Annotated in this window: 50 protein-coding genes, 1 tRNA gene and 1 pseudogene (2 of these 52 cut by a window edge); 27 read left to right on the forward strand and 25 right to left on the reverse strand. The window is 72.3% G+C overall.

Annotation, left to right across the window (positions count from 1 at the left end; genetic code table 11):
* A protein-coding gene (locus CLT68_RS10945; RefSeq protein ID WP_199177020.1) for a hypothetical protein crosses the window boundary here: on the reverse strand, positions 1–679 show its beginning. The gene continues 1,181 nt to the left of window position 1, outside the view; 679 of the gene's 1,860 nt are visible here — the first part of the coding sequence; its start codon is at positions 677–679; the stop codon falls past the left edge of the window.
* A gap of 101 nt (positions 680–780) precedes the next feature.
* On the opposite strand from CLT68_RS10945, the gene CLT68_RS10950 reads away from it, so the two are divergent.
* From CLT68_RS10950 to CLT68_RS10965, 4 genes are all read left to right on the forward strand, one after another.
* Positions 781–861: transfer RNA gene (locus tag CLT68_RS10950), tRNA-Leu, on the forward strand.
* A 108-nt stretch (positions 862–969) separates the two neighbouring features.
* Positions 970–1,785, forward strand: a complete 816-nt coding sequence (locus tag CLT68_RS10955) for a Bax inhibitor-1/YccA family protein (protein ID WP_099850598.1) — start codon at positions 970–972, stop codon at positions 1,783–1,785.
* 310 nt (positions 1,786–2,095) lie between these two features.
* A complete protein-coding gene (locus CLT68_RS10960) occupies positions 2,096–2,854 on the forward strand; it encodes a Bax inhibitor-1/YccA family protein (RefSeq protein WP_099850600.1) in 759 nt (252 codons plus the stop codon).
* A gap of 46 nt (positions 2,855–2,900) precedes the next feature.
* Entirely contained in the window at positions 2,901–3,221 is a 321-nt protein-coding gene (locus tag CLT68_RS10965) for a hypothetical protein (RefSeq protein WP_099850602.1), read from the forward strand.
* A 2-nt stretch (positions 3,222–3,223) separates the two neighbouring features.
* Here CLT68_RS10965 and CLT68_RS10970 read toward each other — a convergent pair whose 3' ends face one another.
* From CLT68_RS10970 to CLT68_RS10980, 3 genes and pseudogenes are all read right to left on the reverse strand, one after another.
* Positions 3,224–4,486, reverse strand: a complete 1,263-nt coding sequence (locus tag CLT68_RS10970; protein WP_088946252.1) for an acetyl-CoA C-acetyltransferase — start codon at positions 4,484–4,486, stop codon at positions 3,224–3,226.
* A 77-nt stretch (positions 4,487–4,563) separates the two neighbouring features.
* On the reverse strand, positions 4,564–5,352 hold the full coding sequence (locus CLT68_RS10975; protein ID WP_486482424.1) for an SGNH/GDSL hydrolase family protein: 789 nt from the start codon (positions 5,350–5,352) through the stop codon (positions 4,564–4,566).
* A pseudogene (locus tag CLT68_RS10980) lies at positions 5,344–6,422 on the reverse strand (SGNH/GDSL hydrolase family protein); the annotation flags it as partial. The pseudogene CLT68_RS10980 and the gene CLT68_RS10975, both read right to left, overlap by 9 nt.
* Positions 6,423–6,572: 150 nt before the next feature.
* On the opposite strand from CLT68_RS10980, the gene CLT68_RS10985 reads away from it, so the two are divergent.
* Positions 6,573–6,929: a YkvA family protein gene (locus tag CLT68_RS10985; RefSeq protein WP_088946255.1), complete on the forward strand. Its 357-nt coding sequence runs from the start codon at positions 6,573–6,575 to the stop codon at positions 6,927–6,929.
* A gap of 71 nt (positions 6,930–7,000) precedes the next feature.
* Complete coding sequence (locus CLT68_RS10990; protein ID WP_088946256.1) at positions 7,001–8,371, forward strand: cystathionine beta-synthase; 1,371 nt, start codon at positions 7,001–7,003, stop codon at positions 8,369–8,371.
* 144 nt (positions 8,372–8,515) lie between these two features.
* Here CLT68_RS10990 and CLT68_RS10995 read toward each other — a convergent pair whose 3' ends face one another.
* From CLT68_RS10995 to CLT68_RS11010, 4 genes are all read right to left on the reverse strand, one after another.
* The gene (locus CLT68_RS10995) at positions 8,516–9,025 is read right to left on the reverse strand and encodes a GNAT family N-acetyltransferase (RefSeq protein ID WP_099850607.1); all 510 of its coding nucleotides are present in this window, start codon (positions 9,023–9,025) and stop codon (positions 8,516–8,518) included.
* A complete protein-coding gene (locus tag CLT68_RS11000; RefSeq protein WP_099850609.1) occupies positions 9,022–9,951 on the reverse strand; it encodes a ribonuclease Z in 930 nt (309 codons plus the stop codon). Before CLT68_RS11000 ends, CLT68_RS10995 begins: the two co-directional genes overlap by 4 nt.
* Positions 9,952–10,337: 386 nt before the next feature.
* A complete protein-coding gene (gene msrA / locus CLT68_RS11005; protein WP_099850611.1) occupies positions 10,338–11,000 on the reverse strand; it encodes a peptide-methionine (S)-S-oxide reductase MsrA in 663 nt (220 codons plus the stop codon).
* A 75-nt stretch (positions 11,001–11,075) separates the two neighbouring features.
* Positions 11,076–11,498 carry an HIT family protein gene (locus CLT68_RS11010; RefSeq protein ID WP_099850613.1) on the reverse strand — a complete coding sequence of 141 codons (423 nt, stop codon included), beginning with the start codon at positions 11,496–11,498 and terminating at the stop codon, positions 11,076–11,078.
* Between the two features lie 118 nt (positions 11,499–11,616).
* Here CLT68_RS11010 and CLT68_RS11015 point away from each other — a divergent pair, with 118 nt between their 5' ends.
* From CLT68_RS11015 to ilvA, 5 genes are all read left to right on the forward strand, one after another.
* Positions 11,617–12,666 carry a lactonase family protein gene (locus CLT68_RS11015; protein ID WP_143743162.1) on the forward strand — a complete coding sequence of 350 codons (1,050 nt, stop codon included), beginning with the start codon at positions 11,617–11,619 and terminating at the stop codon, positions 12,664–12,666.
* A 101-nt stretch (positions 12,667–12,767) separates the two neighbouring features.
* A complete protein-coding gene (locus CLT68_RS11020) occupies positions 12,768–13,910 on the forward strand; it encodes a cystathionine gamma-synthase (RefSeq protein WP_099850618.1) in 1,143 nt (380 codons plus the stop codon).
* Between the two features lie 12 nt (positions 13,911–13,922).
* The gene (locus CLT68_RS11025; protein ID WP_088946263.1) at positions 13,923–15,332 is read left to right on the forward strand and encodes an amidase; all 1,410 of its coding nucleotides are present in this window, start codon (positions 13,923–13,925) and stop codon (positions 15,330–15,332) included.
* Positions 15,333–15,376: 44 nt separating this feature from the next.
* Entirely contained in the window at positions 15,377–16,276 is a 900-nt protein-coding gene (locus CLT68_RS11030) for a DUF4328 domain-containing protein (protein WP_099850620.1), read from the forward strand.
* Entirely contained in the window at positions 16,273–17,493 is a 1,221-nt protein-coding gene (gene ilvA / locus CLT68_RS11035) for a threonine ammonia-lyase (RefSeq protein WP_099850622.1), read from the forward strand. The genes CLT68_RS11030 and ilvA overlap by 4 nt, the downstream gene beginning before the upstream one ends.
* 60 nt (positions 17,494–17,553) lie before the next feature.
* Here ilvA and greA read toward each other — a convergent pair whose 3' ends face one another.
* Both greA and CLT68_RS11045 read right to left on the reverse strand, forming a co-directional pair.
* Complete coding sequence (gene greA / locus CLT68_RS11040; RefSeq protein WP_099850624.1) at positions 17,554–18,051, reverse strand: transcription elongation factor GreA; 498 nt, start codon at positions 18,049–18,051, stop codon at positions 17,554–17,556.
* A gap of 156 nt (positions 18,052–18,207) precedes the next feature.
* Positions 18,208–18,648 carry a DUF4307 domain-containing protein gene (locus CLT68_RS11045; RefSeq protein WP_088946267.1) on the reverse strand — a complete coding sequence of 147 codons (441 nt, stop codon included), beginning with the start codon at positions 18,646–18,648 and terminating at the stop codon, positions 18,208–18,210.
* Positions 18,649–18,851: 203 nt separating this feature from the next.
* Here CLT68_RS11045 and mca point away from each other — a divergent pair, with 203 nt between their 5' ends.
* From mca to purE, 6 genes are all read left to right on the forward strand, one after another.
* Positions 18,852–19,733 carry a mycothiol conjugate amidase Mca gene (gene mca, locus CLT68_RS11050; RefSeq protein WP_099850626.1) on the forward strand — a complete coding sequence of 294 codons (882 nt, stop codon included), beginning with the start codon at positions 18,852–18,854 and terminating at the stop codon, positions 19,731–19,733.
* 48 nt (positions 19,734–19,781) lie between these two features.
* Positions 19,782–20,075 (forward strand): hypothetical protein, encoded by a 294-nt coding sequence (locus tag CLT68_RS11055; protein WP_099850628.1) that lies wholly within the window; start codon positions 19,782–19,784, stop codon positions 20,073–20,075.
* A 179-nt stretch (positions 20,076–20,254) separates the two neighbouring features.
* Entirely contained in the window at positions 20,255–22,786 is a 2,532-nt protein-coding gene (locus tag CLT68_RS11060) for a bifunctional diguanylate cyclase/phosphodiesterase (RefSeq protein ID WP_099850630.1), read from the forward strand.
* A 179-nt stretch (positions 22,787–22,965) separates the two neighbouring features.
* Positions 22,966–25,002: a thioredoxin domain-containing protein gene (locus CLT68_RS11065; RefSeq protein WP_099857020.1), complete on the forward strand. Its 2,037-nt coding sequence runs from the start codon at positions 22,966–22,968 to the stop codon at positions 25,000–25,002.
* A gap of 121 nt (positions 25,003–25,123) precedes the next feature.
* Entirely contained in the window at positions 25,124–26,299 is a 1,176-nt protein-coding gene (locus CLT68_RS11070) for a 5-(carboxyamino)imidazole ribonucleotide synthase (protein WP_099850632.1), read from the forward strand.
* Positions 26,300–26,325: 26 nt separating this feature from the next.
* On the forward strand, positions 26,326–26,817 hold the full coding sequence (purE, locus tag CLT68_RS11075; RefSeq protein ID WP_099857022.1) for a 5-(carboxyamino)imidazole ribonucleotide mutase: 492 nt from the start codon (positions 26,326–26,328) through the stop codon (positions 26,815–26,817).
* Positions 26,818–26,976: 159 nt separating this feature from the next.
* On the opposite strand, the gene CLT68_RS11080 is transcribed toward purE, so the two are convergent.
* On the reverse strand, positions 26,977–31,872 hold the full coding sequence (locus CLT68_RS11080) for an SCO7613 C-terminal domain-containing membrane protein (protein ID WP_099850634.1): 4,896 nt from the start codon (positions 31,870–31,872) through the stop codon (positions 26,977–26,979).
* A gap of 148 nt (positions 31,873–32,020) precedes the next feature.
* Positions 32,021–33,448, reverse strand: coding sequence for a UDP-glucose dehydrogenase family protein (locus CLT68_RS11085; protein ID WP_099850637.1), 1,428 nt, complete (start codon positions 33,446–33,448; stop codon positions 32,021–32,023).
* A gap of 249 nt (positions 33,449–33,697) precedes the next feature.
* Here CLT68_RS11085 and CLT68_RS11090 point away from each other — a divergent pair, with 249 nt between their 5' ends.
* A complete protein-coding gene (locus tag CLT68_RS11090; RefSeq protein WP_088946274.1) occupies positions 33,698–34,867 on the forward strand; it encodes an acyl-CoA dehydrogenase family protein in 1,170 nt (389 codons plus the stop codon).
* Positions 34,868–34,955: 88 nt separating this feature from the next.
* Here CLT68_RS11090 and CLT68_RS11095 read toward each other — a convergent pair whose 3' ends face one another.
* Entirely contained in the window at positions 34,956–35,549 is a 594-nt protein-coding gene (locus CLT68_RS11095) for a DoxX family membrane protein (RefSeq protein ID WP_099850640.1), read from the reverse strand.
* 161 nt (positions 35,550–35,710) lie between these two features.
* Positions 35,711–36,679, reverse strand: coding sequence for an Acg family FMN-binding oxidoreductase (locus tag CLT68_RS11100; protein WP_486482135.1), 969 nt, complete (start codon positions 36,677–36,679; stop codon positions 35,711–35,713).
* A gap of 201 nt (positions 36,680–36,880) precedes the next feature.
* Here CLT68_RS11100 and CLT68_RS11105 point away from each other — a divergent pair, with 201 nt between their 5' ends.
* Positions 36,881–37,519: a response regulator gene (locus CLT68_RS11105; RefSeq protein ID WP_088946276.1), complete on the forward strand. Its 639-nt coding sequence runs from the start codon at positions 36,881–36,883 to the stop codon at positions 37,517–37,519.
* Between the two features lie 3 nt (positions 37,520–37,522).
* On the opposite strand, the gene CLT68_RS11110 is transcribed toward CLT68_RS11105, so the two are convergent.
* The 6 genes from CLT68_RS11110 to CLT68_RS11135 form a co-directional block, all read right to left on the reverse strand.
* The gene (locus CLT68_RS11110) at positions 37,523–39,151 is read right to left on the reverse strand and encodes a GAF domain-containing sensor histidine kinase (RefSeq protein ID WP_247667708.1); all 1,629 of its coding nucleotides are present in this window, start codon (positions 39,149–39,151) and stop codon (positions 37,523–37,525) included.
* 222 nt (positions 39,152–39,373) lie between these two features.
* Positions 39,374–39,988, reverse strand: a complete 615-nt coding sequence (locus tag CLT68_RS11115; protein WP_099850646.1) for a hypothetical protein — start codon at positions 39,986–39,988, stop codon at positions 39,374–39,376.
* Positions 39,985–41,370, reverse strand: a complete 1,386-nt coding sequence (locus CLT68_RS11120; RefSeq protein ID WP_099850648.1) for a hypothetical protein — start codon at positions 41,368–41,370, stop codon at positions 39,985–39,987. Before CLT68_RS11120 ends, CLT68_RS11115 begins: the two co-directional genes overlap by 4 nt.
* Positions 41,367–42,167 (reverse strand): ABC transporter ATP-binding protein, encoded by an 801-nt coding sequence (locus CLT68_RS11125; protein WP_099857026.1) that lies wholly within the window; start codon positions 42,165–42,167, stop codon positions 41,367–41,369. The genes CLT68_RS11120 and CLT68_RS11125 overlap by 4 nt, the downstream gene beginning before the upstream one ends.
* A gap of 35 nt (positions 42,168–42,202) precedes the next feature.
* Positions 42,203–43,000: a zf-HC2 domain-containing protein gene (locus tag CLT68_RS11130; protein ID WP_199177021.1), complete on the reverse strand. Its 798-nt coding sequence runs from the start codon at positions 42,998–43,000 to the stop codon at positions 42,203–42,205.
* Positions 42,997–43,551 carry an RNA polymerase sigma factor gene (locus CLT68_RS11135; protein WP_199177022.1) on the reverse strand — a complete coding sequence of 185 codons (555 nt, stop codon included), beginning with the start codon at positions 43,549–43,551 and terminating at the stop codon, positions 42,997–42,999. Before CLT68_RS11135 ends, CLT68_RS11130 begins: the two co-directional genes overlap by 4 nt.
* 322 nt (positions 43,552–43,873) lie before the next feature.
* Between CLT68_RS11135 and CLT68_RS11140 the strand changes: the two genes are divergently transcribed.
* Positions 43,874–45,172 (forward strand): multidrug effflux MFS transporter, encoded by a 1,299-nt coding sequence (locus CLT68_RS11140; protein ID WP_370453072.1) that lies wholly within the window; start codon positions 43,874–43,876, stop codon positions 45,170–45,172.
* A gap of 42 nt (positions 45,173–45,214) precedes the next feature.
* Here CLT68_RS11140 and CLT68_RS11145 read toward each other — a convergent pair whose 3' ends face one another.
* Positions 45,215–45,886: a hypothetical protein gene (locus CLT68_RS11145; protein WP_088946281.1), complete on the reverse strand. Its 672-nt coding sequence runs from the start codon at positions 45,884–45,886 to the stop codon at positions 45,215–45,217.
* A 23-nt stretch (positions 45,887–45,909) separates the two neighbouring features.
* Between CLT68_RS11145 and CLT68_RS11150 the strand changes: the two genes are divergently transcribed.
* On the forward strand, positions 45,910–46,428 hold the full coding sequence (locus CLT68_RS11150; RefSeq protein WP_088946282.1) for an acyl-CoA thioesterase: 519 nt from the start codon (positions 45,910–45,912) through the stop codon (positions 46,426–46,428).
* A gap of 142 nt (positions 46,429–46,570) precedes the next feature.
* The gene (locus tag CLT68_RS11155; RefSeq protein ID WP_099850650.1) at positions 46,571–48,580 is read left to right on the forward strand and encodes an acetoacetate--CoA ligase; all 2,010 of its coding nucleotides are present in this window, start codon (positions 46,571–46,573) and stop codon (positions 48,578–48,580) included.
* Between the two features lie 25 nt (positions 48,581–48,605).
* Here CLT68_RS11155 and CLT68_RS11160 read toward each other — a convergent pair whose 3' ends face one another.
* Positions 48,606–49,295, reverse strand: coding sequence for a TIGR03089 family protein (locus CLT68_RS11160; RefSeq protein WP_099850652.1), 690 nt, complete (start codon positions 49,293–49,295; stop codon positions 48,606–48,608).
* Positions 49,296–49,447: 152 nt separating this feature from the next.
* Here CLT68_RS11160 and CLT68_RS11165 point away from each other — a divergent pair, with 152 nt between their 5' ends.
* The gene (locus CLT68_RS11165) at positions 49,448–50,593 is read left to right on the forward strand and encodes a glycosyltransferase family 4 protein (RefSeq protein ID WP_099850654.1); all 1,146 of its coding nucleotides are present in this window, start codon (positions 49,448–49,450) and stop codon (positions 50,591–50,593) included.
* A gap of 63 nt (positions 50,594–50,656) precedes the next feature.
* Positions 50,657–51,748: a sugar phosphate nucleotidyltransferase gene (locus CLT68_RS11170; RefSeq protein ID WP_099850656.1), complete on the forward strand. Its 1,092-nt coding sequence runs from the start codon at positions 50,657–50,659 to the stop codon at positions 51,746–51,748.
* On the opposite strand, the gene CLT68_RS11175 is transcribed toward CLT68_RS11170, so the two are convergent.
* A complete protein-coding gene (locus tag CLT68_RS11175; protein WP_099857034.1) occupies positions 51,717–52,319 on the reverse strand; it encodes an NUDIX domain-containing protein in 603 nt (200 codons plus the stop codon). The two genes, CLT68_RS11170 and CLT68_RS11175, sit on opposite strands and share 32 nt — an antisense overlap.
* Before the next feature lie 54 nt (positions 52,320–52,373).
* Between CLT68_RS11175 and CLT68_RS11180 the strand changes: the two genes are divergently transcribed.
* Together CLT68_RS11180 and CLT68_RS11185 are read left to right on the forward strand one after the other, a co-directional pair.
* A complete protein-coding gene (locus CLT68_RS11180) occupies positions 52,374–53,420 on the forward strand; it encodes a hypothetical protein (protein WP_099850658.1) in 1,047 nt (348 codons plus the stop codon).
* Between the two features lie 282 nt (positions 53,421–53,702).
* Complete coding sequence (locus CLT68_RS11185; protein WP_099850660.1) at positions 53,703–54,701, forward strand: winged helix-turn-helix domain-containing protein; 999 nt, start codon at positions 53,703–53,705, stop codon at positions 54,699–54,701.
* A 12-nt stretch (positions 54,702–54,713) separates the two neighbouring features.
* Here CLT68_RS11185 and CLT68_RS11190 read toward each other — a convergent pair whose 3' ends face one another.
* On the reverse strand, positions 54,714–55,799 hold the full coding sequence (locus CLT68_RS11190) for a coenzyme F420-0:L-glutamate ligase (protein WP_099850662.1): 1,086 nt from the start codon (positions 55,797–55,799) through the stop codon (positions 54,714–54,716).
* Positions 55,796–56,743, reverse strand: a complete 948-nt coding sequence (gene cofD / locus CLT68_RS11195) for a 2-phospho-L-lactate transferase (protein ID WP_088951473.1) — start codon at positions 56,741–56,743, stop codon at positions 55,796–55,798. The genes CLT68_RS11190 and cofD overlap by 4 nt, the downstream gene beginning before the upstream one ends.
* 98 nt (positions 56,744–56,841) lie before the next feature.
* On the opposite strand from cofD, the gene CLT68_RS11200 reads away from it, so the two are divergent.
* A protein-coding gene (locus CLT68_RS11200) for a hypothetical protein (protein WP_099850664.1) crosses the window boundary here: on the forward strand, positions 56,842–57,671 show its 5' portion. Its footprint extends 139 nt past the window's final position; the window shows 830 of its 969 coding nt (coding positions 1–830); its start codon is at positions 56,842–56,844; its stop codon lies beyond the right edge, outside the window.

Consider the following 57,671-nt stretch of genomic DNA (forward strand, 5'->3'; position numbering starts at 1 on the left):
CCGGCCCGGGCGACCGGTCGCGACCGGTCCGGTCGAGAGTCGTGGGCCCCGGGTCGGATGCCCGCAGCAGTCGGGCCACCAGCCAGACGATCACCGGCACCAGCCACTGGGCGGTCATGTGCAGGTGGCTGTTGGTCTGCGAGATCATGCCCGGGCCGAACCCGCAGAGCCCTCCGCCGAACGCGGCGGCGAACCGGCGGGCGCGCAGCGTCCGGTGGAACAGCAGGTACCAGGCGAAGGCCGTACCAGCGAGGTTGGCGGCGGCGAGCAGCGCGAAGGTGACCGGCGCGCCCAGCAGCAGGGTGACCGGCGCGAAGACGATGCCCAGCGCGATCACCGTGGTGTTGGCCATCAGGTTGACGCCGTCGGGGGCGTTGAGACGGTCGGTGAGCAGGCCGAAGTCGCCGAGCAGCGCGCGGGCGTCGACGGCCAGGAACCACTCGTAGAGGGCCTGGTCCTCCGGATTGAGGGCCAGCGTGCGGCCAGCCGGGTCGGGCCACAACCCGTGGGTGACCCAGCCGGCCAGCACCGCGCAGACCAGAGCGGCCAGCAGATCCAGCCGGTGCCGACGGACGGCGGCCAGGAGCCGAACGGCCCGGGGCCGGCGGTTGACCTGATCGGCGAGGCGGAAGGCCTGCTCAGGGGCGGCGTCGGGGGCCGTGGGGGCTGCGCTGCTCACGGCATCGACCCTAATGTGACCGGCCCCACGGGGTACGTCGGGTCGCCGCAGACCCGCTACGGTGACATTGCATCGTGCGTGTCGGCGCGCCGGTGCCACCCGCCCGGGTGGTGGAAAGGCAGACACGGCCGCCTTAAAAGCGGCTGCCGAAAGGCATGCGGGTTCGACCCCCGCCCCGGGCACCGGTCGGCTCCCACGCATTCTCATTCGTGATCACCAGGACTTGGCTGCGCCGTTTACTCTTGGAGGGCACGTTCACGTGCAAACGACCCCCTGAGGGAGGCCAGACAGTGAAGACCTCGAACCCGGTGCTCGCCCGGCTCGGCCAAGCGGCCGAGCGGGAGCGCTCCGCCGGGTACGCCCCGGCCGGGCCGTACGGACAGCCCGGCATTCCCCAGCAGTACCCGTCCCAGGCCGGTTACCCGGCTGCGCCGCCCACCGTGGCGCCCATGACCGTCGACGACGTGGTCGTCAAGACGGTCGCTCTGCTCGGCATCCTCGGCATCACTGCCGCGGCCGCCTGGGTGCTCGTGCCCGACTCGCTGGTCAGCACCGCCTGGATCGGCGCGGCGGTGGTCGGCCTGGTCCTTGGCCTGATCATCTCGTTCTCCCGGATGGCCAACCCGGCACTCGTCATCGCGTACGCGCTCGTCGAGGGCGTTTTCGTCGGCATGGTGAGCAAGGCGTTCGAGACGCGCTACGACGGCATCGTGCTCCAGGCCGCCGTGGCAAGCTTCGGCATCTTCTTCCTGATGGCGATGCTCTACAAGGCGAAGGTCATCCGGGCCACCCCGGCCTTCGTCAAGGGCATGATCGCGGTGATGGTCGGCCTCTTCGCCGTCATGCTGATCAACTTCGTGCTGGCCATGTTCGGCGTCAACACGGGCCTGCGTGACGGCAGCCCGCTGGCGATCGGTTTCAGCCTGGTCTGCATCGTGGTCGCCTCGTTGAGCTTCGTGCTCAGCTTCAAGGAGATCGAGGACGGCGTCCGGATGGGCCTGCCGCAGCGCTACTCCTGGGTGGCCGCGTTCGGCATCCTGGTCAGCCTGGTCTGGCTCTACATCGAGATCCTGCGCATGCTGAGCTACTTCCAGGGCGACGACTGACCTCGTCCGCTCTGCCGACCGGCGCCCGCTCCCGCTCTTGCGGGGGCGGGCGCCGTCGTTCGCACCGGGCCCGCCGTTTCGCCGCCAGCGCCGGGCCGCCCGGGGCAGAGTGACTGCAAGGGCGTGTGTCAAAGCCTCGGTCGAGCCGAGGCGGAGTCCAGGCGGCGGTCCGGCAAGGCGGGAACTGGCCCGGATACCGGTGTTGTATCCGGGCCAATTCCCAACGCGGCCGGTCGTCGTCTGGGCCCGTCGCAGGCCGTCCAGGGGCTTTGCCACACGCCCTGGGGGTACGCGGGCGAAGGAGGCGGCGGTGCGCAGCAACAACCCGGTGCTCAACCGGCTGGACGAGACCGGCCGGGTGGAGGCCCGGGTGCTCGGCTCCCGCGACGTCGAGCCGATGACTGTCGACGACGTGGTGGTCCGTACCGTCGGACTGCTGGTCCTCACCGGCGCGACCGCGGCGGTGTCCTGGGTGGTGATCCCCGACGTGGCCTGGCTGGGTGCCGCACTGGCCGGCAGCGCCCTCGCCTCGATCGCGCTGGTCCTGGTCATCTCGCTGCGGGGGATCACCAACCCGGTGCCGATCGTCGGCTACGCCCTGCTCCAGGGCCTGCTGCTGGGGGTGGCGAGCCGCGCGTTCGAGCAGGTCTATCCGGGCATCGTGGTGCAGGCGGTGGCCGGCACCTTCGGCGTCTTCCTCGGCATGGCGGCGCTCTACCGGGCCCGGGTGATCCGGGCGACGCCCCGGCTGGCTCGCCTGGTGATCGGCACGTTGCTCGGCATCGCCGTGCTCAGTGTCGTCAACCTGGTGTCGTACCTGATCTCCGGGCGACCGGGGCTGGAGGTCTACAGCGTCAGCGGGGAGGTCGGCTGGCTGCCGTACGCCTTCTCGGTGGTGGCCATCATCGCCGGGGCGTTCAGCTTCATCCTCGACTTCGACCTCGTCGAGCGTTCGGTGCTCGACGGTCGACCCCGCCGGTACGCGTGGCTGAGCGCGTTCGGCCTGCTCACCGGGTTGGTGTTCCTCTACTGGCAGCTGCTGCGGCTGCTCAGTTACCTGCGCCGTTGACCGGGCCGACCAGGCGCGGTCGGTGCCGGCCGTAGACTCGGCGGCGATGAGCGCAGCGGAGTTGGACAAGGCCATGCAGTTGCTGGTCCGTCAGATCGTGCACTGGCAGCAGCCGCGCTGGTCGGCCATCGCGACCGCCGGCAACGTGTCCCGCGCCGACCTGGTGCACCGCCTGGTGCAGGAGATCGCCAACCTGGCCGCCGACGCCGAGGGAGAGCCGCGTCGGGTCGTGCCCCGGCTCGACAACGACCTTGCCCTGCCCGATCAGCTACGGGTGGTGACAGCGGACCTGCTGGCCGCCGACCCGGGGGCCGAGGCGTTGGCCCGGGCCGCCGCCGAGGTGGCGGCGACCCGCAGCGCGCTCTGAGGTCAGTTCAACCGTTCGAGCACCATGGCCATGCCCTGGCCGCCGCCGACGCACATGGTCTCCAGACCGATGGTCTTGTCGTGCCATTCGAGGGCGTTGAGCAGGGTGCCGGTGATCCGGGCGCCGGTCATGCCGAACGGGTGACCGACCGCGATCGCGCCGCCCATCACGTTCAGCTTCTCCTCCGGGATGCCCAACTGGCGGTAGGAGGGGATGACCTGCGCGGCGAACGCCTCGTTGATCTCCACGAGGTCGACGTCGTCGATGGTCATGCCGGCCCGCTTCAGGGCCTGCCGGGACGCCTCGACGGGGCCGAGGCCCATGATCTCCGGCGACAGGGCGGTCACACCGGTGGAGACGATCCGGGCCAGCGGGGTGAGCCCGAGCTCCTCGGCCCGCTGGGCGCTCATCACCACCACGGCGGCCGCGCCGTCGTTGAGCGGGCAGCAGTTGCCCGCGGTGATCCGGCCGTCCGGGCGGAACACCGGCTTGAGACCGGAGACCGCGTCGAGCGTGACGCCGGCACGGGGACCGTCGTCGGTGCTCACCACGGTGCCGTTCGGCGTGGTGACCGGGGTGATCTCCCGGGCCCAGAAGCCGTCGGCGATGGCCTTCTCGGCGAGGTTCTGGCTGCGTACGCCGAACTCGTCCATGTCGGCGCGGCTCACGTCGTGCACCTGGGCCAGGTTCTCCGCGGTCTGCCCCATGGTCAGGTAGATGTCGGGCAGCTCACCGGCCTCACGCGGGTCGGTCCACACCTCGGCGCCGCCCTGTGCGCGGCGCTTCGAGCGCTCGGCCGCCGCGCCGAAGCGCGGGTTTTCCCAGCCGCCGCCGACGAGGGCCTGCGCCTCGGGAGGCAGCCCGTCGGAGCTGCCCCGGGCGTAGCTGGAGACCATCTCCACGCCGGCGGAGACGAACACGTCGCCCTCGCCGGCCCGGATCGCGTGCATCGCCATCCGGGTGGTCTGCAACGACGAGGCGCAGTAGCGGGTCAGCGTGGCGCCGGGCACAGTGTCCAGACCGAGCAGTGTGGACACCACCCGGGCCATGTTGAAGCCCTGCTCGCCACCGGGCAGGCCACACCCGAGGTAGAGGTCGTCGATCGTGGTCGGGTCGAGCTGGGGGATCTTGTCCAGAGCGGCCTGGACGATGGTCGCGGCGAGGTCGTCGGAACGGACGTCGCGCAGGGACCCCTTGTGCGCCCGGCCGATGGGGGAGCGGGCGGTGGCGACGATGACGGCGTCGCGGGACGACTCAATCGGCATGGACCAACGTTAACCCGCCGGTAACATGCGCGGAAGAAGCCGGCGCGGCGGGAAATGTCACCCTGACCGGGAACGATCTAGCGCCGGGTGGCGACCGTCGCGGCGGCGGCGACGGCGGGCAGCAGCGCGTGCGCCCACACCCGGTAACCGTCGGCGGAGGGGTGGAAGCCGTCGTGGCAGAGCGTCCCCGCATCGGCCCGGAACACCGGCCCGGTCTCGGTGCCCAGGTCGACCACCGAGCCGCCAGCGTCCAGCACGGCCGTGGTCTGCGCACGGGCCATCCGCCGCCCGGACCAGCCGACCACCTGGCGCAGCGGAGGCGCGATGGCACGCACCGCGCCGAGATCGGGGCACGTGCCCACCACCACCTCGACCCGCGCCTCCCGCAGGCGGTGCACCGCGGCAGCGAGATAGGCCGCCGCGTCGACCGGCCGGCGCAGCCCGGTGGCGTCGTTCGCGCCGATCAGGATCAGTGCCACGTCGGGCCGCTCACCAAGCAGGGCCCGGGCCACCTGGGTGGCCAGGTCGGTCGAACGGGACCCGGAGACGCCGACGCTGGACAGGTGCACCCGCCGGCCCGTCGCGCCCTCGGCGAGCAGGTTGGCCAACTGCCCGCCGATGGTGTCCTCAAGCCGGTCGACGCCCACGCCCAGCGCCGACGAGTCACCGAGCAGCACCAGCCGCAACGGCGGAGCGCCAGCCCGACCGATCGTGGCCCGCAGGGCCAGCCCCAGCTCCGGTTGGGCGTACCGCCGGTGCCGGGCCACGAACGCCTCGCCGGCCAGGACGGCGGCACCGCCCACGGTGCCGGTGAGCAGCGAGAACGCCGCCGCCCGACCCAGTCGGCCGGCGAGGCCGGAGATCACGCCCCGCTCGCTGCGCTCGTTCATGCCAGTCCCTCCACTGTCGAGGTGTCCGAGGCGGACCCGTGCGGCACCGCACCGACACCGAAGAACGCCCGCCGGCGCAACTGCGCCCACCGGCCCGCCGGCCCTCGGTCGCGGCCCCGGACCTGGGTGCCGCTGACCTCCGTGCCGGCGTGCCGGGCCGCCTGCTGCGCGGCCTCCGGCAGCGACCGTACGCCCTCGCCCCGGGTCGGTGTGGCCCGTCGTTCCTGCCCAGCGCCGAGCGCGGAGAGCATCGTCGGCAGGAGCGCGGCAGCGGCCATCGCGTACCCCTCGGCGGAGGGATGGAACCGGTCCCAGGCGAACATCCGGGTCGGCTCGGCTGTGAACCGAGGGCCGAGCAGATCACCGAGGGAGACCGTCCAACCGCCGGCCTCGACCACCGCGACGGTCTGGGCCGCGGCGAGTTGGCGGCTCCACCGGTGCGCCAGCCACCGCAGCGGCGGTTGGATCGGGCGGATGGCGCCCAGGTCGGGGCAGGTGCCGACGACCACCTCGCAGCCGGCGTCGCGCAGCGTGTGCACCGCCTCGACGAGGTAGCGCACCGCCAGCCCACGCGGGGTGCGGTTGGTGATGTCGTTGCCGCCGATGAGGATCACCGCGATGTCGGGTCGGCACTCCAACGCCGCCTCCACCTGGTGCCGCAGCGCCGAGGAGATGGCACCGACCACCGCGAAGCGGTGCAGTCGCACCGGTCGGTGCAGCCGACGGGACAGGCCGGTGGCGAGCAGTGCGCCAGGTGTCTCCCTGCGACGGTGCACCCCGTAGCCGGCCGCCGAGGAGTCACCGAGCACGACCATGGTGAGCGCGGGACCAGGAAACTTTGCGCCGTACGTCCCGTCGCAGCGTGGCGGCGGTGCCTCGGCCATCGGGATGGTGCGTCGGGCCTGCCGGGCCTGGCCGAGCAGCACCCCGCCGGTCGCCACCGCGGCCGCCGCGGTGGCACCCGTCCCGATGGCCGCCAGGCGGGCGAACCGCCGGGCCTGCCGCCAGTGCTCTCCGCCGGGTACGACGGAATCAGCCACCCCCATACCACGACATTATCGCGCCGGTCCGACACGCCGCTGTCGTCGCGACGCCACTCAGGTGCCTGGAAACCGACGCGACGGGGTATCTGTCCAGGAGAGGCCGGCCGACTTGCGCCGACCCGCCACGCTGATCCGGCGGAGAGGAGCGCGACGATGGGGAAGACACTGAAGCGCAGCGCGGCGTTCACGGCCCTCGCGCGGGCACTGGCGGCTGGGGCCCGTGGTGGGCCGTCGTTGGGCACGCGGTTGGCCGCGCTGCCCCGGATGATCCGGGCCACCACCAAGGGGGAGTACGACGGCGGCCTGCGACTGGCCCTGATGACCGCCGCCACGGCCTACATCGTCTCGCCGATCGACCTGCTGCCGGAGATCCCGCTGGCGATCTTCGGGCTCGCCGACGACGCGGTCATGATCACCTGGCTGGCTGGCAGCGTGCTCGCCGAGACCGATCGCTTCCTGGAGTGGGAAGCCCGCCGCAGCTCGGTCATCCCCGGGGGGCTGGTGCCCTGACGGCACGTACGCTGGACGCGAGGAAACGTCTGCCCGGCCGCGGTCGCCGGCGCCGCAACGAAGGGCACACCGTGCAGTACTACGACAACGTCGTCGACATGATCGGCAACACCCCGCTGGTACGTCTGCGTAACGTCACCGAAGGCATCCAGGCCACCGTGCTGGCCAAGGTGGAGTACGTCAACCCGGGCGGCTCGGTGAAGGACCGGATCGCGCTGCGGATGGTGGAGGACGCCGAGGCCGCCGGCCTGCTCAAGCCCGGCGGCACCATCGTCGAGCCGACCAGCGGCAACACCGGCGTCGGGCTGGCCCTGGTGGCCCAGCTCAAGGGCTACAAGTGCGTCTTCGTCTGCCCCGACAAGGTCAGCCAGGACAAGCAGGACGTGCTCCGGGCATACGGCGCCGAGGTGGTGGTCTGCCCGACCGCTGTCGCTCCGGAGGACCCGCGCTCGTACTACAACGTCTCCGACCGGCTGACCCGGGAGATCCCCGGCGCCTGGAAGCCCAACCAGTACAGCAACCCGGCCAACCCGCGCTCGCACTACGAGACCACCGGCCCGGAGCTGTGGAAGCAGACCGAGGGCGGGCTCACCCACTTCGTGACCGGCGTGGGCACCGGCGGCACGATCTCCGGCATCGGTCGCTACCTCAAGGAGGCCTCCGAGGGTCGGGTGCGCATCATCGGAGCCGACCCGGAAGGTTCGGTCTACTCCGGGGGCACCGGCCGTCCGTACCTGGTGGAGGGCGTCGGCGAGGACTTCTGGCCGGAGACGTACGACCAGGGTGTCGCCGACGAGATCGTCGAGGTGTCCGACAAGGCGTCCTTCGAGATGACCCGGCGGTTGGCCCGCGAGGAAGGGCTGCTGGTCGGTGGCTCCTGCGGGATGGCAGTGGTCGCCGCGCTGGAGGTCGCCCGCAAGGCCGGCCCGGACGACGTGGTGGTGGTGCTGCTGCCGGACGGCGGCCGGGGCTACCTCTCGAAGATCTTCAATGACTCGTGGATGGCCCGGTACGGCTTCCTCGACAACTCCGGCGCCGAGCCGACGGTGGCCGACGCGCTGGCCAGCAAGCCGGGCGGGCTGCCCGAGTTGGTGCACGTGCACCCGACCGAGACGGTCCGTGACGCGATCGACTACATGCGGGAGTACGGCGTCTCGCAGCTGCCGGTGCTCAAGGCCGAGCCGCCGGTGGTGACCGGTGAGGTCGCCGGCTCGATCGCCGAGCGGGACCTGCTCGACGCGCTCTTCACCGGCCAGGCCCACCTGCACGACACCATCGAGCGGCACATGGGCGACCCGCTGCCGATGATCGGTGGCGGTCAGCCGGTCAGCGAGGCCGTCGGCCTGCTGGAGAAGTCCGACGCCGCGCTCGTCCTGGTCGACGGCAAGCCCAAGGGCGTCCTGACCCGCCAGGATCTCCTGGCCCACCTCGGCGCCCACTGAGTGCCGTCCCGGTGCCCCGCCTGCGGGCGGGGCACCGGGCCACCCTGTCGCGCCCTTTGCTCTGCATACGCATACGCACCACCCACGGTCACGCCACCGCTGGTGCTTATTGGTAAGCAGAGCAAAGGCGCCGGCGAGGACTGCTCAGAGAGGACGGGCGTAGCGCAGTTGGAGTGTGGGGGCAAGGCCGATCTGCTCCTCACGCTCCGCTCCGGTCGGGGTCCAGCCGCCGCGCTGGTAGAAGGCGCGGGCGTGGGCGTTGTCCCGGAGCACCCAGAGCACCGCCCGCTGCCATCCTCGCGCCCGCATGGCGTCCAGCGCGTCCACCATCAGCGCGCGGCCGACGCCCCGGCCCTGCTCGACCGGGTCGAGATGGATCGCGTTGAGCAGCCCGGTGGCCGGGTCGTCCTCGTCGTCCGGGCCCAGGTAGCTGAACCCGGCCAGCGTCCCGGCCCGTTCGGCCACGAACATCCGGTGGGTGTCCCGCTCCCATTGCCACCGCTCGACCCAGTAGCGCCCCATCGCCTCCGGCGTCGGGTCGGCCAGCGCCTCGGCCGGCAGGAACGAGGAGTACGTGGCGACCCGGGAGCGTTGGTGCAGGGCGCCCACCGCCATCAGGTCGTCACCGGTTGCTGGGCGGAGCGTGACGGTCATCCGGCCGAGGCTACCCGGCGGGGTGGGAGCTGCACCACGGTCAGGTCCTCGGCGATGATCAGGTCACCGTCGAAGTGCGCGCGTGCCTCGTCGTGGAACCTGCGCGGGTCGGAGTAGCGCTGGGAGAAGTGGGTGAGCACGAGCCGGCGTACCCCCGACTCGGTCGCCACCCGGGCGGCCTGCGCCGCGGTCAGGTGGCCGACCTCGGCGGCGAGCGCGGCCTCCGACTCCAGGAACGTCGACTCGATGACCAGCAGGTCGGCGTGCTCGGCGAGGGCGTACACCCCGTCGCAGAGGCCGGTGTCCATCACGAACGCGAACCGCTGCCCCGGCCGGGGCTCGCTCACCTCGTCGCGGGTGACGCGACGTCCGTCGAGGTCCAGGTGCCCGACGCGGATCAGCTCGCCGACAGCCGGCCCGGCGATGCCGTACGCGGTCAGCTTCTCCGGCAGCATCCGGTGGCCGTCCGGCTCGACCAGCCGGTAGCCGTACGTCTCGATGGGGTGCCGCAGTCGGCGTGCCTCCAACGTGCCGCAGCTCAGCGCGATCCGTTGCCCGTCCGTCTCGATCGGGGTGACCTGGAGTTCGGCGGTCTCGTAGAAGGAGGTCGCGTGCCGGAGCCGGGCGAAGTATTCGGCACCGCTGGCCGGGAAGTGCACGGCGACCGGGTGTGGCACCCGGTCCAGGGAGAGCCGCTGGATGGTGCCGGGCAGGCCGAGGCAGTGGTCGCCGTGGAAGTGGGTGATGCAGATCCGGGTGAGGTCGGTGGCGGTGACAGTGGTGTGCAGGAGCTGACGCTGGCTGCCCTCGCCCGGGTCGAAGAGGATCACCTCGTCGTCCCAGCGCAACACGTACCCGTTGTGGTTGCGCTGACGGGTCGGCGCCTGGCTGGCCGTCCCGAGCACCACCAGCTCGCGCATGGACATCGCCGGTCCTCCGGATATATCGCCGATCCTCCGGATATGGAGCGACCCCCGGGGCGCTCCGCGCTGCTGCGCGGGCCGGCTGGACTTGGCCGGCACCCCGGGGGTCGGGTGGCTGTCGTGGATTCGCCGCACCGCTGCCACACGGTCTCGACGATGGTGCTGTTGCCCACCTTGCGGCGGGCCGATCACTGTCGAGGACAGCGGCTAGCTGACAGCCACCTCACGAGTCCGATTGCTATACAAGTCTGGACCACCTCCCTTCACGTGTACGGCCACGTTATCCAGTTCCCGGCGGGCTCGGCAACGGATTTCGATCACACGGTCAGATGGGAATGCCCGGCCGCCTCATCGGCGGCCGGGCATCACGCTGGTGCAGGTGGCGGTGGTCAGCCGGCGGTACGGGCCACGCCGACCGGGCAGCTCAGCCCGTTCGGGCCGTGGTTGCAGTAGCCGTTCGGGTTCTTGGTCGGCGCCAGATACTGCTGGTGGTAGTCCTCGGCGAAGTAGTAGCTGCCGAGCGGAGCGATCTCGGTGGTGATGTCACCCTTGCCGGCGCGCGTCACGATCGGCTGGAACGCGTCCCGGGACGACTCCGCGATGGCTCGCTGCTCGTCGGTGGTCGTGTAGATCGCCGACCGGTACTGGGTGCCCACGTCGTTGCCCTGGCGCATGCCCTGGGTCGGGTCGTGGTTCTCCCAGAAGACCTTCAGCAGGTCCTCATAAGTGATCTTGCTGGGGTCGTACACCACCTGGACGACCTCGGCGTGCCCGGTCCGGCCGGAACACGTCTCCTCGTACGTCGGGTTCTTGGTGACGCCACCCGCATAGCCGGCGGAGGTGGTGTAGACACCGGGCAGCGTCCAGAACAGCCGCTCGGCGCCCCAGAAACAGCCCATGCCGAAGACCGCGACCTGCAGGCCCTCCGGGAACGGGCCCTTCAGCGGGGTGCCCAGCACCTCGTGGCGGTCGGCGACCGGCATGGCGATCGGACGGCCGGGCAGGGCCTGGTCGGGCGAAACCATCTCGGCGTTCATACGGCGCAAAAACACGTGGGGATCTCCTCTCGTACCTCTCCCAGCGTGTAACACCGGTGGGTCCACCTTCCTTACCCGCGCCGGTGTGAGTCAGGCCCCGCCTGGGAGTGCGGCGGCGACCCGGTCCGCGTGCGTCCGGGCGTCGGCGTCGTCCTCGTAGCGGGTACGCGGCCAGAAGAGGCCCCGCAGCCCGTCGCCCTTGGTCCGTGGAACCACGTGGGTGTGCAGGTGCGGGACGGACTGGGACACCTTGTTGTTCATTGCCACGAACGTCCCACTGGCCCCCAGACCGGTCTCCACTGCCACCGCCAGGCGCTGGACCAGCGCGAAGTAGCCGGGCAGCAGGTCGGACGGCAACTCGGCCAGGGTCACCAGGTGAACCCGGGGCACCACCAGCACATGCCCCTTGAACACCGGCCGAGTGTCCAGGAACGCCACCCCGTCCGGGGTGTCGGCGACCTTGAAGGCCGGCACCTCACCCGCCACGATCCCGCAGAACACGCACCCGCTCATCCGCCCAGGCTAGGCGGCGGGCTGGCGACGCGCGGGCCCCCACGCCCGCACCGACTGTGGTACTCATCTATCGCAATCGATCAGTGCAGGTGTGACCTGTGCTCCGAAAGGACGAACCTTGCAGATCAGAAGAGGCGCCACCGTGGCCCTGGCGGCACTGACCGCCGGGCTGCTCACCGGCGCGTTCCCGGGCCCCGCCGTGGCGGCTGCCACGCCGACCGCCACCCCGCTGCCGCTGACCCAGGTGGCCGACGTGGTGTCGGCCGGTGACCGGGTCTTCGTCAGCGGTGGCCGCTCCTCCACCGACGTCGTGGTTACCAGCTCGACCGGCGCTCTCGTCGGCACCCTGGCCGACCTGCCCGGCCCCACCGACCTGCTGCTCAGCGCCGACCGGCAGACCCTCTACGTGGCGCTGCCCAGCGCCAACGCCATCGCCGCCTTCGACACCGGCTCGCTGACCGAATCGGCCCGCTACGACACCGGCGTGGGCGAGTGCCCGTCGTCGCTGGCGTTGACCGGCCGGTACCTGTGGTTCGGCTATGGCTGCGACCAGTGGGGTGGCAACATCGGCCGGATCGACCTGGGTCGCCAGCCGGCCCGGGTGACCACCGGGCTGTCCACCGGTTCGAGCTACTACGGCGCCCCGCTGCTGGCCTCCGCCGGCCAGAACCGTTCGGTGCTGCTGGCCGGGCAGACGGGGTTGAGCCCCGCATCGGTCTACGCGTACGAGGTCGGGACCGGGGGCACCCTGGGCGCGCCCAGGGCCAACGAATTCATGGCGGTCGGCAGCAACCTGCGCGACATCGCCCTCGACCCCACCGGCACCACCGTCTTCACCGCCTCCGGTGCCCCGTACGAGGTGCAGGCGTTCCCGTTCGCCGACATCAGCACCCCCTCGGCGACCTACCAGACCGGCGCGTACCCGAATGCCGTCGAGGTGTCCCGCGACGGCAGCCGGATCGCCGCCGGAGCGGACGCCACCTACGCGCCGGACGTGTTCCTCTTCCGGTCGGACGGCACCGCGTTGGCCCAGTTCGAGCTGGGCGACGAACTCAGCCCGGGCGCGTTGGCCTGGGCGCCCAACGGAGCCCGGGTCTATGCGGTCTCCTACGACTGGACCGGGGCCAACCCGGCCACCCTGCACGTCCTGCCCGTCCCGGCCACCTGACCGGGCCTCGGAAGCACGGGGGCCGGGCCGGTTGGTCCGGCCCCCGCCTGGGAGCGCGGGTTCCGTTCCAGTCTTCGGGACGGGGGATTAGCCTCACGAGCATGAACCACGGCTTCGAGACGCTCGCCATCCATGCCGGCCAGGACCCTGAGGCCCGTACCGGCGCGGTGATCCCACCGATCTACCAGACCAGCACGTACGCGCAGGACGCCGTCGGCGCGCCCCGGCTCGGCTACGAGTACAGCCGCTCGGGCAACCCGACCCGCGACGCGCTCCAGGAGTGCCTGGCAGCGCTGGAGGGCGGGCCGGTCGGCCTCGCCTTCGCCAGTGGCCTGGCGGCGGAGGACACCCTGCTGCGGGCCGTGTGCCAGCCGGGCGACCACGTCGTGATCCCGGACGACGCGTACGGCGGCACGTACCGGCTCTTCGCCCGGGTCGCCCAGCGCTGGGGCCTGGAGTTCACCCCGGCCAAGGTCTCCGACCCGGACGCGATCCGGGCGGCGGTGCAACCCGGCCGCACGAAGATCGTCTGGCTGGAGACGCCGACCAACCCGCTGCTCGGCATCGCCGACATCGCCGCCCTGGCCGGTGTCGCGCACGACGCGGGCGCGCTGCTGGTGGTCGACAACACCTTCGCCTCGCCGTACCTCCAGCAGCCGATCGCGCACGGCGCGGACGTGGTGGTGCACTCCACCACGAAGTACATCGGCGGGCACTCCGACGTCGTCGGTGGCGCGCTCGTCGTCGCCGACGCCGCACTCGGCGAGGAGCTGCGCTACCACCAGAACGCGATGGGCGCGATCAACGGCCCGTTCGACGCCTGGCTCACGCTGCGCGGCATCAAGACCCTCGGGGTACGGATGGACCGGCACTGCGACAACGCCGAGCGGCTCGCCGCGTACCTCGACGGGCACGCCAAGGTGGCCCAGGTGATCTACCCGGGGCTGCCCTCGCACCCCGGTCACGAGGTGGCCGCGAAGCAGATGCGCCGGTTCGGCGGCATGATCTCGTTCCGCGCCGCCGGTGGTGAGGACCACGCCGTCGAGATCTGCAACCGCACCAAGCTCTTCGTGCTCGCCGAGTCGCTGGGCGGCGTGGAGTCCCTGATCGAGCACCCGGGTCGGATGACACACGCAAGTGCTGCCGGCTCGCCGCTTGAAGTTCCCGGCGATCTCGTGCGACTGTCTGTCGGCATCGAGACGGTCGACGACCTGCTCGCCGATCTGGAGCAGGCGCTGGGCTGACCGCTGGGGAGGATGGCCGTGCAGGACATCAAGGCGACCTGGGTCGGGACGACCGCCAAGCAGATCGCCCGGGGCGTACGCCGGGGTGACGTCTCGGCCACCCAGGTCGTCGCCGACCACCTCGAGTACATCTCCCGAGCCGACCGCGAACTGGCCGCGTTCCGCGCCGTTCGCGGCGGCGAGGCGATCACCGAGGCGGAGAAGGTCGACGAGCAGGAGGACCTGGCCAACCTGCCGCTGGCCGGGGTGCCGGTGGCGGTCAAGGAGAACACTCCGGTCGCCGGCCTGCCCACCTGGAACGGGTCGGCGGCCGCCCGCAGCGACGTCGCCGAGGCCGACCACGAGGTGGTGCGTCGGCTGCGCGGTGCCGGCGCGGTCATCCTCGGCGTGACCCGCATGCCGGAGCTGGGGCTGTGGGCACTCACCGACGACGACAGCGCGGTGACCCGTAACCCGTGGGACAGCACGCGTACTCCCGGGGGGTCCTCCGGTGGCGCGGCCGCCGCGGTGGCGGCCGGGCTGGTGCCGATCGCGCACGGCAACGACGGCCTCGGTTCGATCCGGATCCCCGCGGCCTGTTGCGGCCTGGTCGGGCTCAAGCCCGGTCGCGGCGTGGTTCCCTGCCAGCTCGGCGCGGACGACTGGTTCGGTCTCACCGAGCACGGCATGCTGACCAGCACGGTCGCCGACGCGGCGGTCGGCTTCTCGGTGCTCGCCGGTCGGCGTCCCGAGAAGCTGGTCCCGCCGCAGCGGCTGCGGGTGGGCGTCTCGCTGCGCTCGCCGGTGCGCGGTGTCGCACCCGACGCGCCGAACCGGGACGCGGTCGCCGCCGCCGGCCGGCTTCTCGCCGCTGCCGGGCACGACACGGTCCCCGCCGACCCGGTCTACCCCACCGCGCTCGGCCTTCAGGGCATCGCCACCTGGTTCGCCGCCGCCGCCACCGACGTCCGGGCCTCCGGGCTGGACCGGCGTGGCCTGCAACGGCGTACCCGGCGGCACGTCGCGCTGGGTGAGTGGGCGCAGCGCCGCGGCTACGTGCGGGAGGCCGACCGTGCCGCGTGGCGGCAACGGTCGGTCGACTTCTTCACCGACCACTCGGTCGACCTGCTGCTCACCCCGGCGCTGGCCACCGCGCCGCCCGAGGCGGCCCGCTGGTCGGAGAGGTCCTGGCGGGCGAACATGACAGCCAACATCCGGTACGCCCCGTACGCCGCTCCGTGGAACATCGCCGGCCTGCCGGCGGTCGTGGTGCCGGTGGGCCGGCGCCCGGACGGCCTGCCGGTCGCCGTGCAACTGGTCGGTCCGCCCGGCTCGGAGCTGCTGCTGCTCGGTGTGGCCGGCCAGTTCGAGATGGCCGCCCCGTGGGCGCGCCACGCCCCCGGCTATCCCCGCGTCGGAACGGGGTCGCCGGCCACCGCATGATCGTCTACGGTGTGCGCGCATCAACGCGCGGACCGGGGGCTCTCATGCACTGCCAGACCTGTGGGGGCGCCACGTCCCCCGAGCACAACGAATGCCAGCGGTGCTACACACCGCTGGGCCAGCCCGCCGTCACTCCCGGGCTGCCGACCTACCGGATGCGCGGGCTCGGTCTGGCCGCCCGCATCGCGGTCGGCGCGACCACCGTGCTGTACCTGGCGGTGGCGCTCTCCCCGCTGGTGGGGATGGCCCTGGCTCGGCAGGCCCGGGTCGACAACGAGCATGAGCTGCTGCTCGCCGCGTTGATCGTGCAGGTGGTGCTGTCGCTGCCCATGGTGGCCGCGTACCTCACCGCCGCCGTGCTCGTGATCATCTGGACCTGGCGGGTGCGGAAGAACATCGAGGCGTTCCCAGGTGCGCTGCCGACGCTCGGTGCAGGGTGGGCGATCGCCGGTTGGCTGGTGCCCTTCGCGAACCTCGTGATGCCGGTCCGGGTGATCGCCAACGTGGCGCGGGACAGCCTCTGGCGGCGCTTCACCCCGACCCTGGTGACCGTCTGGTGGAGTGCCTGGCTGGTCTTCAGCATTGGCGAGCGGGTGGTCAGCCGCCTCGACAGCCGGGCGTACGACAAGCTGCCGGCGACACCATCCACCAACGGCGACTACCAGGCGTACGGCGACTACTACCGCGACTCACTCCTGCGCAACGCCGTGCCCGCGGTGGCCTGCGTGATCGCCGCGGTGGCGCTGTACCTGCTGATCCAGCGGATCTCCGCAGCCCAGGAGGCCCGCGTCGCCCGCGCGGTGCCAGCGTGGCCGAACGCCCCGGTCTGGCCGAACGCCCCGGTCTGGCCGGCGGGGTCGGTCCCGGCTGGTTTCGCCCCGGGGCCGGGCCCGGTCGGTGCGCCGCAAAGGACTCCGGAGGCGGGTGGCACGATCGGGGCATGACGGAACTGGTCAGTCTCGACGACGTGCGGGCCGCACGGGAGTTGCTCGCCGGCGTCATCCGGACCACTCCGCTGGAGCCCTCCCGTCCGCTCAGCGCGGCACTGGGCGGGCCGACCTGGCTCAAGTGCGAGAACGTGCAGCGTGCCGGCTCGTACAAGGTGCGGGGCGCGTACGTGCGCATCTCCCGGCTGTCGGCCGAGGAGCGGGAGCGGGGCGTGGTCGCGGCCAGCGCTGGCAACCACGCGCAGGGCGTGGCCCTCGCCGCCGGCCTGGTCGGCACGCACGCCACCGTCTTCATGCCGGTCAACGCGCCGCTGCCGAAGGTGGCCGCCACCAAGGGGTACGGCGCGCAGGTCGAGCTGGCCGGCAACACCGTCGACGAGTCGCTGGTCGCCGCGCACACGTACGCCGAGCGCACCGGCGCGGTGCTGATCCACCCGTTCGACCACGCCGACGTGATCGCCGGTCAGGGGACGGTGGCGCTGGAGATCCTCGAACAGTGCCCGGAAGTGAAGACGATCATCACCGGGGTGGGTGGTGGCGGGCTGATCTCGGGCATGGCGGTGGCCGCGAAGGCGTTGCGACCGGACGTCCGGATCATCGGCGTCCAGGCCGCTGGTGCGGCGGCGTTCCCGCCCTCGCTGGTGGCCGGGGAGCCGGTCCGGCTGCCCATCTTCTCCACCATCGCCGACGGCATCGCGGTCGGTCGGCCCGGGGAGATCACCTTCAACCACGTGCGCAAACTCGTCGACGAGATCGTCACGGTCTCCGAGGAGGACATCTCCCGGGCCCTGTTGATGCTGCTGGAGCGCGGTAAGCAGGTCGTCGAGCCGGCCGGGGCGGTCGGCGTCGCCGCGCTGCTGGCGGGCGTGGTCGAGGTGGAGACGCCGGTGGTCGCGGTGCTGTCCGGCGGCAACATCGACCCGTTGCTGATGCTGCGGGTGATCGAGCACGGGTTGGCCGCCGCGGGTCGCTACCTGCGGGTGACAGTGCGCTGCTCGGACCGGCCGGGACAACTCGCGTCGCTGCTCAGCCAGATCGCCGAGCACCGGGCCAACGTCGTGGACGTGGAGCACCAGCGGGCCAACCCACACCTTGGCCTCGGCGAGGTGGAGGTGGCGCTGTCGGTCGAGACCCGGGGCGTGGAGCACTCGGACACGCTGATCAGCGCCCTGCGGGCCAGCGGCTACCAGGTGGTTTTCGCCGCCGAGGCGTGACACCGGTGGGTGCCACGCCTCGGAAGCGGTGCTGGGAGCGGCTCGTAGGGCCGCCGACGATCAGCCGGAGAACGGCTCGAAGCTGACCACAGTCACCTTGATGTCGGCGCCGCTCGGCGCCGTGTAGGTGCAGGTCTGCCCGGGCCGACCGCCCAGGATGGCCTTGCCGAGCGCCGACTCGGGGCTGTAGACGGTCAGGTCGGTGGTGGCCGCGATCTCCCGCGAACCGAGCAGGAAGGTCTCGGTGTCGTCGGCGTCGTCATCGAAATAGATCGTCACGACCATGCCGGGCGAGACCGCGTCCGCCGTCGGCGCCTCGCCGACCTTCGCAGTGCGCAGCAGCTCCTGGAGGTAGCGGATGCGACCTTCGGCCTTGCCCTGCTCCTCGCGGGCGGCGTGGTAGCCGCCGTTCTCCCGCAGGTCGCCCTCCTCGCGCCGAGCGTTGATCTCGGCTGCGATGGCCGGGCGGTTGGCGATGTGCTCGTCGAGCTCGGCCTGGAGGCGGTCGTGCGCGTCCTGCGACAGCCAGGTGGCGGGCGCCTCGTTGCCAGTGGACACAGGCGTTCTCCTCAGTTGTGCGTGGCTGGCTGACAGGTGAACTACCAAGTTACCAGTGCAGTACGACACAGGGTGTCGGCCATCACCGCCGGTGCCCGGATCCGACACCGCGCGTAGGTGCTTCCCGGCCCTCGTGGCCGGGGCTGTTATGGCAGGTCAGGACACCGGTCGGCAGCGCATGACCTCGCCGATGAACGGCCGTGCGGTGGTGGCCAGGCGGTGCCGGGTCGTCACGTGCCGGCTGCCGGGCTCGGCGGTCACCGTGACCTGTTCGCGAGCCACCTCGGCGCCCGCGCGGTCCCGGGCACGCAGCAGGCAGACCGCCGATCCGCCCGACGGCACGGTCACCCGAAAGTCGACCAGCACCTGATTGTCCGTGATGTCGGTGTAGGTGATCACCTGGGCGTCATAGACCGGGTCACCGTACTGGCGGTAGAGCCGGACGGAGATCACGGTCAGCGTGGCCACGAGTGCCAGCAGCACCACCGCCGCCAGCAACGTGCGTCGCCGCCGTCCGCCCGGTGCGCGGCGGCGGCCGTAGCGCCCGGCCGGGAAAACCGGAGCACCTCGTGAAATTGTGGCGTGCGTCTCGGTCACCGGCGGGTATCTCCTGGCGTTGTTGTCGGCGGCATCAGCAAGAATGACAGAGTCCCATCCTCCCACCCGGTCCAGCGGCAGGAATGGCAGGTCATGCCCGCGCTGCTGACCGACGACTGGGGTGCGGTGAGGAAAGATCCCGGCAGGTCAGCCGGTCGAGCCCGGTCGGGTCCACCGTCCGGCACAGACGAGGAGCGCCGAAGTTGGCAGAGCAACTGCGTCTCATGGCCGTGCACGCGCACCCGGACGACGAGTCGAGCAAGGGCGCAGCGACGATGGCGAAGTACGTCGCGGAGGGGGTGGACGTCCTGGTCGTGACGTGCACGGGCGGCGAGCGCGGGAGTGTGCTCAACCCCAAGCTCGACCGGCCGGACGTGTGGGCCAACATCGCCGAGATCCGGCGTGCCGAGATGGACGCCGCACGGGCGATCCTCGGCGTCGACCAGGCATGGCTCGGCTTCGTCGACTCCGGCCTGCCCGAGGGTGACCCGCTGCCGCCGCTGCCCGAGGGTTGTTTCGCCCTGCAGGACGTCGAGGTGGCCGCCGGGCCGCTGGTGCGGCTGATGCGCGAGTTCCGTCCGCACGTCGTCACCACGTACGACGAAGAGGGCGGCTACCCGCACCCGGACCACATCATGTGCCACAAGGTGAGCATGGCCGCGTTCGAGGCCGCCGGTGACCCGGAGCGCTACCCGGAGCTGGGCGCGCCCTGGCAGCCGTTGAAGCTCTACTACGACATCGGCTTCTCCAAGGGCAAGATCATGGCCCTGCACGAGGGCATGCTGGCCGCCGGTCGGGAGTCGCCCTACGAGGAGTGGCTCAAGCGGTGGGAGGACCGGCCCGACAAGGGTCCCCGGATCACCACGCGGGTGGAGTGCGCTGACTACTTCACGGTTCGCGACGACGCGCTGCGCGCCCACGCCACCCAGGTCGACCCGGACGGCTTCTGGTTCCAGGTTCCGATGGAGCTGCAGCAGCGCGCCTGGCCGACCGAGGACTACGAGCTGGCCCGCTCGATGGTCGACAGCCCAATGCCCGAGTCGGATCTCTTCGCCGGCGTACGGGAGACGGCCCACGCACGCTGATTTCCGTCGGGTCTACCCTGGTTACCAACCGCACATCGGAGGAACGCCATGCTGACCGCTGCCCAGGTGCTCGCGGAGAACAACTTCGGGGACACCCGCACGGGTGGTCTGGCCGGGCCGATGGGCCTGTTCCTCATCCTGCTGCTGGCCACCGCGACCGTCCTGCTGATCCGCAACATGAACGCTCGGCTGCGCCGCCTGCCCGACCGGTTTCCGCAGCAGGCGGGGCCGACCGACCCGACCAGGGCCGATGCGGCAGTCGTCGATCCGACAGACGGGACCGGGGGGCGTGATTCATCCACGCCCGCTCCCAATGGGCACCAGCAGCAGCGGAACGGGTAGTCCGCGCATGAATCACGCCGAACCGGTTGGTCGCCCCCTGTTGCGGCCACCCGGTTTGGCTTAGCCTTCCGCCGGGGGGACCAAAAGTCCCCGAGCCGTGTGCGGGAGGGGGCGCCGATGACCAGCACAGCAGCGGCCGCCCACCGTAACCTCGGTCGGCCGGCTGACGGGGGAGGTCGATGACCTCCGGTCCAGCCGGTGACTCGTTCGACCGGCTCGGGGTGCGGGGCACACCGGTCCGGTTGCTCGTGCTCACCACCGCCGTCGCGCTGACCGCCGTGGCCGCCGCCGCAGTCGGGCTGACCCTGCCGGTCAGGCTGCCGGTCGACGACCCCCTCGGCGGTCCGGCCCGCTTCGGCATCGCCGTCGCCGTCCTCGCTCTCGCCCAGCTCGCCCGACTGCGGTTCCGTTCGTCCGCGGGCATGGTCAGCATCACCTGGGGCGAGGCCGCGCTGATCGTCTGCCTCTACCTGGCTCCCGCCGGCTGGCTCCCGTCCGCCACGCTGCTCGGCACCGGGCTGGCCTGGACGATGCTCTCGTTGCACAACGACCGCCGCCCGGTCCTGGAACTCGTCCGGATCGCCGCGTCGCTGGCCGCCGCGTCGGCACTGGCCGTCTCCGTGACCACCGCACTCGGGCGACCGCTGCTCGCCCCGCCCACCCCGAAGCTCGCGCTGGCCCTGATCGCCGGGTCGGTGACCTATCTCCTGGTGACCGCCTGGCTGGGCGGGGTGACGCTCGGCCTGCGGCACGGCCTGCCGATCGGGCCGCCGCTGCTTGCCGCGCTGCGCGGCAAGCTGTTGATGTTCGTCGGCAACGTGGCGGTCGGCCTCGTCGTGGTCGCCCTCCTGGAACTCGACCCGCGCTGGTTGCTGTTGCTGCCGCCGCTGCTCTGGCTGCTGCAACAGACCTACGGTTACCGGCTGCGCTCCGATCAGGAGCGCCGCACCTGGAGAGCGTTCGCCGAGGCCACCGCAGCCCTCAACCAGCTCGACGAGCGCGGCGTGGCCACCGCGGCGGTCACCGGAGGGCTGACGCTGTTCAACGCCGAGCTGGTGGACGTCGACGTGGCGCGGGCCGACGGCCGGTGGCACCGGTACCGGGGCGACGCCGGCGGTCAACTGGTCGACCGCGAGACGGACCCACCGGCCCAGTCGGAGCCCGACGAGCACGAGCTGAGCCGGGCACTGTCGGTCGGCGCCGCACCGGTCGGTCGGCTGCGGGTGCGGTTCCCCCGCTCGGCCCCGCCCACCGCGCGGGAACGCGACGCGGTGGCCGCGTTCGGCGACGCGCTCGCCGCCGCGCTGCACGACGCCGCGACCCACCGCGAGCTGCGGCTGGTGACCGCCCGTTCGTCGTACGAGGCGGTGCACGACCCGCTCACCGGGCTGGCCAACCGGGCGGCGATGCTCGGCAAGGGCGACCAGTCGCTGCGGCAGCTCGCGCACGATCATCCGGTGGCGCTGCTCCTGCTGGACATCAACCAGTTCAAGGAAGTCAACGACACCCTCGGTCACGCCGCGGGCGACCAGTTGCTGCGGCTGACCGCGAACCGGCTCGACGCGCTGGTCCGCCCCGGTGACCTGCTCGGTCGCCTCGGTGGCGACGAGTTCGCCATGCTGCTCACGGCGGTGCCGGTGCTCGGTGACCGGGCCGCGCCGATGGCCCATGCACTGCGCCAGGCCCGCGAGATCGCCGAACGGCTGGCCGCGCCGACCGAGGTGGCCGGCGTACGGATGTCGATCGAGGTTTCCGTCGGGGTGGTGGTGGCCGACGCCGGCACTGCCGACCTGACCGAGCTGCTGCGCCGGGCCGACATCGCGATGTACCAGGCCAAGGAGGGCGGCGGCAACGTCGCCGTGTACGACGGCACCCGGGACGCGGCCAGCACCGACCAGCTCGCCCTGCTGGCCGAGCTTCGCGAGGCGCTCCTGGTCGACGACCAGCTGGTGTTGGCGTTGCAACCGGCGGTCGACCTGGCCACGGGTGCGCCCACCGGCGTGGAGGCGCTGATCCGCTGGCAGCATCCCCGGCGCGGATGGCTGAGCCCGGCCGACTTCATCCGGCCGGTGGAAAACAGCGAGCAGCTCGGCACCTTCACCCGGTACGTGCTGGACAAGGCGCTCAGCGTGGCCGCCAGTTGGGCGCGTGAAGGGCTGGACGTCCCGATCTCGGTCAACCTGTCGGCCCGCAGCCTGCTCGACCCCCGGCTGCCGGCGGAGATCGCCGACGCGCTGCGCCGCCACCAGGTGCCGCCGCACCGGCTCGTTCTGGAGATCACCGAGACGGTCGTGATGAGTGAGCTCGAGGTCATCGACGAGGTGCTGGCCACGCTCCGGTCGATGGGCGTGCAGCTCGCGGTCGACGACTTCGGCACCGGCTTCTCGTCGCTGACCTTCCTCACCCGGATCGCCGTGGACGAGTTGAAGGTGGACCGCTCGTTCGTGATCCGGATGACGGACTCGCCGGAGGCGGCGGCGATCGTACGGACGACAGTGGGGCTCGCCCACGAGTTGGGCCTGCGGGTGGTCGCCGAAGGGGTCGAGACCGCCGAGCAGCGGATGGCCCTGGCCGAGCTGGGATGCACCTCCGCGCAGGGCTACCACTTCTTCAAGCCGATGCCGGCCGACAAGATCGGCGCGGTGCTCGGTACGCTGCGCGACTCGGCGGAGTCGAACGTGTTCCGGCTGCGCGCCGACGGCGCCTCCTGACCGTCCCGCACTCGTCGGTCCCGACGCCGACACCGCGGTGGTCCGGCTGAAGAAGGGCTGACGGGTGCCGGCCCGGGCCGCTGGCCCGGGCCGCCGCAACCCGGTCCTGAGGCTCCGGCCGCCGGGCCATCCGGGCGGAGCCCGCGCGGTCCGCGCCGGGGCTGGTTATGGTCGTGGGCGTGAACCGACTCGTCGACGCCACCAGCCCGTACCTGCTCCAGCACGCGGACAACCCGGTCGACTGGTGGCCCTGGTCGGACGAGGCGTTCGCCGAGGCGAAACGGCGGGACGTCCCGGTGCTCATCTCGGTCGGCTACGCGGCCTGCCACTGGTGTCACGTCATGGCGCACGAGTCGTTCGAGAACGCGCAGGTCGGCGCCCTGATGAACGACAACTTCGTGTCGATCAAGGTGGATCGTGAGGAGCGCCCCGACGTGGACGCGGTCTACATGACCGCGACGCAGGCGATGACGGGCCAGGGTGGCTGGCCGATGACTGTCTTCGCCACCCCGGACGGCACCCCGTTCTTCTGCGGCACCTACTTCCCGCGGCCCAACTTCGTCCAGTTGCTCCAGTCGGTCACCACCGCCTGGCGGGAGCAGCGCGAGGAGGTCGTGCGCCAGGGCGCCGCGGTGGTCGAGGCGATCGGCGGTGCGCAGGCCGTGGGCGGCCCCACCGCCCCGCTGGACGCGCCGCTGCTCGACGCCGCGGCCAGCAGGCTGGCCAGCGAGTACGACGCCACGAACGGCGGCTTCGGGGGCGCCCCGAAGTTCCCTCCGCACATGAACCTGCTCTTCCTGCTGCGCCACCACCAGCGCACCGGCGACCCGCGCAGCCTGGAGATCACCCGGCACACGGCCGAGGCGATGGCCCGTGGCGGCATCTACGACCAGCTCGCCAGCGGCTTCGCCCGATACTCGGTCGACGCGCACTGGACGGTTCCGCACTTCGAGAAGATGCTCTACGACAACGCGTTGCTGCTGCGGCTCTACACCCAGCTGTGGCGGCTCACCGGTGACCCGCTGGCCCGGCGGGTGGCGCGGGACACCGCCCGCTTCCTCGCCGACGAGCTGCACCGGCCGGGCGAGGGCTTCGCGTCCGCGCTGGACGCCGACACCGAGGGCGTCGAGGGGCTCACCTACGCCTGGACACCCGCGCAGCTCGTCGAGGCGCTGGGTGAGGAGGACGGCCGCTGGGCCACAGACCTCTTCGCCGTCACCGACGAGGGGACCTTCGAAGAGGGCATGAGCGTGCTGCGGCTGGCCCGCGACGTCGACGACGCCGCACCCGAGGTGCGGGCCCGCTGGCAAGAGGTCGTCGGGCGGCTGCTCAGTGCCCGGGACACCCGGCCGCAGCCGGCCAGCGACGACAAGGTGGTGGCCGCCTGGAACGGCCTGGCGATCACCGCCATCGTCGAGTTCCTCCAGGTGGCCGCGTTGTACGCGTCTCCGCAGGACGAGGACGCCAACCTGATGGACGGCGTGACGATCGTCGCCGACGGCGCGATGCGCGACGCCGCCGAGCACCTGGCCACCGTGCACCTGGTGGACGGCCGGCTGCGCCGGGTCTCCCGGGACGGCAGGGTCGGCGAGCCGGCCGGCGTCCTGGAGGACTACGGCTGCGTTGCCGAGGCCTTCTGCTCGCTGCACCAGCTCACCGGCGAGGGCCGTTGGCTCACGCTGGCCGGCGAGCTGCTGGACACCGCGTTGGCGCACTTCGCCGCGCCCGGTGGTGCCTTCTACGACACCGCCGACGACGCGGAACGGCTGGTGGCCCGGCCCGCTGACCCGACCGACAACGCCACCCCGTCCGGCCGGTCGGCGTTGATCGCCGGGCTGGTCGCGTACTCGGCGCTGACCGGGGAGACGCGCTACCGGGAGGCCGCCGAGGCGGCGCTCACCACTGTCGCGCCGATCGTCGGTAAGCACCCCCGATTCACCGGCTACGCCGCCATGGTCGGTGAGGCGTTGCTCTCCGGGCCGTACGAGATCGCCGTGGTGACCGACGACCCGGCTGGCGATCCCCTGGTGGCCGCGGCTCGACGGCACGCCCCGCCCGGGGCCGTGGTCGTCGCCGGGCAACCGGACCAGCCCGGTGTGCCCCTGCTCGCCGACCGTCCGCTGGTCGACGGGCAGTCCGCCGCGTACGTCTGCCGGGGGTTCGTCTGCCAGCGGCCGGTGACCTCGGTCGAGGAGCTGGTCGCCGAGCTCAGCTGAGCGCACCGCCACGCCCTGTAGTGCCCGCGCTCCCGGCACCGCCCGTCTCCGACCGGGCCGGCGGCGCGGGTGCCGGCCCTCCGGGTGGGCGTGCCGATGGCCCGGATAGGCTGGCCGCGCTATGGATTCCCGTACCGGTCTGCCTGTTGTCGGCATGGTGGGTGGCGGCCAGTTGGCCCGGATGACCCACCAGGCCGCGATCGCCCTCGGCCAGTCACTGCGTGTGCTCGCGACCGCCCCCGACGACGGCGCGGCGCTGGTCGCCGCCGACGTCCAGTACGGCGACCACACCGACCTGGCCGCCCTGCGCACCTTCGCCAAGGGCTGCGACGTCGTCACCTTCGACCACGAGCACGTGCCCTCGGAGCACATCCGCACGCTGGCGGCGGAAGGGGTGACCCTCTACCCGCCGGCGGACGCGCTGCTGCACGCCCAGGACAAGCAGGTCATGCGGGAACGCCTGACCGAGCTGGGCGCCCCCAACCCCCTGTGGCGGCCGGTCGGCGAGCCCGCCGACCTGGTCGACTTCGGTGAGCAGGTCGGCTGGCCGGTGGTGCTCAAGGCGGCGCGCGGTGGCTACGACGGCCGAGGCGTGTGGATGGTCGACGACGCGACCCAGGCCGGCGAGCTGGCAGCAACGCTGCTCGCCGGCGGCACCCGGCTGATCGTCGAGGAGCGGGTGCTGCTGCGTCGGGAGCTGGCCGTGCAGGTCGCCCGGTCGCCGTTCGGTCAGGTGGCCGCGTACCCGGTGGTCGAGACGGTGCAGCGGGACGGCATCAACGTGGAGGTGCTGGCCCCGGCGCCCGGCCTGGACGAGGAGCTGGCGGTCTCCGCCCAGCAGCTCGCCATCGACCTGGCCACCGCGCTCGGCGTGATCGGCCTGCTGGCCGTGGAGCTGTTCGAGGTGCGCGACGAGGCCGGTCGGCCCGCGATCGTGGTCAACGAGCTGGCCATGCGGCCGCACAACTCCGGGCACTGGACCATCGAGGGCTCCCGCACCTCGCAGTTCGAGCAGCACCTGCGGGCGGTGCTGGACTACCCGATGGGCGACACCTCGCTGACCGCGCCGGTGGTGGTGATGGCGAACGTGCTCGGCGGAGAGCCGGGCGGAATGTCGATCGACGAGCGGCTGCACCACCTCTTCGCCGCCGAGCCGGGCGCCAAGGTGCACCTGTACGGCAAGCAGGTGCGAGCCGGCCGGAAGGTCGGGCACGTCACGGTGCTCGGCGACGACCTGGATGACGTACGGGCACGCGCGGCGCGGGCCGCGCGCTGGCTGCGTGAGGGGCACGAGTGAGCACCTCGGTCGAGAAGGAGACCCCAGTGGCCACGGTTGGGTTGATCATGGGCAGCGACTCGGACTGGCCGACCATGCGGGCCGCCGCCGAGGTGCTGGACGACTTCGGCGTGGCGTACGAGGTGCGGGTGATCTCGGCGCACCGGACTCCGGTCGCGATGATCGAGTACGGGCGGGACGCCGCAGACCGGGGCCTGAAGGTGATCATCGCCGGGGCTGGAGGTGCCGCCGCGCTGCCGGGCATGGTCGCCTCGGTGACGCCACTGCCGGTGATCGGCGTGCCGGTGCCGCTGAAGCACCTGGACGGCATGGACTCGCTGCTGTCCATCGTGCAGATGCCGGCCGGGATCCCGGTGGCCACCGTGTCGATCGGCAACGCCCGCAACGCCGGCCTGCTCGCCGTGCGGATCCTCGGCGCGAGCGACGACGGCCTGCGCGCCAGGATGACGACCTACCAGGAGGACCTGGAGAAGCTGGTGGCGAGCAAGGAAGCCGCCCTCCAGGCAACCCTCCCGTAGCTCGCGTCAGACCCCAGCCTCGTCGATCATGCAGTTGTGGTGCCGATAAGAAGGCACCTTGGGGGCTTTTGTCACCCACCACAACTCCATGATCGACCCCAGCCGCGAACCCGGCCCACTCACCGCGCCCACTCACCCACGCCGCAGGGCCCCTCCGATTCACCTCATGCCGCGTAGCGCGGTCTGGAGGCGTTCCTGGGCGCGGCGGCGGCGCTCGTTGCTCGCGCCGAGCACGAGCAGCAGGATGCCGACCGGGATGAGCGCGAGCCACGGGCCGAGGCTGAACAGGGCGTGGATCGCGGTGATCGCGGTCACCGACGCGCCGACGATCACCGGTGCCTGCTGTTGGGTGGACGAGCCGAAGATCAGCACCGCGACCGCGCCGAGCAACAACAGCATCTGCCGCAGCGTGCTGGACTCGGTGGCCAGCACGATGGCCAGCGTCGGTACGAAGGCGGCGACCAGCGCCGGCCCGTACGCCACCCAGCTGCTCAGGTCCGCTCGGTGGCGCAGCTCCAACACCCCGACGAGCAGGGCCAGGGCGGCGAACGGCAGCGTGTACGCCTCGGGCAGCGCCACGTCGGCGACCCGCATCAGGATCCACCACGCGGTGATCTCGCAGACCACCACGGCCCAGAACAGGATGCGGCGTTCCACCGGCCGACGACCGGGTCGGGTCGCCGCCACCCCGAGGACCGCACCCCAGGCCGCCAGCAGGGCGGCGATGTGCCGGGGCGAGTCGAAGGCGAGGGCCAGGGCGATCAGCGCGGCAGCGTAGCCGCTCCATTCGACTGTGGAGGCCTCGCGCTGCGCCTCGGGGCGGCGCAGCCGGGGCAGGGTCGCGGCGAGCACCTGCAGGACCGCTCCGACGGCGAGCACCCCGAACGCGGACCAGACCGCTGCCAGCCCGGCGACCAGGCCGGCGGTGAGCACGAAGAGCTGCGCCATGAGTGAGGCGAAGAGCCAGCCGAGGATGCGCGCCCGCTGGGTGATGCCGAAGAACGCACCGACCGCGCCCACCCCGACGGCGCTGCCGAGGGTGAACAGGGTCAACTGCCGGTCGGCCAGGCTGCCGGCGAGCCCGGCGCTGCCACCGGCAAGACCGATGGCGAACACCAGCACCCGGGCCAGCCGCAGCGAGCGGGCCCGCTCGGCCAGCGGCGGCGGTGGGGTCAGCGCGAGACCGAGCATCGCGATGGTGAAGACGGAGAGCGCGGCGACGCTGCTGGCCGGCCAGCCCCGGCCCAGCGCGGTGGGCGCGATCAGCAGGGTGACGGCTGCTCCGGGCAGCACCACCGGGACGGCCCGGGAACGTCGCCCACCGCTGAACCCGGTGGCGGCCAGCGCGGCGGTCGCGGTGAGCAGCAGGGCCGTCAGCACGTGGGTCGGGTTGACCACGTCCGGCGGTGGGGTGAGCAGCTCCGGCGGAGGGCCCTGCCAGATCCGGGTCAGTGTGCGGTGCGGCTCGACCAGGGCGGTGACCAGCGCGGGCGTGATCGAGGCGAGCGCCAGGGCGGTCGGAAGGGCCGCCGCGGCCAATGCGCCGGCCGCTGGGTTGAACCGCCACCGCCGTCGCTCCGGGTCGTCCGGCAGTCGACGGAGTGCCCCGTCGAGCCGTACCGCCCAACGCCGGACCGGCTGGGCGGCGCCGGTGGGCGGCACGGTGGCCGCGCGGATCAGCTCGGCCAGCACGCCGAGCAGGGCGGCGGCGGCCGCGTAGACGCCCGCGGCGAGGCCGGTGGGGATGGCGGCGAGGGCGCTGATGCTGGCACCACCGACCACCGCCGCGCTGACCCAGGGCAGATATTGCGGCACCTCCCGGCGGACCGCGGCCACGGCGGCCAGGCCGAGGCTGGACGCGGCCAGCGCGGCGGTCAGCACCACCTCCGCCGAGTGGTCGAATTCGGCGGCCAGCGCCGCCACCGAGCCGGGAAGGGCCAGCAACGCGGCGCCGATCGCCGCACCGCCGATCTGCGCCAGGTGCGGTGGCATCCCCTCGGTCTCGATGTCGGTCACCTGCGGGCCGGCCAGCACACGGGCCAGCGCGGCCACCACCACGCCGATCAGCGCGATGCTGCCCAGGGCCAGCGCCGTGGTCCAGGGTCGGACCAGGCCGGCTCCGGCGGCGTGCAACGCGACCACCCCTGCCACGGTGGCCCGGGACAGGCCCGCGCGGGCCTCCTCGGTGGCGACCGCAGCGATGCCGTACACGGTGGCGACCATCCCGCCGATCAGGACCGGCGACCACCAGGCCAGGTCGAACGCGGCCGGCGCGCCGATCGTGGCGAGCACCGCCGCCACGCCGGACACGTCCCACCGCCAGGGCGGCGGGAGCAGGATGCCTGCGGCGACGGCCAACAGCGCCAGCGCGACCGGCGCCTGCCAGGTGGAGCCGCCGACCGGCGCGGCGGGCCAACCGATCAGGTCGCCCTTCCAGATCGGACCGGGTGTGGCGAGCACACCGACGCCACCGCGCACCGCGGACCAGCCGGCGAGTACGCCGATGAGGGCACCGCCGACGGCGAGGCCGAGGATCGGCCCGCGTCGCCACTCCTCCGGCATGGTGCGTGCTGCCACGGCGACCACCAGGACCAGTGCGGCGGCCACCGCCAACTGCCCGCCCGGGGCGAGCACCGCACCGATCCGCACCAGGGTGGCGATCAGGGCGGTGGTGACCGCGGCGGCGGCCAGGTCCGAGCCGTCCAGGGTGAGGTCGGCGCGTCGGCCGGCGTCGATCGACGGGGCCAGGAAGAGCAACACCGCCGCGACCAGCAGCAGCGCGCCGACCCAGGCGTCGGCGACGGTCGCACCGGGTGCGCCGAACGCGGCGGCGGTGACCACCAGGGCGCCCAGCCCGGTGCCGACCGACAGCGGCGCGGGGATGCGGCGCTGGGAGACCTGCACGACGGCGGCGTAGCCGAGGGTCACGCAGACCGCCAGGAAGCTGGCGGCCAGGACCGGGACGGTCACCTCCCGGAGACTGGCCGGGGTGGGGGTCGGGTCGGTCGGCATGGTGGCGGCCACGAACGCGGCCACCGCCCCGGGTAGCGCGAACGCGGCGCCTCCGGCCGCCCAGGCGGTGACGGTGTCGGAGGCGGCCGAGGCGATCCGGACCCGGGGTGCCAGGGCGACCAGCGTGCCGGCCGCGAACAGGGTGAGCAGGACCGCGGCGGTGAGGGTGGGGCTGGCGAGGCTGGCGCCGGCGCCGAACAGGCCCACCACGGCCGCACCGACGGCGTGTGCCACCGCGGCTCGGTCGGTGCGGGCGGAGAGCCCGATGACGCCGATGCCGATCGAGGTGGCCACCATCGGCCAGGGTGCCGCCGCCCAGCCGAGACCGAACGAGGCGGGAACGGCGAGTGCGGTCAGCGCCGCGCCGGCGACCGCGAACTCGCGGCGGATCTCCGGGGGCAGCGCCAGCACCGCCGCGATGGTGAGCAGGAATGCGGCGCCCGCGAGCTGCCACGTGTTCGGCCCGACCGCGGCGGCCAGCTCGGCCGGGTACCGGCTGAGGTCGGCACCCCAGGCGGGCAGCGACGCCCGGACCGGCGCCACCCCGGCGCGTAGCGCGCCTCCGGCGACCACCACACCGCTGACGGTCAGCGCCACCGCCGAGGCGATCTGTGGGCCACGCCGGGCGGTCTCGGGGACGGCGCGCACTGCCAGCCCGGTCACCGTGATGACCACCGCGATCAGCAGCAACGCCCGGTCGGGCAGCGCCACCGAGGCGATTCGGCTGAGTGCGCCGATCACGGCCAGGGTGACGATGCCGGCCGCGACGTCGGGCAGCGGTGGTCGACGCAGCACCAGCGCGCCGGCCAGCCCGACCGCGGCGGCCAGCAGCAGCACCATCCCGGCGCCGGTCGCGGTCGGCACGGTCTGTGCCCGCAGCAGGGCGGTGACCGCGTACGCCAGGGCGACGGCGACCGCCACCGCGTGCAGCAACCAGGTCAGCTCGCGTAGCCCGGGCACCGGGCGCAGCGGCAGGGTGTCGGCGGAACCCGCGCTGGCGTCGATCAGCTCGCCGGCTTCCTCCGGGTCGCCCTCCGGTCGGCTCTCAGCGCTCCGCTGGCGGGGCGCCGACGGGGTGCCCGGCACCGGCAGGTCCTGCCGGACGGGGCGTTCCAGGGCCACGCCGGAACGGGCCAGCCAGAGGTCGACGAGGGCGACCAGAGTCAGCACCAGCGCCCAGCCGCCCGGCCCGGTGATCCGGTCGTACGCCAGCAGCGGCAGCACCGGCTGCGCGGCGAGGACGGTGGCGAAACGGGGTGCCCGCAGGCCCGTCAAACGGGCGTAGCCGAATGCGACGGCTGCCGTGACCGCGAAGATCACCCCGCTGAAGACCGTGGCGGAGCCGCCGCCGGTGCCGATCCGGTCCACCGCCCAGAGGGCGTTGCCGGCGAGCGGCACCAGCAGCAGGCCGACGGCGGCGATGGTCTCGGCGGTCGAGGTGAGCCCGCGCCGGGCCAGTGCGGGCGGGGCGAGCAGCATCAGCACGGTGGCCAGGAGCAGGATGCCGAGCCGCGCCACCGCGTCCATCGAGCTGGTCGCCACCGCGGCGAAGACCACCGCGGCCACCCCGAGCAGCAGCGCGCCCAGCCCGAGGGGGATGTTCTGCACCTCGCGCGACGACGCCTCCGGCGGGTGCTCCGGGTCGTCCGCGTCCAGCCACCTCGCCCGGGGCGGGGGCGGCGGCGGGTCCTCCGGGGTGGGCGGGGTGTTCTGCCGGGGCACCCGGGGTGGCGCTCCGTTGGTGGCGGTCGGTGGCCGCCGGCCGGCACGGCGGCGCAGCACCCGACGTGGCCGGGTGGCCTGCTTGAGTCGCTCCTCGCCGGCGTGGGCGAGGATGTCGCGCTGGAAGAGCGCAGCCTGCATCTTGGCAGCGATCTGCCGTTGCTCGCGGGCGATGGCGGCGTCGCGGGCCTTCATCTCCGCGATCGAACGCTCGATGTCCGCCAGGTGCTCGACCCACTGCGGCTGATCAGCCCCACAGTGCGGGCATCGCACGGCCGGCTTGATCTCCCGGCCGCACGAGGAGCATTGAAAGGTCGCCACGACACCCCTCCACCCGCACTGTGGACTTCCACTGTCGCAGCATGCCCAAAGCTGGCGCGGATTTCGACTCTTGTCGGCGGGTCCGGGGCAAACAACGACACCGGCCGGCCACCGAATGCTCGGTGGCCGGCCGGTTGAGGTCGTGCGGTCAGGGGCGGCCCATGCCCCGGTACTCCCAGCCGGCCTGGGTCCACAGTGCCGAATCGAGACAGTTCCGGCCGTCGACCACCATGCGGCCGTTGACCAGCTCGCCAAGGGCGACCGGGTCGGCGTTGCGGAAGTCGGCCCACTCGGTGAGGACGCAGACCAGGTCGGCGCCGGCGACCGCCTCGTTGATGCCGGCCTCGTAGGTCAGCTCGGGGACCGCGCGGCGGGCGTTCTCGGTGCCCTGCGGGTCGTACACGTGCACTTCCGCGCCGGCCTTGTGCAGCAGCGCGGCGACGGCGAGCGCCGGGGCGTCCCGGACGTCGTCGGTGTTGGGCTTGAACGTGGCACCGAGCACGGCGATCCGGGTGCCGGAGAAGTCCGGGCCGGCAGGCCCGGAGCGGCGGCCGAGCAGATCGGCGGCGAGGTTGAGCACGCGGGTACGGCGGCGGAGGTTGATCAGGTCGACCTCGTGCAGGAAGCGCAGCGCCTCGCCGGCGCCCAACTCCTGGGCCCGGGCCTGGAAGGCGCGGATGTCCTTGGGCAGGCAGGCGCCGCCGAAGCCGAGGCCGGCCTGGAGGAACCGGTTGCCGATCCGCGGGTCGTACCCGATCGCGCGGGCCAGTTGGGTGACGTCGCCACCGGACGCCTCGCAGACCTCGGCCATCGCGTTGATGAAGGAGATCTTGGTGGCCAGGAAGGCGTTCGCGGCGACCTTGACCAGCTCGGCGGTGGCGAAGTCGGTGACCACCAGGGGCACCTCGCGGTCCTCCGTGGCGGCCAGGTCGAACACGCCCTTGTGCGCGGCGTAGAGCATGCCGTTGGCCCACTCGCTCTTCACGCCGACGACGATGCGGTTGGGGCGCAGGACGTCGTCGACGGCGAAGCCCTCCTGGAGGAACTCGGGGCTCCACGCCACCTCGACGTCAAGGTCGCCGGGGGTGTGCTTGCCGACGAGCTGCTCCACCCAGTCCGCGGTGCCGACCGGCACGGTGGACTTGCCGACGATCAGTGCCTTGCGGGTCAGGTGCTGCGCGAGGCTGGTGACCGACGCCTCGACGTACGACAGGTCGGCGCCCATCCCGTCGGCCCGCTGGGGGGTGCCCACGCAGATGAAGTGCACGTCACCGAATTCGGCGGTCTCGGCGATGTCGGTGCTGAACCGGAGGCGTCCGGCGGCGAGGTTGCGCCGCAGCAGCTCGTCCAGGCCGGGTTCGTGGATGGGCACCTGACCGGCGTTCAACATCGCGATCTTGTCCGCGTCGACGTCGAAACCGAGCACGTCGTAGCCCAGCTCGGCGTAGCAGATGGCGTACGTCGCACCGAGGTAGCCAGTCCCCAGGAACGTCACCCGCGGCCGAGGAGCGCCCGAGGGCGGTGTCACCGCGGCGATGGCGGGGGTCGGCTGGATGGTGGGATAGGGGATCGTCACGCCTGTTTCTCCGCTCGCACTGGCGGCGCGTCGTCGCGTCGCATTCTGCCGGGGCGCCTATGCGGGGCACCGAAGGGGTGGCTCACTGTCTGCCTCCATCATCGCCCAGCGGCGTGGGTGCACCCGCATGCCCATGCCTACGCGCCGGTAACATCACCTGAACTGCAGTCGCTAGTCTTCAGTCTGCGCGGTCGGCGGTCAGGAGTCGTCACAGACTGCGCATGATAGCGGTGAAGGGGAGGGGCCGACATGGCCGCAGGCGAGTCGTTCGACGTCTACCGGTTGCCCGAGGAGCACGTGGCGATCCGGGACGCGGTCCGGGAGGTCTGCACGGCGAAGGTGGCGCCGCACGCCGCCGAGGCCGACGAGACCGGAGAGTTCCCCAAGGCGTCCTACGACGCGCTGAGGGGGGCCGACTTCCACGCACCGCACATTCCCGAGGAGTACGGCGGCGCGGGCGCTGACGCGCTGGCCACCGCCATCGTGATCGAGGAGGTCGCCCGGGCGTGCGCGTCCTCCTCGCTGATCCCGGCGGTGAACAAACTTGGCACGATGCCGCTGTTGTTGTCCGGTTCCGAGGAGCTCAAGCGCCGCTACCTGACGCCGGTGGCGGCGGGTGAGGCCATGTTCTCGTACTGCCTCTCCGAGCCGGAGGCGGGCAGCGACGCGGTGTCGATGACCACCCGGGCGGTGCGTGACGGGGATCACTGGGTGCTCAACGGGGTGAAGCGCTGGATCACGAACGCCGGCGTGTCGGAGTTCTACACCGTCTTCGCCGTCACCGACCCGTCCGCGCGGTCCCGGGGCATCTCGGCCTTCGTCGTCGAGAAGTCCGATGCCGGGGTGAGCTTCGGCGCGCCGGAGAAGAAGCTCGGCATCAAGGGCTCGCCGACCCGCGAGGTCTACCTCGACAACGTGCGGATCCCCGCCGACCGGATGATCGGCGCGGAGGGCACCGGCTTCGCGACCGCGATGAAGACCCTGGACCACACCCGGGTCACCATCGCCGCGCAGGCCGTCGGGATCGCGCAGGGGGCGCTCGACTACGCCAAGGGGTACGTGGCTGAGCGCCGGCAGTTCGGCAAGGCCGTCGCCGAGTTCCAGGGCATCCAGTTCATGCTCGCCGACATGGGCATGAAGCTGGAGGCTGCCCGGCAGCTCACGTACGCGGCGGCCGGCAAGTCGGAGCGCGGCGACGCGGATCTGACCTACTTTGGCGCGGCAGCCAAGTGCTTCGCCTCGGACGCCGCCATGGAGATCACCACCGACGCGGTGCAACTGCTGGGCGGCTACGGCTACACGCGGGACTACCCGGTCGAGCGGATGATGCGCGACGCCAAGATCACGCAGATCTACGAGGGCACCAACCAGGTGCAGCGCATCGTCATGGCTCGGCAGCTGCTCAACGGTCTCGTCTAGGTTCTTCTCCCGCCTGGCTCCGCCCAGACTGACGTGACATGACGAAGGCCGGCACCGCCTTGGCGGTGCCGGCCTTCGTCGGTGGCGACTACGTGAGCCAGGGCAGTCTCCGGACCAGGGGAGTGCTGGCCCACCAGCGGCCGAGGCCGAAGGTGGCGCCGGCTCCGGCGGCGGCGATCCCGATGAGCAGGACGGCCAGGATGAGGTGGTCGTCGATGATCGGGTTGGTCTTGGGAGGCAGCACGACGGTGTACATCATGATGAGCATCAGCGCGCCGGCTCCGGCGGCGATTCGCATCCCGATGCCCAGCAGCAGGGCGACGCCGATGGCGGCCAGGCCGACCATGAAGGCGATGTCGGCGAACGTGGTGCCGGCGAGGTTGTGGTAGAAGCCGGCGAAAGGCCCTTCCGCTCCAGCGAGGAAGCCCTTCGTGGGGTGGCCGCCGTCGACCCAGCCCTTACCGTCCGGGGTCGCGTAGCCCAGGCCGAACAGCTTGTCGACGAATGCCCACAGGAAGGTGAAGCCCATCCCGATCCGGGCGGCGAACCAGGCGTACCTGGCCACTGTCCGGGCGGTGGCGCCGCCACCGGTGGCCGGCGTGCCGGTGGTGCCTGCCGCCGACTCGGTCCCCGACGCGCTGCGGGGAGTCCTGTCGAGACGCGGGGGGACGATGGCGTTCATGGCATCCTCCATCTTTGCCGCCAGCCTGGTCGACCGGCGCTCAACTACAGTTCACGGCAACCGGCGCGGTGCCAGTAGGACCACAGGGCATCGATGCGACGGGACCAAATCCCTGTCCGGTGGGACCTCTGTCCTGCTCCCACGAGATCGGGGTCCTGCGGTCAGGCGAGGTCGATCGTCTCGTCGACGTCGCGGCGAGGGGCGGAAAGCCCACCCGGTTGCCCGTACCCGATCCGCATGACCATCTGAGGCGTGCCGTACCTGCCGAGGGCCAGTCGCAGCTGCTCGCGGGCTCGGGGTACCTCGATGGGCTGGGACAGCATGGAGACGGCGAGGCGGCTGTCGGTGGCGGTGAGGAGCACGCGTTGCAGCGCCTGGCCGGCGGTGATCTGGTCGGTGGCGCTGTCGCCCTGGACACCGAGCACAGCGACGAGTGGTTCAGGTTCGAAGTCCCGGCCGGGCGCGCGGGTGCGTACCCCGAAGGCCCGTTGGGGTAGCAGGTCCTGCGGTTCGGGGACCGGCCCGCCCGCCTCGACCGGGATGCCGTCACCGGCGGGCGAGGTGCGGATCCACCGCGTCAGCTCCGCCCGGTAGGCACAGTCGCGTTCCAGCACCCGGTTGGCGCTGCGGGCGATCTCTGCGACCGTCTGGACCGCGCCCGCTCCAATGACCATCTCCAGCCATGCGCCCTCGGCCCGGGCGGCCTCGATCAGACGCCACCGTGCGTCCGCCGCTACCGGGTTCGGCCAGAACGGCCTGCGGTTGCTGTGCCGTCGGGGGATCGCGGAATACAGGTCCTGCTCGGCCGGAGTCGCGGGCCGTGGTCGGGCGGGGACCAGCAGGGCCACGGTATCCAGATCATGTGGATGCGGACGGAGCCGTACCTCCGCCGGAGTGCCAGCGACGGCGAGGGCCAGGCGAAGGTTGAACACGGCGGCGCCGCAACTGAGCCGTGCCGCCCAGCGGTTGGGGTCACCGACCTGCGGCAGCCGGTCCGGATCGATCCGCACCTCGATGCCACCGTCGGAGAGTCGGAAACGCCACGGCTGACTGTTGTGCAGTGACGGCGCCCGAATCGCTGCGGCCACCGCAGCGCGAAGCCCGGCAGGTGTGAACGTGGTGCTGATCATCGCGGCACATCCTTCACGGCGCAGAGATGCAGGTCAGCCCGGCCAGGTCCTGGTGTGGACCCAGCCCTCACCATCGCGTCAGCCGGGCCGCACCGGCAGGGCCGGACGTCCCAAGGGTGCGGGCCCCCGGTCCCTGTCCACCCGCGGGTGACGGGACCTTCGGCCCTGTGTCCACCGGAGCCGCACCTGTAGAAAGGGGAGATGATCCGTGTGTTCCTCCTCGACGACCACGAGGTCGTCCGCCGTGGTCTGACCGACCTGCTGCACGCCGCCGGCGACATCGAAGTGGTGGGTGAGTCAGGGTCGGCACGGGAGGCCACGGCGCGCATCCCGGCACTGCGGCCGGACGTGGCGATCCTCGACGCACGCTTGCCCGACGGCAGTGGCATCGACGTGTGCCGGGACGTACGCACCGTCGACTCGTCGATCCGGGGTCTGATCCTCACCTCGTACGAAGACGACGAGGCGCTGTTCGCGGCGATCATGGCGGGAGCTGACGGATATGTGCTCAAGCAGATCCGCGGCACCGACCTCGTCGACGGGGTCCGCCGGGTGGCGGCCGGCCAGTCGCTGCTCGACCCGGCGGTGACCCAGCGGGTGCTGGAGCGCATCCGCAACGGCGTCGAGCAGCCGCGCGAGCTGGAGATGTTGACCGAGCAGGAGCGCCGGATCCTGGGGTACGTCGCCGAGGGGCTGACCAACCGGGAAATCGCCGGAAAGATGTTCCTCGCTGAGAAGACCGTCAAGAACTACGTGTCGAGCCTGCTGGCGAAGCTGGGGCTGGAACGGCGTACGCAGGCTGCGGTGTTGGCCACCCGGCTCCTCCGCCCGCACCCCTGACCGTCAGTCGCCGAGCGGGACGCTCCAACACAGGCGCGTCCCGCGGGGTTCCGCTGGTTCCACAGCGAATTCACCACCCAGGCCGGCGGCACGCTCGCGCAGGTTGACCAGGCCGCCGCGGGCGGCGTCGGGGCTCGTGCCGACCCCGTCGTCGTCGACGGTGAGGGTGAGCCGTGGTCCGCTGACCTCGACCAGCACCTTGACCTGGCTCGCGTGCGCGTGTCGGATCGTGTTGGACAACGCTTCCCGGAGCACCGCGAGCAGGTCCGGGCGTACGGCGTCCGGCACGGCACTGTCGATCGGTCCGGAGATCTCGAGTGCCGGGCGGAACCTCAGTGACCTGGCGGCGGCGTCCACGGCGTCGCGGATCTCGGTCCGCAGGGCCGCGCTCATCGGGGTCCGTAGTTCGAAGATGGCTCGCCGGATGTCCCGGATCGTGGAGTCGAGCTCGTCGACTGCGGCGTTGATCCGCTGGCTGACCTCGGGCCGGGCGATCAGCGGCGCGCTGCTCTGCAACTGCAGCCCGGTGGCGAACAGCCGCTGGATCACCACGTCGTGCAGGTCACGGGCGATCCGCTCACGGTCCTCCAGGACGACGAGGAGTTCCCGTTCCTCCTGCGCGCGGGCGCGTTCCATGGCGAGCGCCGCCTGCGCGGCAAAGCTGGCCAGCAGTGGCACGTCGTCGTCGCTCTGCCGCACCTGACCGGCCGGGTACGCCACGACCAGGACGCCGTGCAGGGTCTCGCCCGCCGACAGTGGGGACACGACGGCCGGACCGTCGGTGACCGGTGCGAGCCAGGGTGCCGCCTTGGCCAGACTCTCGACGACAGTGTGCCGGCGGTCGGTCACCGAGGCGGCGAAGGTGGTCTCGGCGGCCGGCAGCACCGTGCCGACCAGCGGGGGAGCCGCGCCGTCGATCGAGTCGACGACCTCGATGGTGAACTGGCCGGCCTCCTCGTCGTAGAGCAGGACCAGCACCAGTTCGGCGTCCGCGACCTCGCGGGCGTGGCGGGCGACGAGGCCCAGCGCGTCGGTGCGGCGGACCTCGCCCAGCAGCACACTGGTGATTTCGGCGGTGGCGGCCAGCCAACGCTCACGACGGTTGGCGACGGCGTACAGCCGGGCGTTCTCGATCGCGACGCCGGCGGCGGCCGCCAACGCGACGGCGATCTCTTCGTCATCCTCGGTGAACTCGGCGGCTCCCCGCTTCTCCGCGAGGTAGAGGTTGCCGAAGACCTGATCCCGGATGCGGATCGGAGCACCGAGGAAACTGTGCATCGGAGGATGGTTCGGTGGAAAACCGTATGACTGGGGATGCTTCGTGATGTCCGGCATCCGCACCGGCCGCGGGTCGGCGATCAGCAGGCCGAGCACACCCCGACCGTGCGGCAGGTCGCCGATCCGGGCGTGCAGTTCGGCGTCGATGCCGTGCGTGATGAACTCCGTCAGGAGCCGGTCCGGGCCGATCACACCGAGCGCGCCGTAGCGGGCGTCGAGCAGCTCACACGCGGCCTCGACGATGCGGCGCAGTGTGGTGCGAAGATCGAGGTCGGAGCCGATCGCCACCACCGCGTCGAGCAGAGCACGCAGCCGCTCACGACTGGTGACGACCTCGCCGACCCGTACGAGCATCTCCTGCAACAACTCGTCCAGACGCACCCGGGACAGCGGACTCAACCCCAGCAGAGGGACGTCGCGCTGGTCGTCCTCGGACCTGTGGCGCCCGTCGTCAGCAACGTGCGAGGCATCCATCCCCTGATGCTACGGGCAGCCGACGGACGCGACGTACCGCCGTTCAGGTCACCGGGCAACCGCCACCGGTGGTCCGGCGTGCCGGACCACCGACGGGCTTGTTCACCGGTCGGGGGCTGTCCCGGTGACGGGTCGCAGCGGGCCGCCCCGCAGCGCGTACGCCAGCAGGCCCGTCACCGCCAGCACTGTGGCGCAGACGGTGGCGGCGGTGGTGCCGGCGGGCTGGATGAGCCAACTGGCGACCTGCGTCCGCACGTCCCTGCTGGGGCCCATGACGGGCAGGACCGCGATGAGGGTCCAGATCAGCGGGGCGATCCACGACAGTGCGGCACCGACCAGGGCGGTGCCGAGGGCGGTCAGCCCGAGCAGGCCGGCGGTGTTGCGCAGCACGAGGGCGAGCGGCTCGTAACGCGCGTCGGTGAGCGTGCTGAACGACAGCAGGGCGGTGATCGCGGCACCGGCGAGGAGCAGGTGAACGGCACGTCGCAGCGGCCAGTTGACCGACGCGGTGTGGTCGAGGGCGTCGTCCGCGCCGCTGAGGGTGGCGCCGAACGCGACCACCGCCAGCATGATGGTGAGGCTCGCGGTCCGGGCGTTGATGGTGGTCGAGTCCGTGTAGACCAGCGACAACACCCAGGCCACCGTGATCAGCGCCGCCGCGCTGCCGAGCGCGAGAGGGACGCGGCGCGACCGTAGGTGGAGCCGGAACCATCTCATGGCTTCTTCTCCGCCAGGATCGCCAGGAGGCCGTCGCTGCGACAGTCCATCGCCGCCGCGCGTGCCGCCGCCATCCGATCTCGCTGCTCGGCCTGCGGCAAGCTCACCAGCGCCTGGTAGGCGCTACGCACCCGCTCGATGTCCGCCGGTTCCCACCATCGCTGCGGGGTTGGCGGCTGACCGCTCAGCCAGGCCGTGGCGATCGTCCGGGCCAGGGATTCGTCGGTCTCCGGCTGGTCGCCGCAGTCCTGCCGCCAGGCGGCCTCAAGCAGTGACGGCAGGAAGTAGCCGTCGGACAGGTCGGCGCGGCCGGCGGGGTCGATCGCGGGAGTGTCGAAGACGATCGTGTCGTCGGCGTGCCGGGTCGGTGTCGTGCTCACGCCCAGTCGCCCCCAGTAGGCGATCTGTCGGGACTGCACCGCCCGGACGGGTGCGTTGGGCAGCTTCGCCGCCATCATTCCGAGTGCCTGGCGGGCGGGGCCGACGACGTCGGGCAGCAACGCGGCGTGCGCCCGTGCCACGCAGACCTGCGGGCCGTCGTCGTCACAGACCAGCTCGATGGCGACCGGGTCGACGACCGCCGCTCCGCGGGTTCCGCCGACGGGCAGGAGCGGTACGGCGACCGCGCCGCCGAGCACCGCCGGAAGCACGGCGAACGCGATGGCGCGGCGGCGGACCGCGCCGAGCAGCAGCAGGCCGGTCGCGGCTAGGGACACCAGCCACAGCGTCTGGAGCACGCTGACCCGGGTCGCGATCGTCTGGAAGTCGTCCAGGCCGTTGAAGGTCGGTACGAGCAGCAGCGTGGACGGCTCCGGCCGGACCCTGGTGAAACTCGCGTCGGTGTGGGCCATCGTGACGAGGTCCGGGACCAACCCCACCAGGACGAAGCCGACCACGGCGAGGATGGGCGCGGTGACCACCCGGGGCACGGCGCGGCCGGCGGCCATGCCGAGCCAACCAGCGGCGACCAGCGCCGGGACGCCCACCGCGGCGACGACGAGCGCGCTGGCCGGGAAGAATCCCGCCGTCGGCACCACCCATCCGGCCGCGATGAGGAACACCAGGACGTACGCGGTCGCCACCGCGACGGCCAGCGCGCTGGCGGTCGGGACGACGCGCTGCCAGCGCGGCCGGACGGTGCTGGCGAACAACTCGTTGACCCGGTAACGCGCGTCACGCTGGCCCAGCCACGCTCCGCCGGCCAGCGCGAAGGGCAGCGACACCATGAGCATCGACCGCGAGAAGATCGCCAGTTGCATCCACCGCCCGACGAAGAACTGGGTGGACGTGAGCAGCAGCACCGTGCCGGTCACCAACGACAGCAGGCCGATGCTCAGCGCCGCCGAACGGCGCAGCTCGATGCGAAGGATGCGCCCGGTCATGCCGACACCCGGCCCCGGTGGGCGCGCAGCAGCGACGAGTAGCCGCGTTCGGTGGCGCTGTCACCGGCGTCGTCAGTGCCGCCCTGCTGGGCCAGTTCGCCGGCACTGCCCTGCCACACCAGCCGACCCTCGCTGACCAGCACCACGTCGGTGCAGGCCACGGCGACGTCCTCGACCAGGTGGGTGGAGACGAGCACGCAGCTGTCCAGACCGATGTCGCGCAACAGTTCGCGGAAGTCGAGGCGCTGCTCGGGGTCCAGGCCGACCGTCGGCTCGTCGAGCAGCAGCACCTCCGGTTCGTTGACGATCGCCTGGGCGATGCCGGCGCGGCGCAGCATCCCGCCGGACAGCGTCTTCATCCGGGAGTCGGCGCGATCGGCCAGGCCGACCCGTTCGATGGCTCGCTGCACCGCAGCGGGGATGACCGTCTTCGGCATCTCCTTGAGCCAGGCCAGATATTCGACGAACTCCCGGACCGTGAAGCGCGGGTAGAAACCGAAGTGCTGTGGCAGGTAACCCAGGCCACGTCGTACCCGGCGCAGGTCCGCGCCGGCGGTGACGTCCTCGCCGAGCAGGGTCAGTCGCCCGGCGGACGGTTTGACCACAGTGGCCAGGGCGCGCATCAACGTCGTCTTGCCGGCGCCGTTGGGGCCGAGCAGCCCGTGCACACCGGTGCCCAACGTCAGGTCCAGCTCGTTGACCGCCAGGTGTCGGCCGGCCCGGACCTGCAACTTCTCGGCGTGCACCGCCCACGGGTGGGTCGACGGCCTGGTCTCCGCCACGCTGACCGTACGCATCATGAGGTCTCCATTCGGGTCCCGGCTCGGTGTCGTCATCGGAAGGTCCTGGTGAGTTCCCGCGGCCGTCGTCGGGCCCGGACGAGCAGTACGGCCGTCAACACCACGGTGGTGACCGCCCACCCGGGCAGGCTGTTGCCCGTGAGGACGGTCGGGAGCTGCCCGCCGGCCAGGCTCGGCGCCACCACACCCGCGGACCAGGTGACCGCCAGCGCGAGCGCGGCCCGGTCGACGCCCACCACGGTGCCCAGCGCCAACGTCCCGGCGGTGAAACCCAGCGCCGGCAGCAACCAGAGGCCGACGGAGTGCCCGGTGCCCCAGCCGGCCACCGCCAGCACCGGTACGACAGCGATCAAAACCCCCAACGTGCGGCGCATCAGCAGCGGCAGGCCGGTGCGCGGAGTGGTGGCCGTCAGCTCCCAGGCCGGGTCGAGTCGCCGGCTCCAGACGGCGGCCACCGGCACCAGCGGCGCGACCGGCGCGAGCAGCAGCACCAGCGACGGCAGGCTGGCGAAGGTCTTCTCGAACAGCACCGCGGCCAGCATCAGCCCGGCGGCGGTGGCCAGCCAGGGCAGGACCCGTGCGGCGACCCCGGTACGCCTGCGCCGCCGACGACGCACCGGGCCGGGGCCGGCGGTGATCCCGGCGGCGAGCTCGTCGGCCACCCGGTCCAGCAGGTCCCGGGTTCCCGGGTCGACGGCACCGGTCAGCACCGCCCGGCACTCGGTGCAGACCTCCAGGTGTGCCTCCACCGCCCAGACGGTCGCGTCGTCGACGCCGGCGCCGCCCGACACGTACCGGGAGATGAGAGCGGGCGTGGGATGAGTGGTCATGACAGCGCCTCCCGGAGTGCGATGCGGGCTCGTCGCGCGCGGGTCTTCACGGTCCCCTCCGGCATGCCGAGCAGCAGCGACGTCTCCCGGGCGGTCAACCCGTCGAGGACCATCGCGCGGAGCACCTGGCGTAGCTCGGGGGGTAGCGCGTGCAGGGCCCGTTCGAGGTTGGCGTCCATCCCGCCGGCCAGTGCCTCGTCCTCGGCGGCCGGGGCCACGGTCTCGAAGGTCTGCACCGACGGGATCCGCTCGCGCCGGGCCCGGTGGCGGAACGCGTCGATCAGCCGGTGTGCGGCGATCGTCCACAGCCAGCCGACGGCGCTGCCGGAGGTGGAGGACGACTGCGCCTGACTGCCGGCCGAGCGCCAGACCGCCAGGTACGTCTCCTGCAACACCTCGGCCACCATGTCCTCGTCCGCGCAGCGCCGACGCAGTCGTGTGGTCAGCCAGGGGGAGGTACGCCGGTACAGCGCGTCGAACGCGCGCCGGTCACCCCGGGCGACCCGGCGGAGCAGCTCGCCCTCGTCGTGTCCGTCCAGACTTCGTCTCACGTCAGGCAAGACGACGCGTACCCCCGCTCCGGTTCTGTCCTGGCTGTGGCCGTCGTCACAGTTCCGCAGTGTCCGTGCCCGACCGGCGCGGCGTGACACCCCACACACCGGGAACGTCGTTCGCCTGCGGGGCGTTGGCGAGCGAGAGAATCACCTTCGGGTGATCGCCGCACCCGGCCACCCCCACCACGACCCCTGCCTCGTCACTTCCTCGCCTCCATGGGCGGGCACACCGCACCGCGCCCGCCGAGATCTGTGGACGCGGTGACGCCCTCAGTGCCGCACGTGACGACGCATCCGCTTCCGCAGAGAGACCGAGATGATGAAGCAGTTGGTGGACAAGACCGGCCCCGGCACCAAGGTGGGAGACCCCACCGAGGAGGTCCTGCCCGGTGACCTGATGACCAACCGTCAACGGGCACAACTCGTCCTCGTGCTCGGTGCGTTGATCGCGATCGGGCCGTTGACCATCGACATGTACCTGCCCGCCCTGCCCGCCATCACCACCGGGTTGCAGACCACCGAGACCGCTGTGCAGTTGACCCTGACCGGCACGCTGGTCGGCCTCGCGTTGGGCCAGTTGCTGATCGGGCCGCTCTCCGACGTGGTCGGACGACGGGTGCCGCTGCTGGCCGGGCTGGTCGCGCACATCGTGGCCTCCGTGCTGTGCGTCTTCGCGCCCAACATCGAAGTGCTCGGCGCGCTGCGCGTACTCCAGGGTCTTGGCGTGGCGGCCGCCACAGTGGTCGCGACGGCCGTCGTCCGCGACCTGTTCAGCGGAGCCTCCTTCGCCCGGATCTTCTCCCGGCTGATGCTCGTCATGGGTCTGGCGCCCATCCTCGCGCCGACCCTGGGCAGCGGCCTGTTGAGCTGGACCGACTGGCGGGGCGTCTTCGCGGCGCTGGCGGTGCTGGGCGCGTTGCTGATCGTCGTGGCCGCGCTGAAGCTCCCGGAGACCCTTCCGGTGGCCCGTCGGCGACACGGAGGGATCGGCGCCACCATGCGCGACTACCGGGGGCTGCTCAACGACCGGGCGTTCGTCGGCCTGGTGCTGGTCGCCGGGCTGGCGATGGCGGCCCTGTTCGCGTACGTCTCCGGGTCGTCGTTCGTTCTCCAGCGGGAGTACGGCCTCGACGAGCAGGAGTTCGGCCTGGCCTTCGGGGCCGGCGCGGTGGGCCTGATCGCGGCCACCCAGTTCAACGTCCGGCTGCTGCGCCGCTTCACCCCGCAGCAGATCCTGGTCAGCGCCCTGATCGCCGGCACAGCGGCGGGGCTGCTGCTGGTCATGTTCGCCGCGACCGGCTTCGGTGGTCTGGGCACCCTGCTCGCGTCGCTGTGGCTCGTCCTGGCCGCCACCGGCCTGGCCATGCCGAACGCCCCGGCGCTGGCCATGAGCCGGCACAGCGAGGCCGCGGGCACCGCCGCTGCGCTGCTCGGGGCCGTGCAGTTCGGCATCGGTGCGTTGTCGGCGCCACTGGCCGGCCTGTTCGGCACCGGGAGCGTGCCGATGGCGGTCGTCATCGCGGGCGGCATGGCCGCCTCGCTGCTGGTCATGCTTTTCGTCGTGCCCCGCGCCAGCCTGGGCACTGTCGACCCGGACCTCGCGGTCGCGCTGCACTAGGCAGACAGCGGGCGGGCCGGTCACCCGGCCCGCCCGACGATTTCAGCGGATCTCGGTGGTGTCCTCGGGGCGCGACTGACCGCGCGGCGGGGCGGACCAGGGCGACTCGCCGCCGACCCGGCGCGGCAGCGGCTCGGTCGGTGTCGAATCGCCCGGGTAACCGAGAGTGAGGGGCGCGGTGTCGCGCTCAGCGGGCGTGGGAGACGGCCAGTCGGTCAACGTGAAGTCGTCGTTGCGGGGGCCTCCGTCGGGCACGGGGGTCGGCGTCGCGGCCGGCTCGGTCGCCGCGCGTGGCCACTGCCGCCACCGCTGCCCGCTGAAGGTCGCCATCAGCAGCAGCAGACCGATCACGAACAGCGTGCCGTTCTCCACCGGCAGCCGCAGCGGCAACGGATCGCCGAGCATCTTCCACTCGTGCGGGATCGCGTCCCGCACCGCGAAGGGCGCCACGAACATCCCGACGTACGGCGTGACCAGCAGCAACCCGGCCGCCAGCGGGCCCAGCGGCGAGAAGCGCAGCGTGCCGACCAGGCCCAGCAGGACTCCGCCGACGGCGAGGTACACGGCCGGCTCGATCAGGTTCGCGGTGTTGAACGTGCCGGTCTCCACCCAACGGTCGACTGTCCGGCTCGACCCGTCCTGCCCCAGTGTGACCAGCACCCAGGTGATGGGCGCCACCACCAGCCCGGCGAGGAAGCTCCAGAGATGTCGCATCCGCGCACCGTACCGTTTTCGACATGACTGAGCACCTCTCCGCCGCACCGATCGGTAAGCCGACGTCGTACTCGCGCGTCACGCTGAGCAAGATCATGACTGCCGTCGACGTGAACCTGTACGGCACCGTGCACGGTGGGGTTCTGATGAAGTTCGTCGACGACGTGGCGGGTGCCGCCGCGGCCCGGCACAGCGGCGGAACGGCGGTCACCGCGGCGATCGACGAGATCGTCTTCTCCGAGGCAGTCCGGGTCGGCGACCTCGTGCACGCCCACGCGCAGGTGAACTGGACCGGCCAGACCTCGATGGAGGTGGGCGTACGGGTGGTCGCCGAACGCTGGGACTCGGCCGAGGACGCGGCGGTTCGGGTGGCCACCGCGTACCTGGTGTTCGTCGGCGTGGACGTGGGCGGGGCGCCGCGGGTGGTCCGCCCGGTGCTGCCGGAGACGGCGGAGGACGAGCGCCGGTACAAGGAGGCGGAGATCCGCCGGGCCCACCGCCTCGCCCGCCGTCGCGCCATCCAGGCACACCGCGCGGGCTGACCCACATGAGGTGGGTGGGTGCAGTGTGGGGCGGGCACGCGTCGGTTGGCGCACCCGGTGCGCAGAATGGCGCTTCGAGGTAGGGCAAGATGGCGCCACGGCCCATTCACAATGTCGTGCCGGGCCAGGGGAGGGTGAAGCAGTGGGTGACATGCTGTGGGCGCCGCCGGCGGACGTACGCGAGCATTCCCGCATCGGCGGCTACCTGCGCTGGCTGCGGGAGCACCGCGGGCTGGACTTCGCCGACTACGACGCGTTGTGGCGCTGGTCGACCACCGATCTGGACGGGTTCTGGCGTTCGATCTGGGACCACTTCGAGGTGGTCGCGCACACCCCGCCGACCGCGACCCTGGCCGAGCGGGGGATGCCCGGCGCACGCTGGTTCCCCGGCGCCACGCTCAACTACGCCGAGAACGTGTTGCGGATGCCGGGGCGGCTCGACGACGACCCGGTGGTGATTGCACACGGGCAGACCCGAGCGCCCGTCACGCTGACCGCCGGGGAGTTGCGCGAGCAGGTCCGCCGGGTGTCGGCCGGGCTGCGCCGGCTCGGCGTCACCGCCGGTGACCGGGTGGCGGCGTACGCCCCGAACATTCCTGAGACGTACGTCCTGCTGCTGGCCACCGCCAGCCTGGGCGCGATCTTCTCGTCCTGTGCGCCCGAGTTCGGCACCCGCAGTGTCACCGACCGGTGGCAGCAGATCGAGCCGACGGTGCTGGTCGCCGTGGACGGCTACCGCTACGGCGACAAGCCGGTGGACCGCCGCGCCGAGGTCGCCGCGATCCGGGCGGCCCTGCCGTCGCTGCGGCACACCGTCAGCATCGGCTACCTCGACCCGACCGGCCCCGTGCCCGAGGGCGTGCTGGGCTGGGCCGAGCTGGCCGCGCCCACTGACGAGCCGTCGACGTTCACGCCGGTGCCGTTCGACCACCCGCTGTACGTGCTCTACTCCTCGGGCACCACCGGGTTGCCCAAGCCGATCGTGCACGGCCACGGCGGCATCCTGCTGGAACACCTGAAGATGCTCGCCCTGCACCACGACCTGGGCCCGGCCGACCGGTTCTTCTGGTTCACCACTACCGGCTGGATGATGTGGAACTTCCTGGTCTCCGGGCCGGCGGTGGGCGCGACCATCGTGCTCTTCGACGGCAACCCGGCGGTCCGGGCGGAGCCCGGCCGGCCGGCCGAGCCCGACCTGGGTGGGCTGTGGCGGCTGGCGGCGGAGACCGGCACCACGTACTTCGGCACCTCCGCGCCGTTCCTGCTGGCCTGCCGCAAGGCCGGGCTGGTTCCCCGGGACGTCGCCGACCTGTCGGCGCTGCGCGGGGTGGGTTCCACCGGTGCGCCGCTGCCCGCCGAGGGCTTCGAATGGGTGTACGAGACGGTCGGCGACCGCCTCCAGCTCCAGTCGCTCTCCGGTGGCACCGACGTGTGCACCGGCTTCGTCGGCGGTGTGCCGCTGCTGCCGGTGTACGCCGGCGAGATCGCCTGCCGCGCGTTGGGCGCCAAGGTGGAGGCCCGTTCCGCCGACGGCACCCCGGTCATCGGCGAGCTGGGTGAGCTGGTCATCACCGAGCCGATGCCGAGCATGCCGGTGGGCTTCTGGAACGACCCGGACGGCACCCGCTACCGCGAGGCGTACTTCGACGTCTACCCGGGCGTCTGGCGGCACGGCGACTGGATCACCATCAACGAGCGGGGCGGCTGCGTGATCACCGGCCGCTCCGACGCCACGCTCAACCGCGGTGGGGTGCGGCTGGGCACCGCCGAGTTCTACTCGGTGGTCGAGGGGCTCGACGAGGTGCTCGACTCGGTCGTCGTGCACCTGGAGGACGACGAGGGTGGCGCCGGTGAGCTGCTGCTCTTCGTGGTGCTGGCCGAGGGCCTGGAGCTGGACGACCCGATGCGCGCGAGGATCTGCCGCGAACTGCGGACCGCGCTCTCACCCCGGCACGTGCCCGACGAGATCCACCAGGTGCGCTCGGTGCCCCGCACCCTGTCGGCGAAGAAGCTGGAGGTGCCGGTCAAGAAGATCCTCACCGGCGTCCCGGTCGACCAGGCCGCGGCCAAGGGCGCCCTGGCCAACCCCGAGTCCCTGACGGCCTTCGCCGCCCTGGCCCAACGCCGAGCAACAGACAACACGCACGCCTGACAGCCCGGCCCGCCGGGCGGGCAGGTTACGGGAGGGTCTGGGTTACCTTTTCGGTGGCTTGGCGGCTGGTCAGCCGGGCCGGGTCGAGGTTGGCGCAGAGGACCACGGTGGCCGCCCGGGTCAGGGGGGCCAGCAGCCAGTCGACCGGGTCGGGGTGGCGGCTGGCGTCGACCAGGACCCGCGCGCCGGGCTCGATGCCCAACTCCGCGGCACGAGCCTCGGCGCGGGTCAGCAGCCGCGCGTCGGCGGGGCCCGGACCGGGCTGCGGGGTGAAGTGGTCGCCGTGTCGGCGGACCTCCACCACGTAGTCGGCGAACCCGGGCGGCACCTGCCGCAGCGGGGCGGCGAGCGGGGCCAGCGCGAGGGCGTACCGCTCGTCGGCGGACCAGGACTGCGCCTCGTCGAGCTGGTCGGCGGCGGCGAAGAGCACGTCCACGTCACCCGGTGTGTCCACCACGTTCAACTTGGCCGACCAGCAACCCAGCAGCACCGCCGCGGTCTGCCAGTGCGGCGGCAGCAACACGCCGGCCGGGGTGCCCGCAGCGAGGCCGACCTCGTCGACGAGGAGATTGGCGGTCTTCGCCACCCAGTTCGCCAGTGTGGTGCCGGAAAGTTCGGTGCGGTCACCACTGGCATCGTCGTACCAGGTGAGCAGCGGTCTGGTCGGGTCGGTCGCGATCGCGTCGGCGAACACCCGGGCAATGTTGTCGGCCATCGGCGCGAACGATACGCCCCCGCCGGCCGTACTCGTTGACGATGACAAGTCGGCGTACCGTCGGGTCGCAGTCAGCGCCGCTGCCGCGCCCCGGCGTAGGCTTGACCCCCGGAGTGTTGTTCCCCACAGACGCCAGTGCAAGGAGTCGCCCCGTGACCGCCGGTCGCCCGCCCCGCGTGCTCATCGACGCCACGAGTGTCCCCGCCGACCGTGGTGGTGTCGGTCGATACGTCGACGGTCTGCTCGGAGCCCTCGGCAAGGTGTGCGGGTCGGGGGTGGACCTGGCGGTGGTCAGTCTTCGCACCGACCTGGAGCGTTACACCCGGATGCTGCCCGGCGCGGAGATCATCCCCGCTCCGGCCGCCGTGGCGCACCGCCCGGCCCGGCTCGCGTGGGAGCAGACAGGCCTGCCGCTGCTCGCGCAGCAGGTGGGCGCGCACGTGCTGCACTCGCCCTTCTACACCTGCCCGCTGCGGGCCGGGTGCCCGGTCACGGTCACCGTGCACGACGCGACGTTCTTCACCGAGCCGGAGCATTACGACAAGTCCCGCCGCACGTTCTTCCGCAGTGCCATCAAGACCTCGCTGCGCCGCGCCAACCGGGTGATCGTGCCCAGCAAGGCCACGCGGGACGAGCTGATCCGGCTGCTCGACGCCGATCCGACACGCATCGACGTGGCCTACCACGGTGTCGACCAGGCTGCCTTCCACGCGCCCACCGAGGAGGAGAAGGCCCGTGTGCGGGCCCGGCTGGGGCTGGGCAACAGCAGCTACGTCGCCTTCCTCGGGGCCAAGGAGCCACGGAAGAACGTCCCCAACCTGATCCGTGGTTGGGCGCGTGCGGTGGCCGACCGCGTCGACCCGCCGGCCCTGGTGATCGCCGGTGGTCAGGGGCACGACGACGACATCGACCGCGCTGTCGCCGAGGTCCCCTCGCATCTGCGCCTGCTGCGCCCCGGCTACCTGCGCTACGGCGACCTGCCCGGCTTCCTCGGTGGCGCGCTGGTCGCCGCCTACCCGTCCTACGGCGAGGGTTTCGGGCTGCCGATCCTGGAGGCGATGGCGTGCGCCGCCCCGGTGCTGACCACTCCTCGGCTCTCACTGCCCGAGGTGGGCGGCGACGCGGTCGCCTACACCTCCGAGGACCCGGAGCAGATCGCCACCGACCTGGCCGCCCTTCTCGACGACGAGCAGCGGCGGTTGTCGCTGGCGAAGGCGGGGTTCGACCGGGCGAAGGAGTTCACCTGGGAGTCCAGCGCCGAAGTGCACATCGCCGCCTGGAGTCGCGCCAGTTCCTGACCCTCCGGGGCCCGGCTGGTGACCCATGCCACTCCCGCCAGGTCCGTCGGGCATGATGTGCGGATGCTTTATGCGGTCATTCCAGCAGGTGGCAGTGGCACGCGGTTGTGGCCGTTGTCCCGCGCCGGCCACCCCAAGTTCCTCCACCCGCTCACCGGCACCAGCGCCTCGCTGCTCCAGGCGACAGTGGAACGGCTCGCCCCGCTGACCACACCGGATCGGACCCTTGTGGTCACCGGTGCCGCGCACGTCGCGGCGGTGGCTCGGCAGCTGACCGGTCTGCCGGAGGAGAACATCCTGGTCGAGCCCTCCCCCCGGGATTCCTGCGCGGCGATCGCGTTGGCCGCTGCCGTGATCGCGGCACGCGACCCGGACGCGGTGATGGGCAGCTTCGCGGCCGACCACCTGATCCGCGACCCGGAGAGCTGGGTCCGGACGGTCCAGGAGGCGGTTCGCGGGGCCGAGCAGGGCATGCTGATGACCGTCGGGATCACCCCCACGCGGGCGGAGACCGGCTACGGCTACCTGGAGACCGGCGACCCGACCGAGGGCACGCCGTGGCGGCCGGTGGCCGAGTTCAAGGAGAAGCCGGGCGCCGAGGTCGCCGAGGCGTACGTCCGTTCGGGCCGGTACCTGTGGAACGCGAGCATGTTCGTGTGGCGGGTGGACGTCTTCCTCGCGGAGCTGGCCCGCCAACAGCCGGCGCTGCACGCCGGTGTGGCAGCGATCGCCGCCGCCTGGGGCACCCCGGAGCAGGACGAGGTCCTCGGTGCGATCTGGCCGACCCTGCCGAAGATCTCCGTGGACTACGCGGTGATGGAGGGCGCGGCCACGGCGGGTCGCGTCGCGACGGTGCCGGGCGACTTCGGCTGGAACGACGTCGGCGACTTCCACACCCTCGGCGAGGTGCTGCCGACCGACGACGCGGGCAACGTGGTGCTCGGCACCGACGCCAAGCCGGGTGTGCTGCTGCGCGACAGCGCCAACATGGTGGTCGTGCCGCAGTCGGGGCGGTTGGTGGCCGTCCTCGGGTTGCGCGACCTCATCGTCGTGGACACCCCGGACGCGGTCATGGTCTGCCCCCGCGACCGGGCCCAGGACGTCAAGGCCCTGGTCGACGAGCTCAAGGCGCGAGGCGAAGAGGGCTACGTCTGAGGGCTGCGAGGGCCGGCGCGACCATTTGCACGGTCCCGCCGGCCAGTGGCTCGGGCAGCTGGTCCGGCGGGAACCAGCCCAGCTCCTCGGCCTCGTCGCTGACCTGCTCCACCGCGGCGGGCGGGGCCAGCACGGCGAACCGGACGTCGTGGTGCAGTGACCCGCCCTGACACTGCACCTGGTGCACGTCCACGTCGATCGGCACCGGGTCGATGCGCAGGCCGGCGATCCCGGACTCCTCGGTGGCCTCGCGGAGCGCGGCGGCGACCAGTGTCTGGTCGGTCGGCTCACAGTGCCCGCCGAGCTGCACCCAAAGCCCGAACTTGACGTGCAGGCAGAGCAGCACCCGCGAGCCGGTGGCGTCCAGGACCAGCGCGCTCGCGGTGAGGTGCCCGGGTCGGTGCTGCCGACTCATCGCGATCGGGCCGGCGCCGAGCAGGCGGAGGGTCCGGTCCCGCGCTACGGCCGCGTCCGGGCTGGTGGGCTGCCAGCCTTCGAGAAGCGCGGTGGCGTCGGCGTGCAGCGTCGCGTACGTCTCGGGGTCAGTCGGGTGGGCGGTCGGTCCGGTGATCGCGGTGTCGGGCACCCCGTCACTGTACGAGCGGGTGCTTCGTACGCTGGCCGGGTGACCCTGCGACTCGTCGAATTCGTGGTGGCCGGCAACGAGGCCAGTGATCTGCTGCCGGTGCGGTCGGCGCCCCTGCTGCGCGCGTACGGCGCCCGACGGGGCTTCTGGACCGTGCTGGACGAGGGGCCGGTGGAGCGCTGCCTCGCTCTGCTGCTGGAGCTGGACGACGGCGAGTGGACGGCCCGGCACGTGCTGGCGGACGCCGGTGCGGAGAACGGGCGGACCGAGGACGGTGAGGCGCTCGCCCACCACAACGGCTGGGTCTACGTCTTCGGCTCCCACTTCGGCTCGAAGGGTGGCCCGCTGCGCCCTCGACGTGCCTTCGTGGCCCGGTTCCGCGAGGACGACGCTGCGGCCGGGCCGATCCCGGTGCACGTGGTGCGCAACTCGTTCCGGCTGCACCGGGCGGTGAACGACGCCCTGGCCGGGTCGCCGCTGGTCCTGTTGCCTCCGGGGGAACGGGTGCGGGCCCGGTTCATCGTGGAAACCCTGGCCAGGGGGACCGCCCGGGAGAAGAGCTGGGTGAGTCGCCTCACCCCGGACGACCTGCCGTTGAACGTGGAGGCGGCGGCCTTCACCCCGGCCGGGACGGTGCTGCTCGGTCTGCGTTTCCCGGTCACCGAGGCCGGTGAGCCGATCCTGGTCGAGGTGGCCGACGTGCCGGGCATGTTCACGGCGGAGCCTTCGTGGCCACGGGCGTTGCGCACGTACGTGTTGACCGGGGTCACCCCGCCCGGGGAGCTGACCGGCTTCCGGGCGATCACCCCGACGGCGGACGGCGCGTACGCGGCCGTGATCGGCTCGATCGACGCGCTGGGCAAGGGATCGGTGCTGCTCGACGACCACCCCGGTGGGGGTGACGTCACCTCCCGACACGTCCGCTTCCGTCTCCCGGACCGTGGGTCGGACGACGCGTGCCGGCTCGGCGGGGAGCTGGTGGCGGACCTGGCGCCGTTCCACCACGTCGAGGGGGTGGCCGAGCTGGACGGGCGGCCGTTCTACGTCACGGACGAGGACCACCGGGTCGCGCTCTGGGTCGGCTGAGCGGGATGATGCGGGGCGGGATGACCGGACGGCACCTCTGCGGAGCAAGGGCCGCAGACCCTCGTGGTGCCGCCCGATCACCGGGGCCTCCCCATGGCCCGGCCCCCTGGCGCCGGGAGCGTCGAGGACGCGCCGGCACCTGTTCGGGCACTGAGAGCATGCCGAACCCGCCCCGTTGACGTCGAGGTTTTTCAGCCCAGGCTTAAAGATGGAGATTAGTGCCGTCCAGGTAGAGTCGAACGGTCATCCGGCATCCCCCTGCCGGGGACTCAGGAGTGCTCCATGCTGAAGATCCACTTTTCTGGGGAGGACATCCTCCGGACCCGGTTGGCGCCGGCTGCGGACCCGATCTGGGAGCTGGTCCTCAGCCTGCACGTGCTGCAGGGCCGCAACCGCGACCCGTTGACGGCCAACTGGCGGCGCACCGTGTCCCAGGCGTTGCGTCAGGACGTCGCCTCCGAGCAGCTCCGGTTGCTGTTCGCGCTGAACCCGCCACGCGGCTACTTCCCGGACTTCCTCACCCCGTACGACAGCGTCGACGGCTTCGAGGCCGGGCTGGACGCGCTCCGCCGCACCCCCACCGAGCTGCTGCACCGGGACCTGAGCGTGCTGGCCACCGAGACCCAGCTGCCCTCCTCGGCCGCCGCGCTGGCCCGGGGCGAGGTGGCGGTGCTGCACCACCTCGCCGAGTCGATGGAGCAGTACCGATCGCTGGCGATCAACCCGTACTGGAGCAGGATCCAGGCCGCGGTGGCGGCGGACCGGGCCCGCCGCGCGCGGGCACTGCTCGACGGCGGTGTCGAGGGCCTGCTCACCAGCCTCCGGCCGGCCATGCGCTGGGAGGACAGGGTGCTCGAGGTCCGCCACTACCCGCACAGCCGGGAGATGCACCTCGACGGCCGAGGGCTGCTGCTGGTGCCGTCGTTCTTCTGCGCGAGCACGCCGGTCGCACTGCTCGACCCGGCGCTGCCACCGGTGCTGGTCTACCCGGTCGACCGGCTGGGCGGGCTGGCACCGGCCGACCGCGTCGCGGCGATCCCGTCGGGTGCTCCCCGCGACTCGCTCGCCGCGCTGCTCGGCCGCACCAGGGCGGCGGTGTTGCAGGCCACCGACGAGGGCTCCACCACCGGCGAGGTCGCCCGTCAGCTCAACATCTCACCGGCGGCAGCGAGCCAGCACGCCACGGTGCTGCGCAACGCTGGCCTGCTGGTCAGCCACCGGGAGCGCAACAGCGTGCTGCACACGCTGACGCCGCTCGGCCGGGCCATGCTGGACGCCTGACCCGGCCGTCTCTCACAGCGCGAGCGCGGCGCTCGCCGGGCTGCCCGGCGGTGGCGGCAACAGGGTCGACCCGACACCCTCGGCGGCCAGGGCGACGCGCAGTCGGTGCAGGTCGGCGCCGAAGCGGACCAGACCCGTCGGCTCAACGGGCGTCGGGGCCGAGCCCAGCACCAGGGCGGCGCCCTCCGGCCAGCCCGGCATCTCGGCGACCAGACCGGCGCGTACCTCCGCCTCGTCGACCAGGGTGAAGACCGTGCCGGGGGCGACGACCTCGGCGACCGCGTCGATCGCCCGCCGCACCGCGGCCAGGTCGGCCGGCGTCGGGCCGAGAGCGTCGGCCAGGGTGGCGGCGTCGGTGAGCCCGGCGGCACGGGCCTCGGCGGTACCGAGGGAGAAGAGGTCCTGCGCGGCGTCGCGGATCAGCGCCCGCGCACCATCGGCGTCATCCGGGGTGGTCGTGGAGAGGTAGCCACGGACCACCGCGACCGGCACCTGGTCACACTTGCCCTTGATCAGCTCGCCGGCGCCCGCCAGCTCGTCCACCACGGCCATCTGGGTCAACTGCAACTCGTTGCCGTACGGGTCCACCTCCCCACGGTGGTCCCGGATGGCCGGCATTCCGGCCACGCCGAGCGCCACGTCGGTGAGCCCGTTGCGCCAGGGCCGGCCCATGGTGTCGCTGATGATCACGGCCAGATCCAGGTCGTAGCGCTCCCGCAGCGCCTCGCGCAGAGCCCGCGCCGACGCGTCCGGATCGACAGGCAGCAGCACCAGCTGGGTCTTGTCCACGTTCGACGCGTCGATCCCCGCGGACGCCATCACGAAGCCGTGATGGGTCTGCACGATCCGGGTCGGCCCCCGGCTGGCGACCACCCGGGCCGTCTCACCGGCCAGGACCTCGTCCCGGGCGGTCAGCCGCTCCGGACCGTCCGCCGGGACGTCCACCAGCCGCCCCTCCGCCTTGGAGACGATCTTGCTGGTCACCACCAGGACGTCGCCGTTGCGCAGCCACGGGGCCGCTGTCGCGATCACCGCCGCCAGGTCGTCACCCTCGGTCACGTGGCCGATGCCGAGCACCGGCAGGATTTCCAGCCTCACGTCAACTCCACAGCGGCGCGGACCATGGCCGCAGTAGCCGCCTCGTCGGTCATCCGCAGCGGCACCGCGCGGACCGTCACCCCGGGCACCACCGCGCCGGCGTCCTCCTCGGCCACCAGCCACCCGTCCAGCAGGCCGCCGTCCGGTCGGCCCCCGTACAGGCGGCCCACTCCGGCGGCGCTGCACTCGACACCGAGCACGGCGAGGCAGCGGTCGGCCATGCCCCGCACCGGAGCGCCGCCGATGATCGGTGAGACACCCACCACCGGCGCCGGGCTGTCGGCCACCGCCGCACGCAGCCCCGGCACGGCCAGCACCGGCGCGACGCTCACCACAGGGTTGCTGGGCGCGACCAGCACCAGATCGGCCGAGCCGATCGCCTCCAACACGCCGGGTGCCGGCTTCGCCGTCTCCGCGCCGACGAACACGAAGCGCTGAGTGTCGATGTCAGCGCGGTACCGCACCCACCACTCCTGGAAGTGGATCGCCCGTTGGCCCTGCTCGTCCTCGACCACCGCGTGGGTCTCCAGACGGTCGTCCGTCGCCGGCAGCAGACGTACGCCCGGCTCCCAACGGGTGGACAGCGCCTCGGTGACCGCGCTCAACGGGTAGCCGCCGTTGAGCATGCTGGAACGCACCAGGTGGGTGGCGATGTCCTTGTCGCCGAGGCCGAACCACGTCGGCTGCGCCCCGTACGCGGCCAGCTCCTCCTTGACCGTCCAGCTCTCGCCGACCCGACCCCAGCCCCGCTCCGGGTCGGCGCCGCCGCCGAGTGTGTACATGACGCTGTCCAGGTCGGGACAGATCTTCAACCCGTGCAGCCACAGGTCGTCGCCGACGTTGACCACGGCGGTCACCTCCGCGCCGACCTCCCGGGCGTACGCCCGGACGCCGAGCAGGAACCGGGCGCCGCCAATGCCGCCGGCCAGAACCACGATGCGCATGTCGACCATCCTCGCGCACGTGACGCCTCCGGTCCGCCGGTGGCCCTAGAGACTAGGCTCACGTGCGCCCTGTCCGTTCATGCCCCGAGGGGGACCTCGTGACCAGCCCCGCCGAGCCCGCGTCGACCGACGCGACGAAGGCCCGTCAGCTGACCAAGCCACTACGCGAACTCGCTGCGCTCGCGTTGCTCGGCGCCAACGCGGTGTTCCTCTTCGTGGGCCTGCTCCGGCTGATCGCCCCGAACGACTACAGCTCCTTCACCGACCGTGCGGGCAGCGCCTTCTACGCGTTCATCGGGGTGGAGGCGGTGGTCCTCCCACTGCTGGCCGTGCTGTTGGCCACGCACGTCTCACCGGTGCTGCCGAAGGCGAAGCTGATCACCCAGGTGGCCCTCGCCGAGTACGCGGTCAGCGCGCTCTTCGGCACGCTGACCATGCTGATCTGGACGGTGGGCCGCCTGGCCGAGGCCGAGGTCCTGGACGCGCTCCTCGGTGTGCTCACCCGGTTCGCCTGGATGGTGATCTTCGCGGTCGCCGCCTGGGTGGTCTACACCGTCTGGCGCGCCCACTACTACGTGCCGCGGCCCAAGGCCCAGCCCGGTGTCTACGGCCAGGCGCAGCCAGGTTGGCCGCAGCAGCAGGGTGGTTGGCCGGGCCAGGGGCAGCCCGGTGGCCAGCCGCAGGGCGGTTGGCCCGCCCCCGGCCAGCCGGGTGGCTATCCGCAGCCGGGTCAGCCGGGTGGTTACCCGCAGGCCGGCCAGTACGGTCAGCCGTCGCCGCCGTTCCAGGCCCCGCAGTCGGCCCCGCCGTTCCCGCAGTCGGGACCGCCGCACCCGCAGTCCGCGCCGCCGTTCCCGCAGTCCGCGCCTCCGGCGAACCCTGCCCCCCAGTCCGCGCCGCCAGCGCCCGCCGCGCCGCCGTTCGGGCA

It is taken from the genome of Micromonospora sp. CNZ299 (assembly GCF_002754415.1).

Bases quoted from the DNA above. Each gene is read 5' to 3' on its own strand.
- CLT68_RS10965 (WP_099850602.1), top strand. From the start codon at position 2,901: ATGAGCGCAGCGGAGTTGGACAAGGCCATGCAGTTGCTGGTCCGTCAG.
- CLT68_RS11160 (WP_099850652.1), bottom strand. From the start codon at position 49,295: ATGGCCGACAACATTGCCCGGGTGTTCGCCGACGCGATCGCGACCGAC.
- CLT68_RS10985 (WP_088946255.1), top strand. From the start codon at position 6,573: ATGGGGAAGACACTGAAGCGCAGCGCGGCGTTCACGGCCCTCGCGCGG.
- CLT68_RS11010 (WP_099850613.1), bottom strand. From the start codon at position 11,498: ATGAGCGGGTGCGTGTTCTGCGGGATCGTGGCGGGTGAGGTGCCGGCC.
- CLT68_RS11055 (WP_099850628.1), top strand. From the start codon at position 19,782: ATGCTGACCGCTGCCCAGGTGCTCGCGGAGAACAACTTCGGGGACACC.
- CLT68_RS11060 (WP_099850630.1), top strand. From the start codon at position 20,255: ATGACCTCCGGTCCAGCCGGTGACTCGTTCGACCGGCTCGGGGTGCGG.
- CLT68_RS11030 (WP_099850620.1), top strand. From the start codon at position 15,377: ATGCACTGCCAGACCTGTGGGGGCGCCACGTCCCCCGAGCACAACGAA.
- CLT68_RS11095 (WP_099850640.1), bottom strand. From the start codon at position 35,549: ATGAACGCCATCGTCCCCCCGCGTCTCGACAGGACTCCCCGCAGCGCG.
- CLT68_RS11000 (WP_099850609.1), bottom strand. From the start codon at position 9,951: ATGTCCATGCGCGAGCTGGTGGTGCTCGGGACGGCCAGCCAGGCGCCG.
- CLT68_RS11105 (WP_088946276.1), top strand. From the start codon at position 36,881: ATGATCCGTGTGTTCCTCCTCGACGACCACGAGGTCGTCCGCCGTGGT.
- CLT68_RS11120 (WP_099850648.1), bottom strand. From the start codon at position 41,370: ATGACCGGGCGCATCCTTCGCATCGAGCTGCGCCGTTCGGCGGCGCTG.
- CLT68_RS10970 (WP_088946252.1), bottom strand. From the start codon at position 4,486: ATGCCGATTGAGTCGTCCCGCGACGCCGTCATCGTCGCCACCGCCCGC.
- CLT68_RS11020 (WP_099850618.1), top strand. From the start codon at position 12,768: ATGAACCACGGCTTCGAGACGCTCGCCATCCATGCCGGCCAGGACCCT.
- CLT68_RS11115 (WP_099850646.1), bottom strand. From the start codon at position 39,988: ATGAGATGGTTCCGGCTCCACCTACGGTCGCGCCGCGTCCCTCTCGCG.
- CLT68_RS11090 (WP_088946274.1), top strand. From the start codon at position 33,698: ATGGCCGCAGGCGAGTCGTTCGACGTCTACCGGTTGCCCGAGGAGCAC.
- cofD (WP_088951473.1), bottom strand. From the start codon at position 56,743: ATGCGCATCGTGGTTCTGGCCGGCGGCATTGGCGGCGCCCGGTTCCTG.
- CLT68_RS11185 (WP_099850660.1), top strand. From the start codon at position 53,703: ATGCTGAAGATCCACTTTTCTGGGGAGGACATCCTCCGGACCCGGTTG.
- CLT68_RS11140 (WP_370453072.1), top strand. From the start codon at position 43,874: ATGAAGCAGTTGGTGGACAAGACCGGCCCCGGCACCAAGGTGGGAGAC.
- CLT68_RS11025 (WP_088946263.1), top strand. From the start codon at position 13,923: ATGGCCGTGCAGGACATCAAGGCGACCTGGGTCGGGACGACCGCCAAG.
- CLT68_RS11125 (WP_099857026.1), bottom strand. From the start codon at position 42,167: ATGCGTACGGTCAGCGTGGCGGAGACCAGGCCGTCGACCCACCCGTGG.
- ilvA (WP_099850622.1), top strand. From the start codon at position 16,273: ATGACGGAACTGGTCAGTCTCGACGACGTGCGGGCCGCACGGGAGTTG.
- CLT68_RS11110 (WP_247667708.1), bottom strand. From the start codon at position 39,151: ATGCTCGTACGGGTCGGCGAGGTCGTCACCAGTCGTGAGCGGCTGCGT.
- CLT68_RS11130 (WP_199177021.1), bottom strand. From the start codon at position 43,000: ATGACCACTCATCCCACGCCCGCTCTCATCTCCCGGTACGTGTCGGGC.
- CLT68_RS11170 (WP_099850656.1), top strand. From the start codon at position 50,657: ATGCTTTATGCGGTCATTCCAGCAGGTGGCAGTGGCACGCGGTTGTGG.
- CLT68_RS10995 (WP_099850607.1), bottom strand. From the start codon at position 9,025: ATGACCGTCACGCTCCGCCCAGCAACCGGTGACGACCTGATGGCGGTG.
- CLT68_RS11145 (WP_088946281.1), bottom strand. From the start codon at position 45,886: ATGCGACATCTCTGGAGCTTCCTCGCCGGGCTGGTGGTGGCGCCCATC.
- CLT68_RS11150 (WP_088946282.1), top strand. From the start codon at position 45,910: ATGACTGAGCACCTCTCCGCCGCACCGATCGGTAAGCCGACGTCGTAC.
- CLT68_RS11100 (WP_486482135.1), bottom strand. From the start codon at position 36,679: ATGATCAGCACCACGTTCACACCTGCCGGGCTTCGCGCTGCGGTGGCC.
- CLT68_RS11070 (WP_099850632.1), top strand. From the start codon at position 25,124: ATGGATTCCCGTACCGGTCTGCCTGTTGTCGGCATGGTGGGTGGCGGC.